The organism is Haliscomenobacter sp., from assembly GCF_033763495.1.
Taxonomy (GTDB): domain Bacteria; phylum Bacteroidota; class Bacteroidia; order Chitinophagales; family Saprospiraceae; genus Haliscomenobacter.
This window is the reverse complement of record NZ_JANRKL010000177.1, coordinates 57,672-115,342: the sequence shown is the minus strand read 5'-3', so window position 1 is coordinate 115,342 and position 57,671 is coordinate 57,672. Positions and strand designations below refer to the sequence as shown.

47 protein-coding genes and 1 tRNA gene (2 of these 48 cut by a window edge) are annotated in these 57,671 nt (G+C 47.3%); 27 read left to right on the top strand and 21 right to left on the bottom strand.

All coding sequences use genetic code 11. The annotated features are described in order from the left end of the window. The coding region annotated (locus tag SFV55_RS19305) for a T9SS type A sorting domain-containing protein (protein WP_320031181.1) crosses the window boundary (this coding region is incomplete at its 5' end): on the top strand, window positions 1-343 show 343 of its 1,059 nt. The annotated region extends 716 nt beyond the left edge of the window. A gap of 103 nt (window positions 344-446) precedes the next feature. On the opposite strand, the gene mscL is transcribed toward SFV55_RS19305, so the two are convergent. Next, a complete protein-coding gene (mscL, locus tag SFV55_RS19300; protein ID WP_320031180.1) occupies window positions 447-845 on the bottom strand; it encodes a large-conductance mechanosensitive channel protein MscL in 399 nt (132 codons plus the stop codon). 242 nt (window positions 846-1,087) lie between these two features. On the opposite strand from mscL, the gene SFV55_RS19295 reads away from it, so the two are divergent. After that, the gene (locus SFV55_RS19295; protein WP_320031179.1) at window positions 1,088-2,386 is read left to right on the top strand and encodes an amidohydrolase family protein; all 1,299 of its coding nucleotides are present in this window, start codon (window positions 1,088-1,090) and stop codon (window positions 2,384-2,386) included. 22 nt (window positions 2,387-2,408) lie between these two features. Here SFV55_RS19295 and SFV55_RS19290 read toward each other — a convergent pair whose 3' ends face one another. Further along, window positions 2,409-2,687: a heavy metal-binding domain-containing protein gene (locus tag SFV55_RS19290; RefSeq protein WP_320031178.1), complete on the bottom strand. Its 279-nt coding sequence runs from the start codon at window positions 2,685-2,687 to the stop codon at window positions 2,409-2,411. Between the two features lie 319 nt (window positions 2,688-3,006). Continuing rightward, window positions 3,007-3,579 carry an ATP-binding protein gene (locus SFV55_RS19285; protein ID WP_320031177.1) on the bottom strand — a complete coding sequence of 191 codons (573 nt, stop codon included), beginning with the start codon at window positions 3,577-3,579 and terminating at the stop codon, window positions 3,007-3,009. A 73-nt stretch (window positions 3,580-3,652) separates the two neighbouring features. Here SFV55_RS19285 and SFV55_RS19280 point away from each other — a divergent pair, with 73 nt between their 5' ends. The 3 genes from SFV55_RS19280 (at window position 3,653) to SFV55_RS19270 (ending at window position 4,846) form a co-directional block, all read left to right on the top strand. Then, window positions 3,653-3,877, top strand: a complete 225-nt coding sequence (locus SFV55_RS19280; protein ID WP_320031176.1) for a hypothetical protein — start codon at window positions 3,653-3,655, stop codon at window positions 3,875-3,877. Between the two features lie 2 nt (window positions 3,878-3,879). Continuing rightward, window positions 3,880-4,167, top strand: a complete 288-nt coding sequence (locus tag SFV55_RS19275) for a type II toxin-antitoxin system RelE/ParE family toxin (RefSeq protein ID WP_320031175.1) — start codon at window positions 3,880-3,882, stop codon at window positions 4,165-4,167. 112 nt (window positions 4,168-4,279) lie between these two features. Next, window positions 4,280-4,846 (top strand): hypothetical protein, encoded by a 567-nt coding sequence (locus tag SFV55_RS19270; RefSeq protein WP_320031174.1) that lies wholly within the window; start codon window positions 4,280-4,282, stop codon window positions 4,844-4,846. Between the two features lie 91 nt (window positions 4,847-4,937). Here the strand turns inward: SFV55_RS19270 and SFV55_RS19265 are convergent, their stop codons facing one another. From SFV55_RS19265 to SFV55_RS19245, 5 genes are all read right to left on the bottom strand, one after another. Continuing rightward, entirely contained in the window at window positions 4,938-5,669 is a 732-nt protein-coding gene (locus tag SFV55_RS19265) for a hypothetical protein (RefSeq protein WP_320031173.1), read from the bottom strand. Window positions 5,670-5,807: 138 nt separating this feature from the next. Next, a tRNA-Gln gene (locus tag SFV55_RS19260) sits at window positions 5,808-5,878 on the bottom strand. Window positions 5,879-5,982: 104 nt separating this feature from the next. Then, complete coding sequence (locus tag SFV55_RS19255; protein ID WP_320031172.1) at window positions 5,983-6,681, bottom strand: YARHG domain-containing protein; 699 nt, start codon at window positions 6,679-6,681, stop codon at window positions 5,983-5,985. 190 nt (window positions 6,682-6,871) lie between these two features. After that, complete coding sequence (locus SFV55_RS19250) at window positions 6,872-7,558, bottom strand: hypothetical protein (protein ID WP_320031171.1); 687 nt, start codon at window positions 7,556-7,558, stop codon at window positions 6,872-6,874. A 24-nt stretch (window positions 7,559-7,582) separates the two neighbouring features. Next, a complete protein-coding gene (locus SFV55_RS19245) occupies window positions 7,583-8,251 on the bottom strand; it encodes a DUF2461 domain-containing protein (RefSeq protein WP_320031170.1) in 669 nt (222 codons plus the stop codon). A 136-nt stretch (window positions 8,252-8,387) separates the two neighbouring features. On the opposite strand from SFV55_RS19245, the gene SFV55_RS19240 reads away from it, so the two are divergent. Both SFV55_RS19240 and SFV55_RS19235 read left to right on the top strand, forming a co-directional pair. Then, window positions 8,388-9,722, top strand: coding sequence for a sialidase family protein (locus SFV55_RS19240; RefSeq protein WP_320031169.1), 1,335 nt, complete (start codon window positions 8,388-8,390; stop codon window positions 9,720-9,722). Window positions 9,723-9,896: 174 nt separating this feature from the next. Beyond that, entirely contained in the window at window positions 9,897-10,478 is a 582-nt protein-coding gene (locus tag SFV55_RS19235; RefSeq protein ID WP_320031168.1) for a YdeI/OmpD-associated family protein, read from the top strand. A 72-nt stretch (window positions 10,479-10,550) separates the two neighbouring features. On the opposite strand, the gene SFV55_RS19230 is transcribed toward SFV55_RS19235, so the two are convergent. Both SFV55_RS19230 and SFV55_RS19225 read right to left on the bottom strand, forming a co-directional pair. Further along, window positions 10,551-11,453, bottom strand: a complete 903-nt coding sequence (locus SFV55_RS19230; protein WP_320031167.1) for a 1-aminocyclopropane-1-carboxylate deaminase/D-cysteine desulfhydrase — start codon at window positions 11,451-11,453, stop codon at window positions 10,551-10,553. A gap of 157 nt (window positions 11,454-11,610) precedes the next feature. Further along, window positions 11,611-14,469, bottom strand: a complete 2,859-nt coding sequence (locus SFV55_RS19225; RefSeq protein WP_320031166.1) for a M16 family metallopeptidase — start codon at window positions 14,467-14,469, stop codon at window positions 11,611-11,613. A 309-nt stretch (window positions 14,470-14,778) separates the two neighbouring features. Between SFV55_RS19225 and SFV55_RS19220 the strand changes: the two genes are divergently transcribed. Then, complete coding sequence (locus tag SFV55_RS19220) at window positions 14,779-17,952, top strand: VPS10 domain-containing protein (protein ID WP_320031165.1); 3,174 nt, start codon at window positions 14,779-14,781, stop codon at window positions 17,950-17,952. 145 nt (window positions 17,953-18,097) lie between these two features. Here the strand turns inward: SFV55_RS19220 and SFV55_RS19215 are convergent, their stop codons facing one another. Next, window positions 18,098-19,132, bottom strand: coding sequence for a WG repeat-containing protein (locus SFV55_RS19215; RefSeq protein ID WP_320031164.1), 1,035 nt, complete (start codon window positions 19,130-19,132; stop codon window positions 18,098-18,100). Between the two features lie 442 nt (window positions 19,133-19,574). Between SFV55_RS19215 and SFV55_RS19210 the strand changes: the two genes are divergently transcribed. Then, window positions 19,575-20,411 carry an alpha/beta fold hydrolase gene (locus tag SFV55_RS19210; RefSeq protein ID WP_320031163.1) on the top strand — a complete coding sequence of 279 codons (837 nt, stop codon included), beginning with the start codon at window positions 19,575-19,577 and terminating at the stop codon, window positions 20,409-20,411. Here the strand turns inward: SFV55_RS19210 and SFV55_RS19205 are convergent. The 4 genes from SFV55_RS19205 to der form a co-directional block, all read right to left on the bottom strand. Further along, window positions 20,373-21,824 carry a hypothetical protein gene (locus SFV55_RS19205; RefSeq protein ID WP_320031162.1) on the bottom strand — a complete coding sequence of 484 codons (1,452 nt, stop codon included), beginning with the start codon at window positions 21,822-21,824 and terminating at the stop codon, window positions 20,373-20,375. The two genes, SFV55_RS19210 and SFV55_RS19205, sit on opposite strands and share 39 nt — an antisense overlap. Next, the gene (locus SFV55_RS19200; RefSeq protein ID WP_320031161.1) at window positions 21,805-22,380 is read right to left on the bottom strand and encodes a sigma-70 family RNA polymerase sigma factor; all 576 of its coding nucleotides are present in this window, start codon (window positions 22,378-22,380) and stop codon (window positions 21,805-21,807) included. Before SFV55_RS19200 ends, SFV55_RS19205 begins: the two co-directional genes overlap by 20 nt. A 154-nt stretch (window positions 22,381-22,534) precedes the next feature. After that, the gene (rfbC, locus tag SFV55_RS19195) at window positions 22,535-23,074 is read right to left on the bottom strand and encodes a dTDP-4-dehydrorhamnose 3,5-epimerase (protein WP_320031160.1); all 540 of its coding nucleotides are present in this window, start codon (window positions 23,072-23,074) and stop codon (window positions 22,535-22,537) included. A 6-nt stretch (window positions 23,075-23,080) separates the two neighbouring features. Beyond that, entirely contained in the window at window positions 23,081-24,388 is a 1,308-nt protein-coding gene (gene der, locus SFV55_RS19190) for a ribosome biogenesis GTPase Der (protein ID WP_320031159.1), read from the bottom strand. 200 nt (window positions 24,389-24,588) lie between these two features. On the opposite strand from der, the gene SFV55_RS19185 reads away from it, so the two are divergent. From SFV55_RS19185 to SFV55_RS19175, 3 genes are all read left to right on the top strand, one after another. Continuing rightward, window positions 24,589-26,583, top strand: coding sequence for a hypothetical protein (locus SFV55_RS19185; RefSeq protein WP_320031158.1), 1,995 nt, complete (start codon window positions 24,589-24,591; stop codon window positions 26,581-26,583). A gap of 97 nt (window positions 26,584-26,680) precedes the next feature. Continuing rightward, window positions 26,681-28,792, top strand: a complete 2,112-nt coding sequence (locus SFV55_RS19180) for a sensor histidine kinase (protein WP_320031157.1) — start codon at window positions 26,681-26,683, stop codon at window positions 28,790-28,792. After that, window positions 28,767-29,498: a LytTR family DNA-binding domain-containing protein gene (locus tag SFV55_RS19175; protein ID WP_320031156.1), complete on the top strand. Its 732-nt coding sequence runs from the start codon at window positions 28,767-28,769 to the stop codon at window positions 29,496-29,498. Before SFV55_RS19180 ends, SFV55_RS19175 begins: the two co-directional genes overlap by 26 nt. 377 nt (window positions 29,499-29,875) lie before the next feature. On the opposite strand, the gene SFV55_RS19170 is transcribed toward SFV55_RS19175, so the two are convergent. Both SFV55_RS19170 and SFV55_RS19165 read right to left on the bottom strand, forming a co-directional pair. Then, window positions 29,876-32,542 (bottom strand): DUF6797 domain-containing protein, encoded by a 2,667-nt coding sequence (locus SFV55_RS19170; RefSeq protein ID WP_320031155.1) that lies wholly within the window; start codon window positions 32,540-32,542, stop codon window positions 29,876-29,878. Between the two features lie 92 nt (window positions 32,543-32,634). Next, on the bottom strand, window positions 32,635-33,207 hold the full coding sequence (locus SFV55_RS19165; protein WP_320031154.1) for a hypothetical protein: 573 nt from the start codon (window positions 33,205-33,207) through the stop codon (window positions 32,635-32,637). Between the two features lie 215 nt (window positions 33,208-33,422). On the opposite strand from SFV55_RS19165, the gene SFV55_RS19160 reads away from it, so the two are divergent. Next, on the top strand, window positions 33,423-34,031 hold the full coding sequence (locus SFV55_RS19160; protein WP_320031153.1) for a riboflavin synthase: 609 nt from the start codon (window positions 33,423-33,425) through the stop codon (window positions 34,029-34,031). 26 nt (window positions 34,032-34,057) lie between these two features. Here SFV55_RS19160 and SFV55_RS19155 read toward each other — a convergent pair whose 3' ends face one another. Beyond that, window positions 34,058-36,838, bottom strand: a complete 2,781-nt coding sequence (locus SFV55_RS19155) for a T9SS type A sorting domain-containing protein (protein ID WP_320031152.1) — start codon at window positions 36,836-36,838, stop codon at window positions 34,058-34,060. Between the two features lie 222 nt (window positions 36,839-37,060). On the opposite strand from SFV55_RS19155, the gene SFV55_RS19150 reads away from it, so the two are divergent. Then, entirely contained in the window at window positions 37,061-37,588 is a 528-nt protein-coding gene (locus SFV55_RS19150) for an FKBP-type peptidyl-prolyl cis-trans isomerase (RefSeq protein WP_320031151.1), read from the top strand. 8 nt (window positions 37,589-37,596) lie between these two features. Then, window positions 37,597-39,162, top strand: coding sequence for an AAA family ATPase (locus tag SFV55_RS19145; RefSeq protein ID WP_320031150.1), 1,566 nt, complete (start codon window positions 37,597-37,599; stop codon window positions 39,160-39,162). Window positions 39,163-39,164: 2 nt separating this feature from the next. On the opposite strand, the gene SFV55_RS19140 is transcribed toward SFV55_RS19145, so the two are convergent. Beyond that, window positions 39,165-39,797: an ankyrin repeat domain-containing protein gene (locus SFV55_RS19140; RefSeq protein ID WP_320031149.1), complete on the bottom strand. Its 633-nt coding sequence runs from the start codon at window positions 39,795-39,797 to the stop codon at window positions 39,165-39,167. Between the two features lie 138 nt (window positions 39,798-39,935). On the opposite strand from SFV55_RS19140, the gene SFV55_RS19135 reads away from it, so the two are divergent. The 7 genes from SFV55_RS19135 to SFV55_RS19105 all read left to right on the top strand — a co-directional run bounded on the left by SFV55_RS19135 (window position 39,936) and on the right by SFV55_RS19105 (window position 47,753). After that, entirely contained in the window at window positions 39,936-41,543 is a 1,608-nt protein-coding gene (locus SFV55_RS19135) for a VWA domain-containing protein (protein ID WP_320031148.1), read from the top strand. A 105-nt stretch (window positions 41,544-41,648) separates the two neighbouring features. Then, on the top strand, window positions 41,649-43,307 hold the full coding sequence (locus SFV55_RS19130; protein WP_320031147.1) for a sensor histidine kinase: 1,659 nt from the start codon (window positions 41,649-41,651) through the stop codon (window positions 43,305-43,307). A 226-nt stretch (window positions 43,308-43,533) separates the two neighbouring features. Next, complete coding sequence (locus SFV55_RS19125; protein WP_320031146.1) at window positions 43,534-44,274, top strand: LytTR family DNA-binding domain-containing protein; 741 nt, start codon at window positions 43,534-43,536, stop codon at window positions 44,272-44,274. Window positions 44,275-44,443: 169 nt separating this feature from the next. Continuing rightward, window positions 44,444-46,411 carry a histidine kinase gene (locus SFV55_RS19120; protein ID WP_320031145.1) on the top strand — a complete coding sequence of 656 codons (1,968 nt, stop codon included), beginning with the start codon at window positions 44,444-44,446 and terminating at the stop codon, window positions 46,409-46,411. A 9-nt stretch (window positions 46,412-46,420) separates the two neighbouring features. Next, a complete protein-coding gene (locus tag SFV55_RS19115; RefSeq protein ID WP_320031144.1) occupies window positions 46,421-47,155 on the top strand; it encodes a LytTR family DNA-binding domain-containing protein in 735 nt (244 codons plus the stop codon). A 45-nt stretch (window positions 47,156-47,200) separates the two neighbouring features. Further along, window positions 47,201-47,464: a DUF4160 domain-containing protein gene (locus SFV55_RS19110; RefSeq protein ID WP_320031143.1), complete on the top strand. Its 264-nt coding sequence runs from the start codon at window positions 47,201-47,203 to the stop codon at window positions 47,462-47,464. Window position 47,465: 1 nt separating this feature from the next. After that, window positions 47,466-47,753 (top strand): DUF2442 domain-containing protein, encoded by a 288-nt coding sequence (locus tag SFV55_RS19105; protein ID WP_320031142.1) that lies wholly within the window; start codon window positions 47,466-47,468, stop codon window positions 47,751-47,753. Here the strand turns inward: SFV55_RS19105 and SFV55_RS19100 are convergent. Together SFV55_RS19100 and SFV55_RS19095 are read right to left on the bottom strand one after the other, a co-directional pair. Next, window positions 47,750-49,264, bottom strand: a complete 1,515-nt coding sequence (locus tag SFV55_RS19100; RefSeq protein ID WP_320031141.1) for a hypothetical protein — start codon at window positions 49,262-49,264, stop codon at window positions 47,750-47,752. The genes SFV55_RS19105 and SFV55_RS19100 overlap by 4 nt on opposite strands. A 543-nt stretch (window positions 49,265-49,807) precedes the next feature. After that, a complete protein-coding gene (locus SFV55_RS19095; RefSeq protein ID WP_320031140.1) occupies window positions 49,808-50,707 on the bottom strand; it encodes a DMT family transporter in 900 nt (299 codons plus the stop codon). A 71-nt stretch (window positions 50,708-50,778) separates the two neighbouring features. Here SFV55_RS19095 and SFV55_RS19090 point away from each other — a divergent pair, with 71 nt between their 5' ends. The 5 genes from SFV55_RS19090 to SFV55_RS19070 all read left to right on the top strand — a co-directional run. After that, window positions 50,779-51,246: a peroxiredoxin gene (locus tag SFV55_RS19090; protein WP_320031139.1), complete on the top strand. Its 468-nt coding sequence runs from the start codon at window positions 50,779-50,781 to the stop codon at window positions 51,244-51,246. 83 nt (window positions 51,247-51,329) lie between these two features. Further along, entirely contained in the window at window positions 51,330-51,632 is a 303-nt protein-coding gene (locus SFV55_RS19085; RefSeq protein WP_320031138.1) for an ATP-dependent Clp protease adaptor ClpS, read from the top strand. Window positions 51,633-51,806: 174 nt separating this feature from the next. Continuing rightward, window positions 51,807-52,589, top strand: a complete 783-nt coding sequence (locus SFV55_RS19080) for an alpha/beta hydrolase (protein WP_320031137.1) — start codon at window positions 51,807-51,809, stop codon at window positions 52,587-52,589. Window positions 52,590-52,758: 169 nt separating this feature from the next. After that, window positions 52,759-55,401: a M1 family metallopeptidase gene (locus tag SFV55_RS19075; protein ID WP_320031136.1), complete on the top strand. Its 2,643-nt coding sequence runs from the start codon at window positions 52,759-52,761 to the stop codon at window positions 55,399-55,401. 133 nt (window positions 55,402-55,534) lie between these two features. Continuing rightward, window positions 55,535-57,671, top strand: partial view of a DUF4175 family protein gene (locus SFV55_RS19070; protein WP_320031135.1) — the 5' portion only. The gene runs 1,211 nt beyond the window's last position; the window shows 2,137 of its 3,348 coding nt (coding positions 1-2,137); the start codon lies at window positions 55,535-55,537; the stop codon falls past the right edge of the window.

Genomic DNA, 57,671 nt, shown 5'->3' with positions numbered 1-57,671 from the left:
AGTGTCTGCTGAAGCTTACAACCAAAACCATGAGCAACTGGGTGTTGCCCTGCAGTTTGGCACAGCCGAAGCCCTGGCCAATGGCTTTGAGTTGAAGCAAAACACGCCTAACCCGTTCAATGGTGAAACGGTGATCAGCTTCAATCTGCCAAAGGCTGCTGCAGCTACCCTGACCATCAGCGACGTAACCGGCCGCGTGCTGAAAAGCATCCGCGCTGATTATGCCAAGGGTGCCAATCAAGTGGTGCTGAAAGCGAGTGACTTCAATGCTACTGGTGTGTTGTACTACACGCTGGAAGCTGAAGAGCACACGGCTACCAAAAAGATGATTATTGTGGAATAACCCATGATTGGGACGATGTAGAGACGCACGGCCGTGCGTCTCTACCCACACAAAACCCTCGATTGCTAAGGTGATCGGGGGTTTTGTTGTTAAGGCCGCTGCCCTACCCCTTCTTCAACAAATCTCGGATTTCAGCCAACAATTCTACATCACTTGGCCCCGCTGGTGGTGCCGGTACTGCCTCCGCTTCTTTGCGCTTCGCCGCGTTCATGGCTTTGATGATCATAAACATCACAAAAGCGACCACCAAAAAATCAATAGATGCCGTAATGAATTCGCCCCAGGCAATGGCCACCTCGGGCCTGCCGCCTTCTTCAGCCGCACGGAGTACCCATTTTTTTTCAGCGAGATTAACTCCACCTAAAATAAGGCCTACTACCGGAGCAAACATTTTTTCTACAAAAGCAGTAACTACCTTGCCGAAGGCCGCGCCCATTACAAAGGCAATAGCCGTGTCGATCAGGTTGCCCTTCAGGGCGAATTCTTTAAACTCCTTGAACATGTGTGTATGGTTTTTGAAGGTTCATTCAATGAAGATAAAAATTTCTGTGCGCAAAAAATAAATTAAGTGTGGTCTCGCTTAAAACCAATAGTTAAGGCGACCAGCCTGCGGGCTGTCAATGACCCACAAAATTTGACCAGTGATGGCTTTTTTCAAGCCCAAGCGAAGCTTTGGGCTAGTAAGTGTTAAAAATGTTTACTACTTTTATAATGCTTTCATTCACAAGCCTCAACTCCATCGCCATGAAATTTTTCTACACCCTCCTTTCGATGTTATTTTTATCCATTCCTCAATTTATGGTGGCACAGGCGCCCAAAGAGGTCTTTATCAAAGCGGGAAAATTATTCGACAGTGCCAAAGGAGTACTGGTTTCCAATCAGGTCATTCAGGTCAAAGGTAATGTCATTGAAAATGTGGGCAGCAACCTCACAATTCCCCAAGGTGCAGAAGTGATTGATTTGTCAGCATACACGGTGCTGCCTGGTTTGATCGATGCCCATGTGCATTTGTTGTACCTGGAATCGCTCAAGAGTGATTTGTCTACCGAAGGCATCAAGGCTGTGGTGATGGAGGGCGACGCGCTCCGGGCCTTGCGCGCTTCGGCACGAGCCAAGACCTTTTTGGAAGCAGGCATTACTACCGTGAAAGATCTGGGGAATTCGGGTCAGTTCTTGGACGTAGCCTTAAAAAGAGCCATCAATGAAGGTGCAGTGGTAGGGCCACGCATGTTCGTTTCCGGCCCGATTTTAAGCTCCGAAGGTGGGCAGTTTCCAGGTGTATTGCACAAACATAAACACCTGGCGAGCGAAGAATACCGGATCATCAAGGGCAAGGAAGATGCCATCAATGCGGTGCGGGAAAACATCACTTACGGGGCCGACATCATCAAAATCTGTTCCAACAACACCCCGAACAATACCTCCCTCACCATCGATGAAATGAAAGCCATCGTCAATATGGCGCATCGCTACGGAAAAAAGGTTACTGCTCACGCCACCGATAACGAGGCCGTATGGGAAGCAGTAATGGCTGGAGTGGATGGCATCGAACACGGCTACGAAGTGGCCGATAGCACCTTAAAACTCATGGCCAGCAAAGGGATTCCTCTAGTGCCCACGGATGCCAGCAAAAAAATCATGGCCAAATATTTGGAAGCCCAGGACTTCCAGGGCAATAAAGAAGAAACAATTAAAGGTATCCTGGCCGATCAACATGATCGTTTGAGTCGGGCCATTCAACACGGGGTGACCATTGTGGCGGGTTCGGATATGTACATCAACATGGAGGAACCCCAGGGCAATGCAGCCAAATCTGTCTTGGTCTCTTACCACGAGGCAGGGATGAAACCCCTCGAAATCCTCAAAGCAGCCACAATCAATTCCGCCAAATTTATGGGGCTTGAAAACAGATTGGGTGTGCTCAAAAAAGGCGCCTGGGCGGATATTATCGCCGTGAAAGGCGATGTGGAAGCGAATTTCCCGGAAACGATTTTTAATGTGGTTTTTGTGATGAAGAATGGGAAGAAGTATGTGGGGGAGTAGAGCTGCCTTGTTTTCATGTTTATCAATGGCTGTGGCCATCTTCGCTATGCTCTGCCTGAGCAACATAATCCATTCCACAAGCAGGGCATTTGCCTGCTTCTTCGCTTCCACTGCCCTCACAATGCATTGGACAAACATAAGCAGAGGTGTACGCTTTGCCTTTTTCCGCTTTCTGTTCGGTTTGAGCCTTATCGTCTTGCTGGTGCTCATGGGCAGCAGAATGGTTTCCACCACAAGACCAGAAAAACAAGGCAAAACATAAATGGAGGATGCCCGAACGCAACAATTTTACAGGTTTCATTTTTTGCTTTTTAATGAAAGATTGTGTAACATAAAAAAAAGGAGGCAATTGTTGTTAAGGATTTGCCTCTTTTTTCAATTCCGAACTTTTCTCCGAACCTTACACCGAACTTTTTTGGAATTCCACCTTAACAGATGTGTTTTTAGCGAAGTTTGAAGCGCTTGATTGACCTTGCGATGAACTTGAAAATTCATCGCTCAATCGCATTTAACATCTTGTAACCCGCCGCTTTATCGGCGGGACTAGGCGCAACCCTCCCCTCACATCTAACATCATTCCAGAGGCTTGCATCATGAAGCAAATATGAGCTTGGGAAAAATCACTTCTCAGTGGTATCCAATACTTCCCAATACCCGCCCTTATCCGCACCAACCCGTTCTATCCGCTGATCTTCTTTTAACTTAGCAATATGCTTCTCTATGTTGCGAGTAGCAATGGCTAAACTTTCTGCAAGCTCCGCAATGGTGATCAGTCTATTGGCCTTCATCAATTCAAGGATTTTCTCCGATCTTTTCTCCGACCTTTTCTCCGATCTTTTCTCCGACTTTTTTTTGAACTCAATCCTGAAACCAGATGGATCATAAGCAAATATAGGTGTTGGTAGCCCGGCGTTTTGGCATTCCCGGAGGATTTTTAGTGTGCCGCGCCCCCAGGCTTCGATTAAACCTGCTCTAAAGAATGCGGTGGCAATGTCGGGATTAAAGGGAATGGAAGGGTGCTCTTTCAATAAGTTGTCAATCGTCCAGGCTTCTGGGAGTTGCCCAGCATTCCAGAAAATGATGCCTTGATCGGACACCTTGATCTGAATGGGGTTGCCGCTGCCATAGTCTTTGTGGGCGATGGCATTCAGTAAGGCTTCGCGGATGGCGGCCTCGAGATACTTGCATATCAAACGATAGCCCGGGCAATTAACTTTAAGTAAGGCAGGGATTGTTATTTTCAGAATAAACTATTATTATTGTGGTATGAGTGTCGAAACCTTAATTCAGGAATATCAACAGCTTTCCGCCATAGAAAAGGCGCGATTTTTTGAACTCATTGAGGCCGATGTCCTCTTGTGGGCTGATGAAGCTACTCGCTCTATCTCTGAAGAAGAGTGGCAAGCTATGGAAGCTGAGCTAGCCGGGGTAAGAGAAGGGACAATTATGGCTATCCCGCTCCAGGATGCCATAGCCAATTTACACAAGTAAACATGGCTGTTCAACGCATTCTGCTCGCACCAAGCGCCCGAGAAGATCTTCAAAATATCTGGGATTATATGACTGAGCAGCGCGACGGCTTGGGCGACGAGTTTATTGATGAGTTTGTCAAGATTACTGATCTACTTCTACAATTTCCTGAACTATATCCGGTGGTAAGAGGAGATATTCGTCGGGGGATTATCCGGCAGTTCCGCCACATTTTTACGTATACTATTCAAGGGGATGCTATTGTGATTGCTAGGATTATGCATAGTCGGCGGAATACTGAGTATTATTAAGATTTTAGGGTCGCATGGAGCGGTTTTGGTTTAAAATCAAGCTCATCGGGAACTTTGAGGGCAGGCAAAATAGTTACCACTAGCACAATCATTCACACGACAAATACAGAATATGGCAATATTAAACCCTACCAACTTTATTCAAACGGTCTTCATTCATGAACTCGAAGACATAGTTAATCGCCATCCTTATCACGCTTTCATGATCATGAGCACGGGCATTGAATTTTTGGGAAAGTGCCTGAAAACAGATCGACCCAATTGGCATAATACGGGCAAATCCAGTGAAACTTTTGAAAAGGCGATCCAAGAAATCCCACCTCTTCAAAAATACGAGGAGCTTTTGGAAGAACTTAACCTGTATGGCGGATTGCGTTGTGGCCTATTGCACAGCGCCCAGCCTGACTCAGGAATCACCTTGTCTTCTAAAAACGAGAGAGCACATCTTGAGAGACATATTATTTTAGGGCGGGATTGTATCAACTTAAGGTGTGAAGATTTTTACGCAGATTTCAAGGAAGCCTGCGAATGGGTAATTGCTTCGATCTCACCAGAAGAGCCGGAGGACAAGATGAATAAGCCATTTTTGTTTGTTCCAGGTGATGGTTCAATTGATCCAACAGGCTTTGCTAACTCAAGTGCATCTGCCTACCTTGGGAATGGAGCTTCTTGGTTATAGGCTTCTTAAAGGTGTCTTATGTGATAATTTATCTTATGGAAATTATTGGCAATTATTTACACACAATAATAGTATTTCTAGAAGATTGAAATTACAAATAAAATGCCATCCTCTCATTAATCACGTTCAATAAAGGTAATTCAAAGTCAATAGTACTTAATTCATTATAATTGTAGTCTTTAAAATGAGTTATTTCCATCATTGAGTCTAAAGGAGGATCAGAGTTTAAACTTAAAATAAAGCCAAAAGGATGAAAATTAAATTCGCTGTATGTAGCAACTTTACCAGGAAAGTTGAAAAGCCCTGTTGCAACACCAAACATCCTGTGTTTATCAGATAGCGTTGCGTACATAAAAACTTTGATCTCTGGAGAGAGTTCCTTTTGATGCCGGTCTAAAATAAAATTGTTTTCCTGTATTATTTCTCGCAGTGCTCCTAAGGCTTGATCAGCACAGAGATGAAAGATCAAAATTTGTTTCAACACATTTAATGGGTGAATATTAAGTGAGAACTGGACAGACTTATCATTTCTGTGCATAATAACCGAAGGAAAAGCCTCATCAACTAATTTTGCATAATCATTTGCATAGTTGCCACCTGTATTACAGGACTCACAAAGCTTGTAACCGCCTAAGCCTTTGGGGCTTTTGCTGAATTTTTCATATAAATAGGAGTTTTCATTTGATAGCAAAAAAAGATGCCGATGGTCTTGTATATTCACTGGGCGATCATTTTTAGCCGCTCTTGGAGGTAGATGCTCAAAAGTTAATTCTTTATTCTCCCCACAAATCGAACAAATGCCAAGTTGTTTGTCTTTTCCCATGTTTTTTCAAGGGGTTATTTTGAACTCAAGGTTTCAGAATCTTAGTTTATGTTATACTATGGTTAGGGCGCCTATCCCCACCCCCAAAACAAAAAAGGCATAAAAACTTGCAGAACAAGTAATTATGCCTTTTCTATGTAGACCCATAAGGATTCGAACCTTAACAAGCTGAACCAAAATCAGATGTGCTACCGTTACACCATGGGTCTGGAACCAGTCTCAGAAAGCGTTTTTTCCAAGAGTGACGCAAAAGTAATACGTCGTGCCATTATACGCAAGTGCTGAGCAATTTTTTTTCAAAATAAAGCAGCTTTTACTTGTTTTCGGCCTGTTGGATCAAGAGTAAGTTGCTGCGTTCCAGTTCGGTCAGGAATTTGTTCACGTCGGCAGATTGGCCCTGGTACCAGTCCTGTTTGCTGAAGTGGGTATGCATGGCGCCGCCTGCTTTGAAGAGGTAGCCATAGCGGGCATAAATTTCGTTGCGCATCAGTTGCAGGTCGGCTTTGGACATTTTGGCCAATTCGGCGCTGCTGAGTTGGCGCAGGGAAGCTTGTGGAAATTGGCCATCCACAAACAGTTCAGCCTTACCCGCCACAAAACCCACTTCGTATTGGCCTTTTTCCGTAACGCCGCTCCAGGGCTGGTACACTTTGAGGCAGCGGGTGGTATCCCCTTTGTCGATGTAGAGCACAAATTCACCATTGGTTTTGCTGGAAAAGAAGCGATTGCCTTCGATGCGTACGTTGCTGAGGGTTTCAAAACGTTTGAGCCATTTGGCACCATCGTTGGTCCATTCGCCCCAGGAGATCTGGGCGTAACATTTGCCTGCATCCACGAGGAGCAGCAGGTTGGACTCGGCTTCGGAATCGCCAAAATGGTAGGCCATTTGGTAGGCTGCTTTGTCTTTGACGAGCCAGGGTTTCAGTTTGCGGCCATCGATGTCGTCGAAACCCATTTTTTGGCCGCTCAGGCCGATGGGGAGAAGGAGGAGGAGCAGGGCAAGTTTGGTCATGCGCTTGATGATTGAATGAAACAAGGTATTAAAACTTCTAAGGTGGTTCCTAAGGTGCCTTCAGTTTCTTAGGTGGTGAAAGAATACCCTGCTCCGCAGGTTTTTAATTTTCACCACCTAAGAAACTGAAGGCACTTAAGAAGCACCTTAGCGATTATGGGTTATGACTGTGAAGACCTGCATTAGAACATCAAGGAATTTTCACTTGCAAAGAAGCCGAATACAACTCCTCGGCCAAATGAATTTGCAGTTTACCTTTCTGTTCATCCCGCACCTGTTTTTTTACCAGATACACTTCGGCATTGCCTTTGGCCGGGTTGCCAAAAGAGACCAATGGGAAGGAATAACTGCCACTGGTGGACGGCCCTTCGATGGTCACCGTAGAAGCCTGTCCGTTGCGGTCGGTCAAAACCATAACCAGGCTTTCCCCTTGTTTCAACACCCCGCCACTGGCGATATTGAGCTCAACCTGGCCTTCGAGGCGATCCGGCATCTTGAGTTCGATTTCGCCCAAAACTTCCAGGCTTAAGGAAATGCGCTGATTGTTGCCTGTTTTGTCTTGAAAGTTGAAAGCCGCCTGTTGGGCAAAGGCGCCTCCAAACTCGGTGGAATAGCGCAGCAGGTTTTCGGACATTTGGATGGCGGTCATTTCTTTGTCCAAAAAACGAATCCCTGCCGGAAAACGCACCGATTTGGCCAGCGGCAGGGAATCACCTTCCAGCAGGATGGCCTCGGCCTTGTATTCTTGTTCGGGTTGCAGGTAGCGCACAAAGAGGTCAACCGTTTGTTTGGGCAAAGCGTCCTTGGTTTCGGAAAGGCGGCAAGCACTCGTGGCGAACAACAAGGTCACAGCAACTGCGTAGTAGAGTTTATGCATAAAAATTAGAGATAAGGCGATATTTTAATCAAGCGACTGGTTCAGGAATTTTACCAAAGGTTGCATGGTTTTGAAGACGTCCAGCGCGAAGTCGTTGAACCCAGGTTCCATCAGTTTTTGCTCCGCAAAATTATGGGATACCGTAAAACTTTTCAGTTTCAACAATTCAATCGCCGGGTTGTCTTCTTTGTACCCTTGAGGTGCCTTTTTGAGTTTGAGGTCGGGATCAAAAGCGCGGGGGAAAAAGTTTTGGAAACTGATCTCAGCCAAAATAGCCTGCAAATCTTTGTAGTTGTAGTGGATTTCCTGGCGGATTTTTTTCAAAGCTTCCGCTTCGGGCATGTACATGCCTCCTGCCAAAAAACAGCCTCCGTCTTCCATGTGCAGGTAATAACCCGCCCGTTGCAATCCCTTGGCGCCGCCACTGAACCAGGCCCCCATATTGGTTTTGTAGGGTGACTTGTCGGCTGAAAAACGGGTATCGCGGTTGATGCGGAAGATGCATTTTTTTGGCTCCAGTTTGGCAAAGGCAATTTCAGCATCAAAACTTTCCAAACCGTTAATGATGGCTTGTACCTGAACGAGGAAGTCCTCCTTGGCGCGCTGGTACACCTTGCGATTGGCTTCAAACCATTCCTTGTTGTTGTTGGCTTTTAGATCCTTGATGAACTGGAAAGTGGATGATTGGAGCATGGTGATGGGTTTTAGCTCAAAATTAAAAACATTTTTTTGAACCCGTGTACAAAGAAAACATAAAATAAATAGAGGCCGGAATAGATTTCAAATCTGATAAAATATCAATAAATTGTCCCAACAAAACTATGCCAAGATGTTTAGAACCTCCGCTTTATTATACATTATTGCAGTGTCCGTCTTATTGGCCTGCCAGCGCCAAACCCCCAGTGCCCCGGTCACCCCTACCGAAATTGTCGCCAATTTTCCCAATATCCGCATTGATAGTTCGGCTGCTGCCTTTGGGGCGGGCCCTTGTGAGCCCAGCATTGCCATTTCGCCCACCGATTCCAATATAGTGGTGGCCGGAGCAATTTTGGATCGGGTGTATTACTCCAGCAATGGGGGAATTACCTGGAAAAAAAAGACCCTGGTTTCCCCTTATGGCGTTTACGGCGACCCGGTTCTGTTGGCCGATACCAAAGGGGATTTTTACTACGCGCACCTCTCCGACCCCAATGGCCGCAGCGGTGGTGACCCCGGCTGGCTGGATCGCATTGTAATCCAAAAATCGACCGATGGGGGTGCCAATTGGTCGCAAGGTACCTACGCTGGCCTACGTCATCCCAAAGACCAGGACAAACACTGGCTGGCGGTTGATCCCCGCGACAACAGCATCGTGATGACCTGGACCGAATTCGACAAATACGACAGCCGCGACCCCAAGGACAAATCCCGTATCCTTTTTGCCCGCTCAGCCGACGGGGGCAAAACCTGGAGCAGCGAGGCCAGCCTTAGCCAATTGGAAGGCGACTGCCTCGACGACGACCAAACCACCGAGGGGGCAGTACCCGCCATCGGTCCCAATGGCGAAATTTACGTGGCCTGGGCTTACAACAATAAAATTTATTTTGATCGTTCGCTGGACGCCGGCAAAACCTGGCTCGCGACAGACAAAGTAGTAGCCGATCAACCAGGAGGATGGACCTTCGACATTCCCGGCATTTACCGCGCCAATGGGCTACCCATCACGGCTACCGATTTGAGCAATGGCCCCAACCGGGGCACCATTTACGTTAACTGGTGCGACCAGAGAAACGGCACCAACGACACGGATGTATTCCTCTCCAAATCGAGCGACGGAGGCAATACCTGGAGCGCCCCGATTCGCGTCAACAATGATGCCGCAGGCAAGCACCAGTTCTTTACCTGGCTGGCCGTCGATCCCGTGACGGGCTACCTTTACGTGTTGTTTTACGACCGCCGCAACCACGAAGGGGACGCTACCGATGTCTACCTGGCTTATTCCAAAGACGGAGGCAAAACCTTTGTCAATGCCAAAATCAGCCAGTCGCCTTTCACGCCCACCAAAGGGATCTTTTTTGGCGACTACAACCACATTAGTGTGTACAATGGTCGGGTGCGCCCGATTTGGACCCGTTTGCAGAATGGGACATTGAGTGTGTGGACGGCACTGGTGCGTTTGAAATAAAGTAATGAGTTGAGAATAGCGTACTTCTTAGGTGATTCCTTAAGTGTCTTTGGTCTCTTAGGTGGTGAAAGAATACTCTGCTTCGCAGGTTTTTAATTTTCACCACCTAAGAAACCTAAGACACTTAAGGAATCACCTAAGCAATCGATGGCTCAAGCTCCTTAAACCTTTTTTATGCCTGAAATCACCGAAGTCTTCTACCCCCACAATCGCCAACAATGGCGGGACTGGTTACAAACCTACCATCAAAGCGGAAAAACGGAGGTTTGGTTGCAGACCTACCGCAAGGCTACCGGCAAACCCTCTCTTCCCTACGATGACATGGTGGAAGAATGCCTGTGTTTTGGCTGGATTGATGGGGTAAACAAAAAATACGACGAAGAAAGTGCGGTGCAACGCATCACCCCCCGTAAGAAAAAAACCTTCTTGTCTGAACTCAACCGGCAGCGAGTCTGGAAATTGCAACAACAGGGACTAATGACTCCAGCGGGGGTAGCCCCCATCGCGGACCAAATCGGGCAGATGGATGATCCGCTGGTAATTCCCGAATGGATCGTGGTACAATTGCAGCAGGATCCAGAGGTTTGGGAGAATTTTTCCAAATTCCCTCACTTTTACAAGCGCCTCAAAATAGGTTGGATCAATGAGATCACGGGCAATAGCCGCGAGGCGGAGAAACAAAAACGCTTGAATTATTTGATCAAAATGAGCAAGCAAGGCAAAATGTATGGGACGCAGCCGCTGAAGGATTTTTAGCTATACGCTGAGCTGAATCTATGCCTTTGAGGATGGCAAAAGCATTTTTCACCCTCATACTATGTGTTTCACTCATCGCCAACCCTGCATTCCACCCGTATGCAATACCCCAATCCGCGAACCTGATGGGAAATAGCCCTGTTTTGCCTTGTCGAGCACTCCCCACATCATTTTACCGGTATAAATTGGTTCCAAAGGCAGGTTATACTTTTTCATTTCTACTAAAAAATCCAGCAACTCAGGAGGCGTTTTGGCGTATCCCCCAAAATGATACTCGGTAGCAACCGCCCAGTTGTTGGGGTTGTTTAAACTCAATAATTGTTGAACTTCTACTTTGTGAAAATCTCCTTTCAAAGCCGAAAAACCCAGTGCAAAGGCTCTGCCCGCCAAACCCTGAATCACTCCAGCCAGGGTCCCACCGGTGCCACAACTCAAACAAAGGTAATCCAGCTGTTCCTGGGCCAGTAGCTCTTCTGCAATTTCTGCACAGCCGCGTAAAGCCAGGGCATTGGTGCCTCCTTCCGGGATAATGTAGGCTTGAGGAAATTGTTCCTGCAATTGAGCCAATACCTGTGGATCATCTTTGCGCCGATAGGCTTCGCGAGACCAAAAGTGCAACTTCATCTCGCAAGATGTAGCGAATTCCAGCGTTGGGTTTAAGGGCTCTACCTTTTCCCCTCTGATGATGCCGATCGTATTGAAACCAAACAATTTTCCAGCGCTGGCGGTAGCGGCAATGTGATTGGAAAACGCACCGCCGAAGGTAAGCAATGTTCCATAACCCTGTTCCCTGGCAGCACTGAGGTTGTATTTTAGCTTGCGCCATTTGTTGCCACAAAACGCCTGATCCCCGGCTTGGGTTTCCAGTTGTAATAAATCGTCACGTTTGATGAAACAAGTGAGGTTTTGAGCTTCCAGGATGGGATGATGGAAGATTTGGATTGGGCTGGGCGGATGGTGGAAAAGAGCCTGCATAATTATGAAGTATAGGAATTGAGGGGTTGAGAAGTTGAGAAGTTGAGGCTACCGCAAGTGACTTAGACGCCATTGGCACACGCACACAGTCACACACTAACACACACCCATTCTTGCTGTAGCCTCAACTTCTCAACCCCTCAACTCCTCAACTTTATTAATACCCAAACACTTCCTCCAAACTCACTTCTCTCAGTGCCCCGAAGTTTTCCAGGTAGTTCAGATCGACCTGAGATTTGCTGCCCATCACTAGGAAGGTATAAGCCCGACCCCGCACGTATTCCTCGTGGAAAGCCACCAAATCGCGGCTGCTGGAGCGTTCGGTATGTTGATAAATTTCCTGACGCATGTCCCCTGTATAGCCCAGCTCCCGATTGGCGCGTGCCGTCCAATACACCCGGGAAGGAATGATGCGCTCACTTTCAATACGTTTCAGAATAGCCTGCCGGGCGTGCTCAATTTGAGAGTCGACCACGGGCATCTCATTCAACAATTGCAGGAAAGTAGGAATGGCATCCGACAATTTATCCGGCTGGGTACCCACGTAGGCTTGCAGGTAGTGCGCCCACTCTCGCTTGCGCGGGGAGCTGTAAAAGGCATAGGTGGAATAAGCCAAGGCTTTGGATTCCCGAATTTCCTGAAAAACGATGGAGGAAAGCCCCAGACCAAAATAGTCATTGAACAAATCGCTGATCAGGTGTTCATCCATGTTGAACTGCGGAGTACCTTTCGATACCAGCATGACATCCGTTTGTACAATGGGAAAATCCAGAAAAACCACCTGGTTCTCTTTGGTGTCCAATTGAGTAAAAGCGCGGGATGGCACTGCCTTTTTAAGCGGCGTAGCAACCTGGTGATGGGTTTCCAGCAAATTGGTTACTTCCGACATGGGCATTTGGCCATAGTAGTAAATCTTGTGCTCGAAGCCATTCAGGTCCTTGATTTTTTGGCAAAGTTCGTCGGCTTCCAGTTGGCGCAATTCTTCTACGGTCAGGCGATAGGTGAATGGGGAATCGGTGCCATAACGCGCGTAATTGCCCAGGGCATTGCGCAAAACCACATTCCGGTCCTTCTTCGCATTGGCCCGGTGGGTCAAGGCATCCGTGACCACATTTTGCAGGATGGCAGCATCTGGTTGAAGATTGCTGATGATGTGCTCCAACAACTCCAGGCCTTTGAGCATGTTGTCTTCCAGGCCGCTCAGGGTCATGTAGGTATAATCGTCGTCGTTACTGACTTCGAAACTCAGCCCCCAACGGTATAGTTCACGTTGCAAATCGGCTGAACTGTAGCGACTGGTACCCAGGTAAGGCAAGTATTGTACGGCAATGGCCAATTTGCGATCGCTGTTTTTTCCCATCGGGAAAATATAGTCCAGGCGAAAAAGCGAATTGTTCGGGTTGCGAACATAATCAAGCTGAATGCCGGATTTGAGCGTGGTGGATTGAATGGCAGTTTCAAAATCGACAAAAACCGGCTCAATCCTTGGGGTACTGATGTCGAGGAAAGCCTGGGCGTATTCAGATACTGAGTCCCGATTGAGTTCCACCGCGGTGATCACGGGTTTTTCCACCTTGATCACATTGGAATCTTCCGCCTGGACCTTATGGACCTCAACGTAATTGTCTTTGAAATGCTTTTGGGCAAATTCGACAATTTGTTCTTTGGTGATTTTGGCAATGTCGCTGATTCGGCGGGTGTAGTGCTCCCAGTCCATCCCGAGGATGAAACTGCTGGTCATGGCATTGACCCGGGCGCTATTGGACTCCGAGGCCATGATTTGGCCCAGTTTGTAGTCGTTGATAACCGCTTCTACCATCCATTCTTCAAATTCACCCCGGCAAATTTTCTGCAGTTCGCCCAGGAGAATTGCTTTGACCTCTTCCAGGGTTTGACCTTCCCGGGGCTTGCCGTACAAACCAAAGACAGAATAATCTTCATAAAACCAGAACCAGGATTCCGATTCCAACACCTTCTGCTGCTGGTTGACATTCAGATCGAGCAAACCCGCCTGATCGTTGTACAAAAGGGTTCGGATCAGCAAAAGGAAAAGGGTATCGGCCGATTTGGCCTGATCAAAACGCCAGGCCAGCATGACCAACGCAGGTTCCTGCCCATAAACCACCTTTAGAACAGGCTCGTTCAAATCGGGTTGTAGGGAAAAAGAGAAGGGCGGCACGGGTTTGGGCTCGTAAACGCCAAAGTATTTTTCTGCCAATTCTACCACCTCGGCAGGGTCAAAATCGCCCGCCATGACCAGAGCCATGTTGTTGGGTACATAGTAGGTTTGGAAATACTTCTGGATGTTTACCTGGGAAGGGGTGCGCAAATGTTCTGCTGATCCAATGGTTGTTTGGGTTCCGTAAGGGTGTGAAGGGAAAAGCACTTCCCGAATTGCAGTATTGACCTTGCGGACATCCTTATCCTGAGAAATATTGAATTCTTCGTAAACGGTCTCCAATTCTGTATGGAACAAACGCAACGCCATCATCCGAAAACGTTCAGATTCCAGTTGCATCCAGCGCTCCAGTTCGTTGGCCGGGATGTCATTGACATAAACGGTTTGCTCAACCCAGGTGTAGGCATTCGTGTCTTTTGCACCGATGTTGCTCACCAATTTATCGTACTCGCTGGGAGCTGTCAATTTGGCTGCTTCAAAAGATACCCGGTCAATTTCGGCATAAATCCGCCGACGTTCCGCTTCGTCCTGAGTAGCACGGTGTGCTTCGTATAAATCAGAAATTTGCTCCAGCAGCACTTTTTCTTTTTCCCAATCCAGCGTACCAATGCGGCTAGTGCCTTTAAACAACATATGTTCCATGTAGTGCGCCAGGCCTGTAGTTTCCGGTGGATCCTGTTTGGACCCCGCCCTAACTACAATATTGGTGTACACTCTTGGCTCATTTTTATTTACACTTAAAAACAATTGTAATCCATTAGAAAGGGTATAGCGTTGGACTTTCAACAAGTCGTCAGGGACGGTTTTGAAAGCGTATTGCATTTTTGCGTCAATCATCTCTTCTCCAGATTTTTTTATAAAACAGCATGTAATATAATGCATTGAAGCGAAGAATAGTTTTTTTTGACTTCAATCCGGCGATTATTCCTCCCACACAAATCGGGCCAAAGCGACTTTGATCTTCGTTTTACTGCCTTATGCCCTTACATTTGGGCCTTTGGGCTTTGTTCATTTTTTTTTCATGCTAGATAAATTATATTCGCCTATTCACCCCACTACCACAACATTCTGGGGGTGTTATTTTCTATCTCAGCCAGCTTATCGTACCTCAACTCGGGATAAGCTTGATTAACCAAATCCAAATTTATGCAACCTAGGCTGTTGTTTACCCTTTGTTGTGCAGTTTTTGCAATGTCTTTGTCTGCGCAAACCCTTGATCTTAAATCATTTAAAAACATCAAACCACGCAACATTGGCCCGTCGGGGATGTCCGGCCGGATCACAGCCATTGACGTTGTACAAAGTGAGCCCGACCACATTTACGTGGGCAGTGCTTCTGGTGGGGTGTGGAAATCCGAAAGTGGTGGCATCACCTGGATGCCCATTTTTGATGATCAAGCCATTCAATCCATTGGTGCCATTGCCATCAACCAATCCAATCCGAGCGACATTTGGGTGGGTACCGGCGAAGGCAATCCACGCAACTCACAAAACTTCGGTTTGGGTATTTTTCGCTCACTGGATGCCGGGAAAACCTGGAAAAACATGGGTTTGAAAGAAACCAAAACCATCCACCGCATCATCATTCATCGCGACAATCCCAATGTGGTTTTTGCGGGAGCACAAGGTTCAGCCTATGGCCCCAATGAGGAACGTGGGGTGTACCGCACGAAGGATGGGGGCAAAACCTGGGAACGAATCCTCTACGTCAACAACCAAACCGGTGTGGCCGACATGGTGGTAGATCCCAGCAACCCCAACAAAATCATTGTAGCCATGTGGGAATACGGCCGCAAACCCTGGACCTTCAATTCGGGTGGAGCTGGCTCGGGCATTTATGTGACCCACGATGGTGGAGACACCTGGGAACGCCGCAGTGATGCCGACGGACTACCCAAGGGCAGCCTGGGCCGGGTTGGTTTGGCGATTTCCCGTTCCAAGCCCAATATCGTTTATGCTTTGGTGGAGGCCAAAGACAATGCTTTGTACAAATCCGTTGATGGTGGCAAAAAATGGAGTGTAGTAGCCACCAAAAACATTGGCGACCGTCCCTTTTATTACGCTGAAATTTATGTTGACCCCAAGAATGAAAACCGCCTCTGGAATATTTTCTCTTTGGTGACCAAAAGTGAAGATGGGGGTAAAACTTTTGAAACCGTACTCCCTTATTCAGGTGTACACCCTGATCACCATGCCTTCTGGATTCATCCCAATGACCCGAATTACATCATCGACGGCAACGACGGTGGTTTGAACATCTCGCACGATGGCGGGAAAAGTTGGCGCTTCATCGAAAACATTCCGGTGGGCCAGTTTTACCACGTCAACTACGACCTATCGATTCCTTATAAAATTGGGGGTGGCATGCAGGACAATGGTTCCTGGGTTGGCCCCAGTGCGGTTTGGCAAGCTGGGGGAATTCGTACCAGCCAGTGGCAGGAAGTGTTCTTCGGCGATGGTTTTGACCTGGGTTTCCGCCCCGACAATTCGCGGTATGTATACGCCATGTCGCAAGGTGGCAATGTTGGCTATGTAGATACCGAAACGGGCAAAACCCAGTTTATTAAACCAACTTCGCCCAATGGAACCGAGTTGCGCTTCAACTGGAACGCTGGTTTTTCCCAAGACCCACACAATGCCTGTGGGGTGTATTTTGGTAGCCAGTTTTTGCACTACAGCAAAGATTGTGGTCAAAGTTGGGAAATCATTTCGCCCGACCTGACCACCAACGATACCTCCAAACAAAAGCCTCACCTGAGTGGTGGTTTGACCCTGGACGCCACCAATGCTGAAAACCATACCACCATTCTTGCGATTGCCCCCAGCCCCAAAGATGCAAAAGTGATTTGGGTGGGCACCGATGATGGCAACCTGCAATTGACCCGCGACGGTGGTAAAACCTGGAGCAATTTGATCAGTAAACTGCCGGGTTACAAGGCGGCAAGCTGGATTCCCTACATCGAGGCTTCGGCACACAATGCCGGGGAAGCCTTTGTGATCGTGAACGATTACCGCCGCAACGACTGGCGGCCAATGGTATACCACACCAGCGATTATGGCCAAACTTTCCGCAAAATTGTGGATGAAAACAAAGTGAGTGGTTTCACTTTGTGCCTGGTGCAAGATCCGATTGAGCCCAAATTGTTGTTCCTGGGCACCGATCAAGGCTTGTACCTCAGCATCGACAAGGGGGCTACCTGGACCAAGTGGACCAATGGCTACCCCAGCGTGCCTACCGCCGACATGAAAATTCACCCCCGTGATCACGACCTGATCATCGCTACTTTTGGCCGGGCTTTCTGGATTTTGGACGACATCCGCCCCTTGCGCGAGATTGCGCGTACGGGGGGGAAGGTGCTGGAGCAGCCCTTCAAAATTTTCCCCGTTCCAGATGCTTATCAGGCGGCTTTCAAATCCTTTGAAGGCATCCGCTTTGCGGCGGACGGGATGTTTGCCGGGGAAAACAAAGCACCTGGTGCTTCAATCTCCTTGTGGGTTCCTTATGTAAAACCTGCGGCTGCACCTGCGAGCACCACTGCAAAACCTGCCGCCACCAAGGAGGAAAAACGCCCCGAGCGGGTGAAAATCATTATCCTCTCGAGCAGCGGAGACACCGTTCGGACCTTTAGCTCCCGGGTAGATACAGGTATGGTGAAGGTGTACTGGCCCTTGAATCGCAATGGGGTACGCCAACCCAGCCGCCAGGAACGCCGCCCGGATGAGGATGCTCCCAGTGGCCCCGCAGTACTGCCAGGTACGTATAAAGTAGTGGCGGTATGGGGTAAACTGAAAGATTCGACCTCGGTAACGGTCAAATCTGACCCACGCCTGGAGGTGAAAATGGATGACCTGAAAGCCAAAGACGCTGCGTACCGCGACTTTGAAAAAGTGATCAAAAAAGCCTCCGAAGGTTTTGATCAACTCAAAGAGGCCCGCAATACCATCCGCCGGGTGGATGCGGCTCTGGCCAATGCGCCCGATAGCACCAAACAACAGCTGTCCAAATTGGGCAAGGCCCTCCAAGACAGCCTGAATGTGCTGGAACGCCTCTACATGGAGCCCGAAGACGTCAAAGGTATCCAACGCGACGACGACAACCTGACTTCAGCGCTTGGTCGCGCCCAGCAATACATCAATGCATCGGAAGGTGCGCCGAACCAGGGTGCCCAACGCTCCCTTGCCCAAGCCCGCAAACAAACTGCGGATGTGTTGAACCGCATCAATAATTTCTTCAGTACGAAGTTTGCGGATTATCGGAAGAAGGTGGAAATGGTGCAGTTTTCGTTGTTTAAGCCGTATACGCCGCTGAAAGTGGAGTAAAGTGCCTATCTTGCTGAGGTGCTTCTTAAGTGTATTAGGTTTCTTGGGTGGTGAAAGAATAAAGAACTTGCGGAGCAGGAAAAATTTTTCACCACCTAAGAAACCTAAGGCACTAAAGGGGCACCTCAGTAACATCTTCGGGTTTTTAATCTGGATCAATCCACACAAACTCCCCTTTCCTATTGATCCAGCCAGTGGTGTCATCTTTTTTTGCACGACACAAATAACCAGAATAACCTTCTCGATCAAGCCGATCAAATCTTTTAGCTGATACGACTTGGTTTTGGCGATTGATGATGATCCATTTATCATCCTTTGGGTCTTGTGCAGTGGCAAGACCTAAAGTAAAGCGAGAAACCTGGCTGTAAATCAATGGAATTACCACATTTCCCTGGGAATCAATATATCCCTCGGAGTCTCCTTTGATTACGAAAGTAATACCATCCTGAAACCAAGGATCGACATAGTCGTACTGACTTACATCCAAGGATTTTTTGCCCAATTCATTGATGAAATATTTTTTATTAGATTGTTCGATCAAGGCTAATCCCTCATTAAACTGATTACCTTCTCCCGGTACACAAAATTTTACCCGCCCCATCGTGTCATAGTAACAAGTCTTTTTAGTATAGATTATACGAGCCAACCTGCTTTTAGTGTCAAAAGAACTAGGTATACCTCCGCTAATGGAAAATACCTTTTCTCCTTTCTTATTCAAATAAAGGAATTTACCTTCGCTCAATACCACTAGAAGCCGATCACAATCATCAAAATTCCCACTAACATGCGAAATTCCCTGCTTAGGAATTGCTAAACGTTTTTGCCCATCTAGATCAAAGAAAAAAACGGTGTCGTTTTCTATCTCGTCAATTTTGATCCATTCCCCATTAGAGTCTAGAGGCATAGTGTTTGGAGGAATTTCTAATAAAACCAAACCTTGATTATCAACCATGCGGTTTCCTGTGGAATCTTCAATTAAAAACACATCTTTTTTTAGGGGATAAACATTCAAATACTTTGGCTCCATTACAATTTGCCCTGAAGTATCGATAAGACCGAATTTGCCATTTACTTTTACAGGGTAATACAAAGAAAGGTAATCCTCACCTTGTTGCGTCTGGTTACAAGCAAAAGTGATACACAGAAAAAAGTAAAAAATAATTTTTTTAAACACCAACATGTACTTATTTTTTGCTGCGCACAGAATAATTATCCACTAGCCCAAATCACTTTTCCCCTAGCCCAAGTCTCGCCAATCAGCTTTAAGGCGCAACGCTGGTTCAACGTCTCCAGACTTGAACCAATATCCCCGCGTCTCCAGACGCAAAATTATGCACGATGTTAAACGACAACGACAAGTCATTTGTTGGAAAAGGCTGGTTATAAAGATTAAAGGACTCATCTTCTTTTGATTATAAACGTCAGAATACGTGCATACAATGGTATAAGTCTGGAGACCTGTACCAGCAGTAGCCTAGCGGTAGCGCGCTCTTTTTGGTTGAGGTTGGAAGACTTGGGCTAGCCAAAGGAATCTAAGAATAAATTGATTACTTTGGCAGTATTAAAAACGATGATTGAATAAACTGTAGAGCCCTTCATTCGCAAAGCAGGCTTAATTTTTTATGCAAAAAAACGAACTACATCTTACCCACGGAACCATCTCCTACCACCAATACGGGAATGGCCCCCAACTCTGGCTTGCCCTCCACGGCTTCGCCCAAGATGGAAGTGTTTTTGCAGCATTAGCTCCTTACCTGCCCAAAGATGCCTGTTTGATTGCCCTGGATTTGCCCTGGCATGGAGCTTCGGATTGGCAGCAGGACAGTTTTTCCATCACCGAGCTTCAGGAAGCCATTGATTTGTTGTTGGCAGAAAAACAGCAAGCAAAGTACAGCCTTATTGGTTTTAGTTTCGGGGCCCGGCTTGCTTTGGCCCTGGCCAGAGAGGAAGCTCAGCATTGGGATCGGCTGGTTTTATTGGCACCCGATGGCTTGCCGCGAAATGGTTGGTATGCCTTTTTTAATCAGCTCCCCTTGGGCATAAAAAAATGGGTAGCTCGATTGTTGGATCAATCCAGGTTGTTGTTGCGATGGGCAAACACATTGTACGATTGGAAACTCCTGGATGGTTTCAGCCTGAGGTTTATGCGCCTGCATTTACAAACGGATGCTTCTCGCAAACGCTTGAAAGGCATTTGGCTTTTCGCGGCGACTTTTCCCAGCATACAATCAAGCTGTTCTTTTTTAGCCAAAACGCCAGCCCAAAATTTGCTGCTCATCACTGGTGAACGCGATGCAGTGATCCCGCCTTCTTCATTTGTTTACCTCACCCAACAAATTACCCAACTGCAATGGACGAGCATTGCCGAAGCCGGGCATGATTTGTTTCATGCCTCTGTTTTGCCCCATTGGGCACCAAATTTATTCAAGAATTCTCACCCGGATACCCATCCAGAGTGACAGCGTATTGATGCGGTCGCGGCTAGGTCCAAATCCATCCGAAAAATGGCCCAGGGAGTGTTGATAGGTGGGTTGCGCGAACAAACTCCAGCGATCGCTCATGAAGTGTTCCACGCCCAAACCCAGGTTCCCCGTAATGTAGCCATTCTCCTTCACCGAACCACCTTCCAGAATTCCTCCCGAGGTGTTGTCAAATGGAGCATCCCGCATTTCCGGTTTTTGTGGGCCCGATGAGGAAGTGGTGATAAAATAGGAAGCCGAAGCAGCCACCTGCAAGGAACCACCAACCACAGCATACAAACGCGAACGTTTGTGCAGGAAGAAATTATAGCGGGCGTGGAAAGGAATGTTGATGATGTCGAGGGCCACCTGATTGAATGAGGCTGCTGTATAGCCTTGATCCAAGCTGCCCTGGTATTTGACGATCTGGCGTGGATTGTAAGGTTTGGCAGCATAAATCAAACCCGTTCCCAATTCCCAACGGCCTCTTTCTGCCGAAAAAAGAATCCCGCCGCCGTAGCCCAGAGCATAACGGCTAAAAGCATCCGTACGGGTTTCTTCATTCGCTGGTGTGATGATTTGGTTGTAGTCAGAACCACCAAACATCGCGGCACTCAGAAGGGTCTTTTTGCGGAAGGGCTTGAGCGCATTGGCTTCAAAAATACTCAGGCGGCGCTCCAGCACAGCGTTGGAACGTTGTTGGGCCAGAGGTGTCAGTTGATTGCCAAACACATAGTAGTTGGACATGGCCTCCGTGTGTTTGGTGTCTTCAACTTGTAAACTTTGGTTGCCCAGTTCGGGCGTTTTTCCAACCAGGGTTGGGTTGGCGGACTCAAGTGTAGAGAGAGCCGTTTGATTGGGATGGGATATAATTTCAACCTCGGGAGCGTCGTAAGAGAATACAGCGTCACTGCCTCGGTTGTCGTAGCGGCTTTTGTTGCCTTGATTGATTTTATGGATGGATGCGGGTATGCCGTCCTGGCCAGCATTTGTGCCTGAGGCTTTTGGATTTATAGGCCCGGCAATGGCTTGCTGCTTGGGACTTGTATGATTTTGCGGGAAAGTGGCTTTGTTTTCTGGATTGGAAAGTGGCAACTGGATGAACAGCAAAAGCGCCAGGGTAAAGACTAAAACTTCGCCAAACTTGGAACCGAGGATGAGCTTGCGCATGTACAATGCTTCTTCCATCCTGCGCCGCAAGATGGCCCAATGTTTGGGGGTAGCACCTACATTGAAATGGCGCATCTGTTGAAGCACCTCCCGGTCGAATGCCGATTCGGCGGCATTGAGGGGCTCCAGTTCTTCATCAGAGTCCATTGCGGCTTGCATCCGTTGCCAATGGTCGGCACGGAACTCCGGATTCAGGTTCTCCAGTTTTTCACGAATGAGTCGGTCAAATTGCGGCTGCTCCATTTTCATCGTAGTTGCGGGACATCAATATCTCTTTCAGTTTGAGGCGCGCCTTCACCAGGTTAGACCGGGAGGTGCTTTCGGTAATGTTCAGAAGGTCACCAATTTCCTTGTGGGAATAACCTTCCAGGATGTACAGGTTGAAAACGGTTCGGTATGCAGGAGTGAGTTGTTGGATCGCTTCCAGGATTTCCTGTTGGCTGCACATGCTCACGGCATCGGCGTCTTCTACACTTAATTGGACGGCCTGATCAATGTCTTCAGTACGGCGGCGGATGCTTTTGCGGTAAAAATCAATGGCGGTGTTGACCATAATGCGCCGCATCCAGGCTGTAATTGAAGTACCTGGCTGAAATTTGTTCACATTTTTAAAAACCTTGATGAAGCCTTCGTGCAAAATATCCAGGGCGTCCTCTTCACCATTTGCATAGCGCAAACAAATGCCCATCATTTTACCGTAGTACTGTTCATACAAAGCTTGTTGTGCCCAACGCTCTCGCCGGATACAGGCTTGAATCAGATCGTCTTCTCCATAGTTGGCAGGCCATGCTATCTCCATAGACCACAAAAATTTATCCAAACTACAAAGATTATTTCAGACTGCCAATAGCCTACTCAAATTGGTCGGTAAATCGACAATTGAGAAACGTATCGAAAGGAAGGAATGCTGCCTAAAAAGTGAAGAAAATGGTAAGTATTTCTGAATAATTTGCTCAACGATGCGCTCCAAAATAGGGTAGGACCTGATCCTTTTCGGATAGAATGGCTTCACTCAGGTCTATTTCCCAGTCGATGTTTAATTGAGGATCATTGTAATGAATGCCTCCTTCATGTGCTTTGGAGTAAAAATTATCACACTTGTAAAAAAACTCGGCGGTAGGACTGAGCACAACGTAGCCATGGGCAAACCCACGTGGAATGAACAATTGCTTTTTGTTTTCGGCGCTGAGCCGGATGCTGTACGATTGGCCGAAAGCAGGAGACTGTGGGCGGATGTCCACCACCACATCCAGAACCTCGCCTTCCAGCACCCGGACCAGTTTGGCCTGGGCAAAGGGTTCCAACTGGTAATGCAGACCTCGGAGAACACCAAAGCTTGATCGCGCCTGATTGTCCTGTACAAAATCGGACTCAATGCCCGCATTTTTAAAGGTTTGCGCATTGAAGGCTTCGAAAAAATAACCACGTTCGTCAGCCCAAATTTGGGGTTCAAATACCAAAAGATCAGGTATCGGTGTAGGAATAAACGGCATAAACGATTATTTCTTGCGGAAGAAAATACTAATGGGTACACCCGCAAAATTATAGTTTTTCCGCAACTGATTTTCCAGAAAAAACTTGTAATTCTCTTTGACGTGGGTCGGGAAATTACAGAAAAATATAAATGCGGGATAAGCCAGTGGCAATTGGGTGATGTATTTGATTTTGATGAACTTGCCGCGGTGTGCAGGTGGAGGCGTTTTTTCAATCACATCCAGAAGCAGTTCGTTCAATTCTGAGGTTTTTACCTTGCGGTTGCGGTTTTCATACACTTCAAGCGCCGCTTCAACCGCCCGAAAAATCCGGGTTTTGTCCAATACAGAAATAAAAATAACGGGTACATCGGTAAATGGAGCAATCCGTTCTTTGATCACCTTTTCATAATCCCGGGCGGTATTGGTTTCTTTTTCAACCAGGTCCCATTTGTTGACCAAAATGACAATCCCTTTGTTGCGGCGTTGTGCCAGGCGGAAAATGGCCTGGTCCTGAGCCTCCAACCCGGTTTGGGCATCGATCATCAGGATACATACGTCACACTCTTCAAGGGCTTTGATGGCCCGCATTACTGAGTAAAACTCCAGGTTTTCGTGCACCTTGGCTTTTTTCCGAATCCCGGCCGTATCTACCAGAATAAATTCCTTGTCAAATTTGGAATATACGGCATTGATGGAATCACGTGTGGTGCCAGCTATATCGGTGACCAGGTTGCGTTCTACCCCGAGGAGAGCATTGGTCAGTGAGGATTTACCTACGTTGGGTTGTCCAACAATGGCAAATCGAGGCAGGCTGTTTTCGTTGGGAAGTTCGTCCGCACTCAGGTGCTCGGCCACGGCGTCCAAAATTTCGCCGCTGCCACTACCCGTGAGCGAACTCAGGAAAAAGGTATTTTCAAAACCGAGGCTCCAAAATTCATTGGCTTCAAATAAACGTTGGCCGTTGTCCACCTTGTTGACCACCAAAAAAACGGGCTTTTTGCTGCGGCGCAAGAGGTCCGCTACCTGGTCGTCCAGATCGGTGATTCCGGTGGTAACATCCACCATAAAAATGATCACCGTGGCTTCTTCAATGGCAATTTTGACCTGTTCGCGGATGGCGGCCTCAAATACATCCTCAGAGTGTTGGACAAAACCACCCGTATCTACTACGGTAAAGTTTTTATTGTTCCAATAACTACTGCCATATTGTCGATCCCGGGTAACGCCGGAAATGTCATCCACAATAGATTGGCGTTCCCCAATCAAGCGGTTAAAAAAAGTAGATTTACCGACGTTGGGACGCCCTACTATCGCGACGATGTTGCTGCTCATAATAACAATGGATTCAGAAAAGGCGGCAAAGATAAGAAAAATACCTCTTTTTTCTGCTTAAATTTTACTCAATTTTAAGGACTTATGTAGATTTTCCAAAAATACAGCTTTCAGGATAGAAATCCCAGTATTTTATCGCCCTGAATGGAATATCCCCAATTTTCAGTATCTTTTGCCGTAATATTCACCCACAGTACCTGATGAAAGCAGCAAAAATAAACCTACAACGCCTGAACACCCTGATGCTGTATTGCTTTTGCTGTGCTACCCTTGCTGCACAAGGCCCGGCCTATTTGGAAGCTTGTGCCATTCGTTCCGATTTTGATTCCTGCCGCCTGGGCCCGGAGTTGCGCATATTGGCTTCCTCCAGCTCCATCCCCTTTCCGCTGGCACAGACCCGACTCCGCGAAGGGCAGGGATTGGCCCTGGAGGGCCCTGGTCATTTTGAGCCTCAGGGCAAATTTCAACGAGGTTTGTATGAATATTGGCTAGCCTTTCGGGTGGAAAACCGCAGTGGGCGCGACTTTGCACTGGGCATTGAACAAGCTTTTATCAAAAATGCCTGGGTTGAGGTGGATCGGCGCACTTATCTTCTGCCCAAACCTCGGGCCCATAAACAACAAAACATCGGCTTTAACCTGGCGGCCAATCAAGTGTACCGCTACACCTTGCCCAAAGGGAAAACGCTTATTTTTTACCTTTTAATCAAAGACAATCGCCTGGGTTTGGACCTTGCACCAACCCTCTGGAATCTGGATGTTTTCAAGGTGGCTCAGGCTACCAAACTGAAAAACCTGGCCTTTGGCCAAACCCTGTTCATCAGTTTGTTTTTTACGCTGGCCATCGTGAGTTCCATTTTTTTCCTCTCTCGCCGACGCGAACTGTTTGGATGGTACATGGCCTTTAAATGGAGCCTCGCGCTTTATTTCTTCCAGGAAATCATCGATCACAATGCACTGGAAAGCGCCCAGGCGCCCTGGGTCGATTGGAATTATACCAAAGCCGGGCTTCTAGTGGCTATCTTTTTTACCTACCTGCAGTTTATTTATTCTTTTGTAAAAAAGCGGGTTGGTGCGGAGTGGTTTGAAAGCATCCAGGAACGGGCCCAACTTTTTTTAGTGGGCTATTTTCTACTTGACCTGCTGCTGCTTTGGTTCAAGCAGCTCTACCTCAGCTGGGTTTTATTTTACCTGTTTCTTTGGTTTGTGGTGTTGTTCAGCATGCGTGCCATCTGGTTTTTGAGCAAGGTCAATTATGCTCCAACCCAATTTATTCTGCGTAGTGCTTTTGCCCTGATTGCAGGTTTTTTTCTTTCCTTGCTGGCTTTTACTTTTTTCGAAAAACTCTTGAGTAGTGTCCAAGGTGTGGAATTGGGCTTTTTGCCCATTGGAATAGGTGGCCTTTTGGAAAGTGTATTCTTTTTGCTGAGTTTGGGTGAACAGGAAAAAAACTGGTTGCAAGAACACCTGGCTTTCCGGGAGCGGGAAACCAAGGCCCTGGAGCGAAGACATATTCACGAGCGCCGCTTGCAGGTAGAGTTGGAACAGGAACTAGCTAAGGTGAAACGTCAACTGGCCATTCAGGAAGAAAAAATTGTCAACAATCAGCAACTGGACTCCAAAAACCAACGCGAATTAGCCTATAAACGCTTACAATTGCGCACGCTCCGCTATGGTTTTTTGGCCAAAACCAGTGATGATATTCTGCTGCAACTCAATCAACACCTGGCCAACGACCAGGTACAAGCTGCCGACGAACAGCTTACCCGCTTTGGTGGCTTCGTGCGTGACTTATTGTTTTTTGCGGCGGAACCCAAAATGGCTATTCAAAGGGAGTTAGAACTTTGCAAACGACTGGTGCAACTCAATGATTTTGCCATCGAATTACCCGAATCAGCGGTGCAACCCCAATGGCATTGCCCTTCTTTGTTGTTTTTATCTTTGTTGTACCACAGCGCCAAATCCTTGCCAGTAGGTAAGCCCTGGCCACGTTTGGTGCAGGAGGAAGCAGATGATTGGGTGAAAGTCAGTTTAGAAAGCAATAACCCAGGTTTTGAACTCTCCAAAGTCCAGCCTGAGATTTGGATGGATGCACAGGAGCAATTAAAAAACTACAACCTGGGTACGGATTTTAGTGGAGTACTGCAGGAAAGCAGTGGAGGCTGGACGGTGACCATCCACAAAAAACAACCGTGAGATGATCGTGGGGATTTATTCAACAAAAGGATGTGTTTGTTAAAAGAACCAAAAACGAACGCTCCAAAATGCGTAGCATAGCTTAAAAATATACACTATGAAAGGCCCTAGTCCATGGCTGCTTTGTTTTTGCCTTTGCGGGTTGGCCCAGTTCTTGTCAGCCCAGCCGCAGGTAAATGTGCGGGCGGTTTTGGAACGGCCCTTGACCAATGAGGCCCTGGGCTATCATTTCCAGCCTCTGGTGCTCAATTACCCTGTTGATCTCAAAGCCAATGCCTCATCTATCCGGGAATGGTACCTGGCCAATGCCCATTTGCCTCAAGCGCAGACCGAACAATTCCCTGCCGACGGCAAAAGTGTGTTGAGCGTTTTTGTGTTGCACAATCCTGGGCAGGATACGGCACGGCTCATTTTTCCCCTTCCTACCCTCAAGACCAAGTTGAAATTTGGAATGATTCGGCGCGAAAATGGCCGATCCACCCATTTTTACAATGAAATCAGCAGTTGGAATCAGCAATCTTATCAGGGACTGGTCTACCGCCCTGAGGAGGGCAAGGTCCTGTTGGTGGTGCCACCTTTACAAAATGACACCGTTTTTGTGGTGTGCAAGGTGGCCAAAAAACACCAATTCCAATTGTACAGTGCTCAAGGTTACCAGGAACTTACCAGCGTACCTGCACTACACTACCTGATGTTTTATGTAGCCCTGTTGAGTTTTTTAAGTTTTTCGATGTTGTTGGGGATTATTCAATACCTGCAACAGCGCGATGTGGCTTTCATTTACTACGTGATTTATTTGAGTTTGATGTGGTTTTTGATTTTTCGCCGACTGGAAAAAATCAACCCCTTTCTCGATCTGGGCTTGTATTTCCCAGCCACTTCCTGGTGGTGGGAACACCTGCGTGCTCCGGCTTATTTGCTTTCTTTTGTGGCTTACCAAATTTTCATTTATTACTTGCTGCGCGACCGGGTACACTTGAGATGGTTGGAAAAATTCATCATTTGGAGCAATGTGATCCTGGTTTGCCTGATCCCGGTGCACTACCTGACCAAGGTGTATTGGGAGCGCCTGGATTTTATGCAGGCTGTTTTGGCCCCTTTGGCCATCTTTTGGATCTGGAATTTTGTCAAGTTGTACCAACGCAAATTGGGGGTAATGGTAGGCTGGGTTTTGTTTGGTTCGTTTTTGGCCGCAGTGGGTACCATTCTGGGCAATTTCATTGGGACCCGCCTGGGGGGAGAAAGCCCATTGACTTTTTTGCACATCGGAGACATGCCGCTGCATCTGGCCATTGTAGTGGATGTACTTTGCCTGGCGGTTGCGCTGAGTTTTCGGCACCATAGCATTTTGCGCGACCGCAACGAAGCACAGAACCTCGCCTTAAAAACGGCCAAAGAAAACGCCAAACACGCCAAGACACTCAGCCTAGCCAAAAAACTGGAACTGGATCAAAGAAAATTGGAGCTACAGAAACAAAGTGAAGGCCTGATTCAACAGCAGCTCAAGGTCATCAATACGCAAAGGCAGCAAGCTCTGGCCGAGACGGAATTGCTGGCCCTACGCGAACAACTCAAACCCCATTTTGTAGCCAATTGTATCAATTCCATTCGCAATCTCATTGCCCGCGACAAGGCTGGGGACGCCAGTTTGTACTTGTCCAAACTAGGCATATTATTGGGGCAGATTTTTGAATTGACCGAAAAATCGACCATTTCTCTGCGGGAAGAGCTGGATTTGCTCAAATTGTACCTCGACCTGGAACAACTGCGTTTTCGGGATCGCTTCAAGGTCGTTTTTGAATTGGACCCCGACATCGACCTCGATGCCATCCAGTTGCCCCCACTTTTGTTGCAACCCTATGCCGAAAATGCCATCAAACATGCGTTTAAGGACAATTCTCCGCATCAAGCCCTGGTGATTGCAGTGACCAAGAATGCTGAATCTACAGTCTTACTCAGCATCGAAGACAATGGGATTGGGCGCGAGGCCAGTGCTGAAAACGGCAGAGAACTTTCTCTGGCCAGTTCAGGCGTTGGCATGGGCTTGTGTGCCGACCGCCTCAAATTGTTCAATGAACGTTTTAATCAGGATGCAAGCATAAACATAGTTGACCTGGCCAAGGGTGGAACGAACACTGGCACCCGCGTTGAAATCCATTTTCCATTCCCAAAAACTGAATACCATGATGATCAAAACCATATTGGTTGATGACGAAAAAGATGCGCTGGAAGTTTTGGAGCGCGACCTGAGCAATTACTGCCCGGATGTGGTAGTCATCAAACAATACCAATCAGCAGTAGAGGCCAAAGCGGGCATTTTGGAACTGCGCCCCGATCTGGTTTTTCTCGACATTGAAATGCCGGAAATCAAAGGGGTGGATTTGGCCAAAAGCCTCAAGGAAGAAGGTTTTGCTCCCGCGATAATTTTTGTCACAGCCTATCCGCAGTTTGGGGCCCAGGCTTTTGAGGTGGATGCGGTGGATTATTTGATCAAACCGGTGGAATCCGATCGTTTGCGGCAGGCTGTGGAGAAATACATGACCCACAACCTAGAAGGGCAGATTGCTGAATTGAACAAAAAAGCGCCCACTTTTATCCGCATATCCAGCCAGTCGGGTTTTGATCTGTTAAAAATCGACGACATCTGCTATTTGAAGGCGGATGGCCCGATTACCCGTTTTTACATGGCCGACAATCAACCCGTGGGTGCGGGTAGAAACCTGGGTATTTTTGAACGCTCTCTGGCCGGGAAAGGCTTTTTCCGGGTCCACAATGGTTATCTGGTCAATTACAAATACATCCGTCAATACGACAATCGGGAGTCCTGTATCGTGTTGAGTACCGGAGCTAAAGTGCCCGTGGCACAGCAGCGGTTGCGCGATTTTTTGATTTGGCTGGATGCCTATACCGCTTAACAAAGTTTTACGTAAATACATTGTGTTTTTAAAAGCACTTCATCTGTTACCTGAACGCTTGCAGTTGTCTTTTTTTGTGGTTTCCTGTTTTGGGATGGAGTAATTTTGAAAAGTCAAAAAAGTTGACAACACCTAAATCTCAAACCCAGTAAAACCTGAGCTCCAGTGCAGGTAACGCTAAATCACCAGTTAATCGAGCTTATTTACATTAAACACCACTGATCCCTACATGTATTCCCATTAACCGTTTGACTGTTTGTAAAACCAAACACCTTTCCCACCTCCCCCTGCGGTGCTACAATAGAACATTTCTGTAGCTTCTCCCTATTCCTCTTCACCGCAGGGGAGTTTTTTTCTCCTTTTATTTTAGTACCATTCTATTTCCCAAGTTGATGAATGGTGCCTTGTATCGAGCCTTTTAATGGTTCTCCTTTGGTGTTTTTGATATTGTAACCGATGGTGATTACGTCCACTTTTTCCAGGTTTTTAATGCTCAATTTCAAAGTGTTGCCCTCGACTTGAGCTTTACTTACTTCCAGCACTTTTTGGTCCAATCGTTCCGAGCCATATTTTTTACTCCTCAACAATTGCCAGGTTTTGACCTCGAAATTTGTCAAATCAGCGGTAGAAGCAGGGTCCAATTGGGTATCAAAGTTCAGCACTATACTCCCTTCCAATACCTGCATTTTAACTGGAATCGGGAGGGTTTTGCCCGTATAGCGCACCCGGTACAAACCGCCGCCGCGCATCATTTGGTTGGTGCCCCAAGCCGACATTCCACAAGCGTACAGGTGGCCATCAACTGGATTAAACCTGCCCCGCATGACGCCCGTGAGGAATTTAATCCCCGGCAAATCTATCACGGCCCCTTGTTCCTGGCCGTTCACCGTTTCTTTTAATACATACTGAATTTTGCCATAGCCGTAAGAAAGGCTCAGCAGGCCACCATTCAAGGCACCCCACTTTTTGCTGTCTACCCACACCATTTCGGAGGGCGAGCGGTCGTAGTTCATATCGACCCACACCAACGGCTGCTCCATGGCTGCCCTGGACGAATCTTTGGGCGGGTTGTAGCCCCACATATTGCCGTAAAATTTCCCTACCCCTTTGACCCAGTTGATGCGGTTCATGGGGTTCCAATAGCCCTGCTGGTCGGTTACGATAAAGCTACCATCGGGATTGATACAAACTCCATTGGCGGCTCTAAAACCCGTGGCGATGATGTCTGTTTTGGAGCCGTCTGCACTCACTTTTAGCAAAGTACCATGTTGTGGGATGAGCGCCTCCCGGGCGTGTCGGCCACTTTTGGCATAATAAAAATTGCCTTCCTGGTCGGTCTGCAGGCCCATCGCAAATTCATGAAAATGATCACTAACCTGGTGATCGTGGTTGAAGCTTTCATAAAAGTCGGTTTCCCTGTCGCCGTTCAAATCCCGCAACAGCACCAGTTGATCCCGGCAAGTGACGTATATTTTTTCAGCCACTATTTTAATGCCCAGAGGTTGAAACAAGCCCGAACCTATGCGTTGCCAGGTCAAAACTCCTTTGGGGTCCAACAGCCCCTTGATCAACCAAACGTCGCCATCGGTAGCGCAGGCAGCGGCGGTATTGGCATCTTTGAAAAAATCAATCCCGCTCAATTTCATGCGACACGCCCAGGGATTGTCGAAAGGCAGGGGCAATTGATCTACGGCAAATGGGCCATCTTCTTTCCCCTTGGTCGCAAAGGTTTTAATGGTTTCAGGATAATGAGCACGGCCTTTTCCCGTGGTGTATTTGCTTAAGGACTCGGGCTCAGCCAGGTTGTGTTTAGAAAAGTCGGTATCCTTATCGCCAATCATCACACAAACTTTTACTGAACTTTTGGCATCGATTTTTACGAAAACCTGCCCGTTTTCTTCCACCAGGGTAGCTCCTTTGCCCGTCACGCTTACTTTGGCGGGTAAATTGGCCACCCGCATTTTTAAAATAGCATTGGAGGGGGAAACATTCAGGGTCCGGGTAAAAATGGCCGGGGTGACAAAGCCGAATTTTTCCAAAATAGCCGATTCACCAACGGTATAGGAAAGGATGATCTGGTCTTCAAAATGATAAAGGCCTTTGTAATTGGCCCAGGATTTAGGCAGTGGCCCAAATTTTCTTCCATCACGGGCCACGAAGCGCGGGTCCTCAAATTGCCCAGTGCTTGGATTTGCCCAACCTGGGGCTACGGGCGTTTCAAAGTGTAGTTTGCCGATGGTTCGAGGATACGTTTCGTGCTTGTCGTTGAGCAAAATGGCGTTCCAATCGATAAAACCCTCACCGGTGTATGCCCCCGCGACTCGCATGAGGTCGTGGTCAAAAACCATCCAGGCTTTGCCTTTGGAAACCCCGCCTGCTCCCTGGTCCAAACGTACGGCAATACCTTTGTACGCAAAATTGTTTTTCGAGTAGTCCTCGTCTTTAAAAGGGGATGGCCCGGGAGAGTGATAGCGGGGAATGCCTGTTTTTTCGTCGGCCAATTCGTAAGTATTGATCAGGAAGTTCCCATAATCCATGTCTGCCCAGGGCTGGTAAGGTTTAAGGGCTGGCCCTCTTGAACTGCCTTTGGGTAGCGCAGCAAGGTATTCGGGGGTTACTGGTGTAAGAGGTGAGGTTTTGTTTTTGGCTACCAATTTGGTTTGGATGTAGTGGATGACGTCATATTTTTCCTGGGGGCTGAGCGTCACTTGTGGGGGCATGGCACCATAGCCTTGCGTGATGGTTCTGTACATGGCATAGGCATCGTTGCCTGCTTTGAATGGCTCGGACCAAAACTTTAAGGACATCGGAATGGAGCCTTCGTTTTCTTCGTCTCCATGACAGTTGATGCAGTTGGCATTGTAAATTCTCTCGCCCCGAGCCAATGCTTTATTGTCAAAATCGCGGATAAAGCCTGCGTGATCCAGGTTTTTTTCAATAGCTGCCAGGCCGTTTGCAGAAAGGCGAGTGGCTTTATTGCCTGTTTTGCAGTTGATGAGCATAGATGCAAGTACACACAAAACATAGAAGTGGATCTTTTTCATCTTAATCCAGGTTTACACAAGCGTCTAAAAGTTTGTTCAAGCATAGCTGAAAGTCCCGTTCCAACAAGTCTTCCTAACAACAAATTTGAAATCTACTTTCCCAGCACAAACGTAGAGCACTGGCCATAACCCTGATCATTCAGTGGAAATAAGATACACACCCCTTTCATGCTGCGATTGTTGAGCATAAAAACAAACAAGTGGATGTCGTACATCGCCTGGTTGTTGAAGTACAATTGGCCTTCTCCTGTAAAGATATTGGATTGACTCAGATTAGCTTCGAGGTGTACCGATCCAACCAATCCGTTTGACCATCCGGCTTTTAGGCAAATGGTGCCATTGTTGTAATCGATATTGCCAAGGGTAAGCCAAGAATCTCCAAATTTATTGGAAGTACGGTTCCAGGTTTTACCGTGGTAAGTACCCTGAAAAGAGGCGTAATTATCGACAGCATAAAAAGGAATGTCGTTAAAGAAGGCATCAGGAACAATTTTCCCAGGGTTGCTGCTCCCGTAAGTTCCATTGGTGGCATTTCGGTACCAATCCACAAAATTCATGATTCTGGCCTGGTCTATCAATGCTGCATCAACGGGGCTCTGGGCGTTGGAGTTGAAAGTACAAAGCAACAGCGTGAAGAGGAGAGTGTACTTGAAAAAGGGCTTCATAAGTGATACCAATTTAAGGTTCAAGGTAGGGTATTTATAAAACGCCGAGTTGTTATACCGAACCAAGGTTTATTTCTTATTACACCAAAAGTAATATCATATTGTTTGGTTTTTCTCACAAACGAACTACCTTTTTTGCGTTGCCCCAATTTTGTTGTCACCCCGCATCTTTTCTCCCTCAAGCTTGTTTATGTTTGCACACAAATTCAATCCGTATGTTCACAGGCATCATCGAATCATTGGGCGAAGTCAAACTAATCCGTCAGGAAGGCAGCAATGTACATTTCAGCATTGCCTCCAGCATTTCTTCCGAGCTCAAAATTGATCAAAGTGTGTCGCACAACGGGGTCTGCCTCACCGTGGTTGCCATCGAAGACCACATCCACACTGTCACGGCCATCGAAGAGACCTTAAAACGCAGCAACCTGGGGCAATGGCAAGTGGGCAGCCTGGTCAATCTGGAACGGGCAATGATGTCCAATGGTCGCCTGGATGGGCACATTGTGCAAGGCCACGTAGATGGCACGGGTATGTGTACCAAAGTGGACGACCGGGATGGGAGTTGGAATTTTCATTTCCGCTATACACCCACTGAAGAGCATTTGCTGGTAGACAAAGGGTCAATCTGCATTAACGGCGTGAGTTTGACGGTAGTGAGCCCGGTGGATGATCTATTTTCGGTATCGATCATTCCTTATACTTATGAGCATACTACCTTTCAGTCGATCAAAGAAGGAGATTTGGTGAATCTGGAATTTGATGTAATTGGGAAGTACATTGCGCGTTATGCACAGTTGTACTTAAAGGCAATGCCAAAAACTTAATCTTAATCCATCATTTTACTCCAAATTTAGCGCTGCAATATCAGCCGCAGGCCTACCGATGATTGCCGATGTTTGAGTCGAATCACGTACATTCCTGCGGGGTAACGCGCCAGATCCAGGCTCCAATCCTGGAATACCTGCCCGGGAACAAATGTTTCCAGGAGCTGGCCACTCATATTGTACAGCTCCATGCTGGCCCCATCGATAGGGGTGGATACATGGATGTTGACTTTGCCCGTGCTGGGTACTGGTTCCAGTCCAACATCCAGGTCGTTGATTTTTTGCAAATTGCTTTGAAAAACGGTGAATGCCCGCACCGGAGAAAAAAGGGTAGCACACAAATTGATCGCTTTCACGCGCCAGAAATAACGACCAGGTGCCAAATCCTGAGCCCGTTGGTATTCCGTTACTTCCAAATTCGCCACCCAAATGGGGAACTTGAAAAGAGAATCAGAAGCTACCTCCAACTCGTACCGCAAATTGGACCCCGTGCTGCTCCAGGACAGACGTGGGCGCTGATCCAGGGTGATTGCCGAAGCCGCAGGCGTGTTGAGAACCGGAATGGAAGGAGCGGCGGAAATTTCAAAATTGACCTTGACACTATCTCGAAGTTTATTCTGGCTGGTGTAAAAAGTGAGCTCATAAGTGCCCGGTAAAAGTTGCCGCAAATTTTTTGCCTTGGCCTGGAAAAAAATGCCTGCATTGATTTTGGCCGGGTCCTCGCTAAAGCTCAATGACAAGGGCAGGCGAGGGGAGAGCCGGTAGCTCAAAACGGCCTGGCCCTGGTACCCATCTGCTGCTTTGAGGGAAAAAACGAGTGAGTCCGCCTGGCATCTGGCCTGGAAGTCGGGCAAAACCGATGCCCGAATGCTGGGGGCGATGGTAAATTCCTGATAGGTATTGGCAAACTGGCTGGTGTCACAAACATTGGTGCCCCAAACCTTCCAATAAAAAGTCCCTTTTAAGTCCAGTCTTTCAATTTGATAAGTGGTATCAAAGGTATTGTAGCGCCCAACGATGTTTTTAAATCCAGCATCAGTGGCCAAAAGCACCGAATACCGTTGTACAAAATTTGCTTTGTGCCAACGCAATTGGATGGGCAAAGGCACCAGATTGTCGCCATTTTGGGGCTCCAGCGCTTTTACCTGACCGGGAGTTTGCACCACTTCCAGCAAAATGAAGCGGGATAAGGTATCTGTACCAATTATAGCCTGTACCTTGATGGTTTGAAAGCCGGAAAGGGTGACGGATTCATTGCTGATTTCCAGGGTGGTTTTGGTGCCCGTAGTTGGATTGCTGCCAAATCGGGCAACCAGGCCTGCCGGCAAATCCACTACCCGAAAACGTACGGAGAGTGTATTTGGGTTGTTCACCTGGAGGTTCCAGGTCGCTTTGCCAATGCCACAAACCCGGCGGATTTCCTGGTCAATGTTGATGTTGTTGCCGCATTGGTATTGCCAGCGGCCGGGCATTTCTTCAAGTGCACTACGATTGGGGTCAAGCCATTCTTTCAGTCGGTTGGTCTGGCTGTTGCCCGCATCCCAGGAAGCATCAAAACTGCCAAAGGAATCGTACCCTGTATTGCCACAAAGGGCGGTTCCACCGTGTAGTTGACCCAATACCTGGCCTTTCAAGTTGAACAAAGGCGCCCCTGAGGAACCATCTTCAGTGCTGCCGATGTCCCACCGAGGAACGATCAAATGGGAACCATTGGCTACCTGGGTAGAAGCCCCCCAGTTGCCCAGATAGGTGCTACGGCCAGAGTAACTGAATCGTTTTTCCTGGCTACCCGCCTGATGGATGATGACCACCCCATCGTTTGGTGTTTGCATGGTTGCATTCCACCCGGCGAAATAAGCATTGGCATCGGGTACGACTGGATCGTCGAGTTCCAAAAGGGTAAAATCGGAGTTGGCGTTGGTAGCCCGTTGAACCATTCCTGAATTAAAAATGGTAAATGCTCCATCACCAGTGGAGCCATTGACAACGCTGCCGGGTTGACGGCAAAAACTATTCTGAAAATTCCAGTACACCACCAAAGAGGGTGCATCGGAGGTGCGGCTTTGACAGTGGCGGGCGGTTACAAAATAAGGTTTGCAGTCCTCCTTGCCGTTGTTGACCAGATATCCAGTACAAATTGAAGTGCCTCTGATGCTCATTAAACCCACAGCCTGGGCTACATTCCGAAAGTTTTCGATTTGAGGATAACCATTGTTTTGCCCGCACAGGATGTCGATATGGCATTCGGAAGCGCGCAGCCCTCTGAGGTTCATAAAATCATGGTTCACGTAACTCAACTGCAATTCAAGATCCGATTTTTGACGGGTAGGTAAAATGACTTCTAAAACAATCTCCTCACTTTCGATGATGGGGCTCCAAAATTCAGCATGGTCTTCATTGTCTGCACTGCGGAAAGGGCCGGTTTTTTCTGCGGTTTTGCCATTTATCAAAAAGAATTCCGCTCCGCCGGGAAGGTAAAAATTGGTGAAGCCCAAATTGAGCGAATAGGCACTTGAGGAACGTATACTCAAGCGCCAGCGACTGGTGCCGGGGCTGGTTTCTACCCAGGCACCACTGTTTTTCGGATTGTAATCCACCTCAATCGCTTTGGCAAATTGAGGGGCTCTTCCCATTTGGCGCAAATTCAACTCCTCCTTCTGCAAAGCAGCGTTGTTCTGAACCGGCATGTTCACTCGGGGAACGCGCCCAAACAATGGGTGTTCCCATTGGTCTTTGGTAGGGAATTGTTGTGCGCAGAGCAAAGTGCTGCAAAACAGTAAAAAAGAGAGGAGTAAAGTATGCTTCATGATGCCTGGATTAATGCAAAGGCTTTAACCTAAAAATAATACTTATTGTGCGCCAATGGTTGCCAGATAAGCTTCAAGTGTAGGTCGCCTGACAAAAGTAAGCGCTGATTCAACTTTTCCTGTATATTTAAGTTTATTCTGGAACTTGAATAAAAGTACAATCTTTTCTTCAAACGCTGGGGGCCGAACTTGGCGCCCCTTGAATTACAAACTTGATTACCCATGATCGTGGAAGACCACAACGTTGTTACCCTTAGTTATGAATTGCGGGAAGGCGGGCCCGAAGGAGAGATTTTGGAGGTGATGAACGTCCATTATCCTTTCAAGTTTTTTTGCGGTGGCGATCAATTGTTGCCCGCATTTGAAGAACAATTGCGGGGATTGAGAGAAGGGGATGCCTTTGAATTCATCCTCCCACCAGATCTCGCTTATGGCGAGCTTGACCTGGAGCAGGTATTGGACATCCCCCGCGGGGTTTTTGAAGAAGAAGACAAAGGTGGCCTGGAAAACCTCCTGATTGAGGGCAATTTTATCCAGTTGACCGACGAAGAAGGGGAACAGTTCAATGGCAGAATTTTGTCCTGGGATGAGGAGCTGGTCAAGGTGGATTTTAACCACGCTATGGCAGGCAAAACCTTACACTTCAAAGGAGTAGTGCTCAATATCCGCAAAGCCAACGTGGATGAACTGATCCGCAAACAGGTGCTGGAAGAGGATGGTGTGCGTGGTTGGGATTGGGGGGTAAACTAAATTTTGGCATGGAACAGGCATTAAGTATTGATACACAATTGCGGCAACGGGTTCAGCAACTTTTGGCTGGCCTTTGCCAGGGTTTGTACGAGCGGGAAGAAGCCATGAAACTGGCCTTGCTCAGCGCTTTGGCGGGTGAAAGTATCTTTTTGCTGGGCCCTCCGGGCGTGGGCAAAAGTTTGATTGCCCGACGGCTCAAACACGCCTTTCGGGACGGCGTTTCCTTTGAATACCTGATGAGCAAATTCAGCACCCCCGACGAAGTGTTTGGCCCGGTTTCCATCAAAAAACTCAAGGAAGAAGACCGCTACGAACGCATTACCGAACGCTACCTGCCCGGGGCCAATGTGGTTTTTTTGGACGAAATCTGGAAAGCTGGCCCGGCCATTCAAAATGCCCTACTCACCATCCTCAACGAAAAAATTTACCGCAATGGCGACCAGGATCTGCGGGTGAACATCCGGGGTATCATCACCGCTTCGAATGAGTTGCCTCCGCGCAACGCCAGTTTGGACCCCATCTGGGACCGCTTTTTGTTGCGCCTGGAACTGGACAACATCCGCAAGTTTCAGAACTTCGTGAACATGATTGTGGATACCGAGGATGTGTATCAGGTGGATTTGCCCGCCGAGCTGCAATTCAGCGAAGAGGAACTCCAACAATTCGACACAGCCATCAACGCCATCGAAGTGCCCGCCGAAGTCCTCAACAGCATCCAGGTACTCAAACTGCGCATCGACGAACACAATACCCGTACCAACAACCTGGACAACCCTATCCCGATCCACGATCGGCGCTGGAAAAAAATCGTACGCCTGCTGCGCACTTCCGCTTTTTTGAATGGCCGCAACCGCGTTGATTTGATGGATTGTTTCCTGATGATCCACTGCCTGTGGAGTCGGCCCGATCAAAAAGAGCTGATCGAGGAAATGGTCACCGACGCCATTCGCCGCCACGGCTACAGCATGGCCGTCAACCTGAACCTGCTCAAACGGGAAGTGGAGGACTTTGAAAAAGACGTGAACGAAGAAATCCGCGTCAAACACACGGTAGCGGAAGAGCAATTGCTGGTGGTGCAGGAGGATTTTTACGAATTGATCAAGGAAGACCAGCAGTTTGAAGGTTTTCTGGTGCAAGTCAAGCAGTTCCGCCAACTCAACCTCGAAGATTCTCAAGTGATCAACCTCTACGATGGCAACCGCAACCTCGTAAATCGGCTGCGCGCCAAACAAGGCCTCGGCGAATTTACCATTGAAGTGATCCACAACGACCGGACCTATACCTACGCCCTGCGTACCAAAAAAGGCGAACGCCAGGAAGTCATTTTCAAAAAACCGCACCCCATTGTGCAAAAATACTGGGAAGAGCGCTTCGAACAAATCCGCAGCTACTTGCGTAAACAGGAGGAAAACCTGCGCAACAACCTGCCTGCGGAGCTGGAATTCCTGGAGCAAAATTTATTCGTGGAGGCTCGGTACGCTGAAGTGGTGAAGAGCAATTTGCGGGAAGTGCAGGAGGCACTGCAGAAGGTGGGCTTGCAGTTGGAGAAGGTGCAGTTTAGTTATGGGGGGTAGGGTTAAACTTCCAACCACCCCTTCAACTCCTCATCCCCATCCCACACCTGCTTCGGCAAATACCCCTCAAAATTCGGTACCGATTGATCCGCTCCAGCCTCCAGCAGCATTTTGACAATGGCCTTGTATTGCTCCAGGTTTTTGCCTTCGGCACTGCGCAAACCGTGTACCGCCCAAAACAAGGGCGTCGATTTAAACTGATGGCAAAGTAAATTGATTTCAGCACCCGCTTCAATCAATTTTTTGACCAGTTCAGGCCGCCCGCACCAGGCCGCCCAATGCAAAGCCGTGCCACCATGACAGCCCTTATGCCCAATATTGGCCCCCGCTTCGATGTACAACAAGGCAACTTGATCCGCGTGTAAGCTGGCTGCTGCCACCAGGGGCGTATCCTTCAACAATTGAGGATCATTGCCATCGACTTTGGCCCCATGTGCCAAAAAGAGCTCTGCCATTTGCCGCCCTTGAGCATCGGAATACACCTTGTGAAAAACGCCATCACAAATTCGGTGTAGAGGGTGCGCCGGTGAGCCTCCTATGTGCTCAATGGAGATTTCGGTATTGGCCAGTGCCGGATTTTGGGTCAGGGCAGATTGAATACCAGCCAGGTCGACATTTTTTAGCAACTCGATCATGCGGTTTGTTTAATTTTTCCTCAAATAAACAAAAAATATCAGAAAGAATCAATTGCTTGTATTTTTTGTTTGATTTTCTTGATCGAAATCAATTTATCCTGGGCTCAACACTTTTTACCGATATTCGTTTATGCAAATATGAATCAGACCCAACTGGAGCAAGAATACGAACGGTTTATCGAATTTGGCAGCATCCTCGACCGCAAGATGCGGCGCTACCTTGTGCAGTACCTGCAAAACAAACTCAGTCCAGGCTCCTACAACATCCCCGAACTGAAGGACGAGTATTTTCGCTACTTCCAGTCTGCGCTCGATCAACTGTTTGCCTTGCGCGACCTCCTGCCCATTTGCCAGCGCAATCAGCGCATTTCCCAGCAGGTGGTACTGGATACCCTGTATTGGCTGCGCAAGAGCTATGATAAAATGCGGCACAAAAACCCTTACCAGGAAGACCTCAACCGCATCGACAATTGGGCAATTACTCCCCTGCACCTCTTCGTCAAACGTTGGCCCATACTGATTACCTACCTGGAAAACCACTACCGCCGTGAGGATTTGGATGCCCTGTTTTACAAACAACGCTTTCAAACCCTCATTGGGGAAAAAGCCCTGGAGGACATTCCCGCCGATGAACGCCAACGGGTGGAAATGCTGCTGACCGACCTGCTCGCGCAATGGGACGCTTTGGTGCAAGCCCGGATCCTCGAATACCAAATCTCCAAACTGGGCGAAGAACTGGACAATTACCTCAACCTGCTCGATGCCAAGGTGCAGGAATACCAAAAACTCCTGCAATTGATCAGCCCTTTCTCCGATTACCTGGGCTGGGACATGTCGCGCTCACTCTGGGAAGACAGCTCTTTCGACGTCATCCAACAATACCAGGAATTGCTGGAAGATGAAAAATCCATCCAGGAATTGGCCGATTTGTTGGGCAACCTGCGAGAGGCCGAAATTGAAATGGAGGAAGAAACGTTTGAAAAAACCATCATCCGCCAGGAATGGATCACCGACGAACTGACCCCAGCGGAGATAACGGGCATCAAAGAAAGTGGCGATTTGAATCACCTGTTGAGTTCGGAAGCTGCATTGCTGGGTGATGCCAGCACTGAAGACCTCTTTATGCACAAATGGCTAGGCAAAAACCTGCTTACCCTCCAGTTCGAAGACCGCCGCCTGCAACCCAGCAACGAAAACTATACCGAAGTCCATCAACGCATCAAGCAACGCGAAAAAGGCCCTTTCATCGTGTGTGTGGATACCAGCGAGTCGATGATGGGACGCCCCGAACAAATCGCCAAGGTGCTTTGCCTGGGCATCCTGAAAATGGCCACCCGGGAAAACCGCCGGGCTTACCTGATCAATTTTTCGATTGGCATCAAAACCCTGGATTTGTACGACATTGCCAATTCCATTGACGCGCTGGCCAAGTTCCTGCGCATGTCTTTCCACGGGGGTACCGACATTTCACTGCCCCTTTACGAGGCCATCCGCCAACTCAAAACCGAGAACTACCGCGATGCCGATGTGCTGGTCATCTCCGATTTTATCATGTACCGGGTGGATCAAAAAGTGCTGGAAGAGGTGCGTTATTTTCAGCAAAACAACGCCACCCAATTTCACAGCCTTACCTTGTCTAATGATCCTAACACGGAGCTGTTGAGTTATTTTGATACCAATTGGGTGTATGACCCGGCAAAAAAGGGGGTGGTGAAAGAGTTGACTAAAGTTCTACATGGTACCTAAAATAGGATTTACCGACGAATTCTGTTTCATCCCCTGCGAATTCTAATCAGGAATAGTTTAATTTTAGTGCCAGTGTACTTTTGTAGGGTACTCAAAAATACTGGCATGAAAAACGGTAAAAAAATACTGAAAATTGAATTCCTGGTTTGTATTCATTTATTGATTCTATCATCAAGCGCGTTATTCGGCCAAAAGAATCCAAACATTGAAAGAGATACCTTTAAACACCACTTTATTCAACAGGTAAAACCATACCTGAATGGGGTTAGTTGGGTGAAGGATTTGGTGAGAGTCGATACTGCTCGGTCTTTTCGCAATTTATCGCTTGCTCCGCTTACACAAATTGATGAAAATTGGATGCAGTCAGCCAACTGTGACAAGAAGGTACCCAAAGAGTGGATTCAATATTGGAGTGCCTTCGGTACCGAGCCAACTTATGATATCCTGCCCTATTACTTCTTCCACAAAATGAGAATTTGCCACATCTTTGGATTTATGTCAAAAGATTCAATTGGTATTATTTGGGGGATGGTGAATTTTGATACGACAGTGATTGTCTTGAATAAAAGGGAATTTGGGCCAGGAACAGGAGATGATATGTTGAATGTTTATCCTTTGGTAAAACAATACCATTTTGAGCCACAGGTAGAAAATATGTACGAACGTTCGGGAACAGAAGAACAAGAGCTTCCCAAATATTTGCAAGGAAAATATTACACACACTCTTTATCGTCCAGCCGTAAAGAAAAATTGATGGCGACGATCAATGACAGTATGGTCCATGCAGCGAATCGATGGTGGAAAATTCAATACAAAAGCGAAATTGATGTCAAACGTAGAAGAGGATACCGCATTTTTGCTACTGACATAAACACCCAAAGGCCCGGTTATTTCGTGTTGCGGGAAAAAGGGCCTGGTGGTAGAAAATGGAGTTTGAGTTTAACCATTGAAAGCTCCCCAAATGCTGCTTGGCAAGACTATTTTGAATTGGGCGAAAAGGAATTAAAAGACCCGATGCAACACTTTCGACAATTTATCAGGATGTTGAAACTAGGGTTCTTTTTTATTCTGTTGACAGTTGCGCTTATCATCTATTTTTTATTCACTAATAGAAAAAAGCGCCGCCAACAGCAACAGACCCAATTGAGCCTAGCTGGCCTGCGCGCTCAACTTAATCCTCATTTTTTGTTCAATACCCTGACCTCCATTCAGGACCTGATGAATCAGGACAACAAAGTTGCCGCCAATCGCTACTTCAACGAAATGGCTCAACTCCTGCGTTATGTGGTGGATAGCTCGGTGGAGGAAACGACCAATGTAGCCTCCGAAGTAGCTGCACTCGAAAAATACTGTTCCCTGGAAGCCTTGCGCACACCCTTCGACTACCGCTTTGACATTCGCCCCGAACTTGACCTGCAAAACATCGAAATCCCCACCATGCTCTTGCAACCCTTTGTAGAAAATGCCATATTACATGGCTTGCGTCCCAGTTCCTTCCCCAAAGAACTCTGCATCAACATGTGGCCGGAAGGAGAGGATCGCATTGGAATTTCTATTGTTGACAACGGCATTGGAATTGAAGAGAGTAGGGACCGCCAGCCCGCCAGCTACAAACGCAGCCACCAAGGCATCAGCACCACCCAAAAACGCATCGAATTACTTAACATCGGTAAAAAACAGAAAATTGTTCTCGAAATTACCGACCGCAGCCACTTGAAACCCAATCAAACCGGAACCCTGGTACAACTGTCAATCCCCATATAGATAAGAATGAGTGTGAGTATGTGATTGCCTTCCACCGTTCAAGAACCTAGCCAACCCACGGATTTATCCGTGGGAGGCAACCAAGAATGGGTGTGAGTGTGATAGTGTGAAAGTGTGAGTGTGTGGTCTTCCACCATCCTGAAACTTACGCCAACCCACGGATTTATCCGTGGGAGGCAACCATAAAACCCAACCCATGACTTTAGTCGTGGGACAAGCAAAGCCTATGATCCGAACCCTCCTCATCGACGACGAAGCCCACAACCACCGCGAACTCTCCCGAGTCCTCGCTGAAACCTGCCCTCAAGTCCACATCCTCGGCCAGGCCTACAGCGCCACCGAGGCCAAAACCCTGTACCAAACCCACACCCCAGACCTCCTATTCCTCGACATCGAAATGCCCGGCGGCAACGGCTTCCAATTCCTCGAATCCATCCAACCCGTGCGCGCCGAGGTCATTTTTGTCACCGCTTACGACAAATACGCCATCCAGGCCATCAAGTTTGCTGCGCTGGATTACCTACTCAAACCCGTCAACCCTACGGAGTTAAAAGTAGCAGTAGAACGCGCCCAACAAAAAATCCAGGCACGCTGGGGCAACCAACAACTGCAAGCCCTGCTCGACAACCTCCGCAACCCCCAACAACAGCCCAAAATCGCCCTGCCATCCATTGATCGGGTCGACTTTGTGGAGCCCGACCAAATCATTCGGTGTCAGTCCGACAACACCTATACCCACGTGTTTTTGGAAGATGGCAGCAAGTTGTTGATCTCCAAAACCCTGCGCGAGTTTACCACCCTGCTGACAGAATACGGCTTTCTGCGCACCCATCAGTCGCATCTGGTCAACCGCAAGTACATCCGCTCACTGCTCAAACGCGATGGAGATGTGCTGTTGCTGACTGATGGTACGGAGGTGCCAGTATCTTTGCGGCAAAAAGGGGAGGTGCTGGCGGGTTTGAAATGAAAAAGGTAAGAACACACGACTCTCATTTTTCTGGCATCTCCACCTTGGGGATGTCTTTTGTATTTTAGGGGCTCAGTGAAATGGGTGGAATACTCAGTGGATGAGGGGAAGGTATCAAATGCTAAAATGCCTTTGAGCAGGCAGATGATATTTGTAGAAAATAAAAATTATGAAAAGGAATCGGATCAGTTTATTGTTCATCTTCTTAGTCTGCCCATTTTTTCTGCTTGCTCAGTTAAGGGAAGAGAACCCCTTTTGGCCTACTGTAAATATTGCTACGGAAATCGAAGGGGGCTGGGATTATGAAGGGACTTCTTATAGCTTACGCTTCTATCGGCACTGTTTGTTGCGGGATAATCAAATGTGGCCCTACATTGAGGGTACTACCAGAAGAGGAGATACCATTCTAATTTCCATTAATTTTAGAGGAGTGCTTTGTTCGCTTGAATTAATTCCCCAAGGGTATGATTTTCTCAAAATCCGCTGCCAGACGGGTTTTTATTTTCTACCACCAGGAGTGTTAGAAAAAGAATTCATTACCCTAAAAAGATTAAATCCAGGGCCAATGACTCCTCGGGAGTTTAGAGAAAGGGCGATCAATTATAGTCGCACTACCAGCTCGCGGCCTCCTTTGGGGCATCATGAAAACATCAACATTCCAAAACGAATACTTTCCGAAGACTGGGTCAAAAATGCAGAGCAGTTGGAGGCAATCCCAGCAGCACTGTTGGGGTATTGGCAAGAAATAAAAAAAGGTAAAGGGGGGCAGAAGGGAATAGTAGCTTTTTTCCCTCGCGGGATTTTGACCAGCCAATCGGAAAAAAGTATGTATCCAATTCACTACTCGGAATTTTCCAGAATATACCAGTTCCAAAACATTTATGCGCTGAGCACAAGAATGGAAGACTTTTATTCAGTAGGAGAGATGTGGCTGAAATATCAAAACGATACGCTTACCGTTCATAACATCGGTTGGGGGGGAGATTTTGGCAATGCCCCCAGGATTTTTATTCGAAAAAATCGCTTAGAATCAACTACCTTGCCTACATCACTACAAAAGAAATACTCCGAATTTAGAGAAGGTTTTATTCCTGAGCTTTCAACTATTGATCCCCCAGAAAACGTCCAGATCGTAGGCGATCAGTTGATTTATAGTGGGCATCGTTTAAACATCGCCAAGGTGTACAAGAATGAGAATCGTTATGCTTTGAATGGAGCAAATAAAGTTAACTACGATGTTTTTGCAGTAGACCCGAAGACCCAAAAAGAATACTTTTTTGCCCTGCTTTTCAGTCAAAAAAAAGCTGTTTATTTTTTGTACGCATTCGGCATCCATATGCAAGGCAGCGATGGTACGATCCAAATATTCCCCTGGCATTTTTATCTGCCCAAATCAGGTGCATTTACCGCCGAAGAAATCTTTTATTTTGCCATCGCTTTTGGAGCTACTCTTTCCCTGTTGATTATTTTTCTCTTTCTCCGCAACCGCCGCATCCGACGCCAACGCCAACAAGCCCAACTCGCCCTGCGCGGCATCCGGGCCCAACTCAATCCTCATTTTCTTTTCAACGCCTTGGCCTCCATCCAATCCCTGGTCAATCGAAACGACCAGGAGGGGGCCAATCGTTACCTCAGTGGGTTTTCCAAACTCTTGCGGCATACCCTGTACCATTCGGAGCAGGATTACATCAGTTTGGAAGAGGAATTGGCGCACCTGCGGCAATATTGTGAATTGGAAGCCTTGCGCAGCCCTTTTGAATACACCATCAAAGTGGCTGAAAACCTGGATGTATTCAACACTGAAGTTCCGAGCATGCTGCTACAACCCTACGTGGAAAATGCTATTTTGCACGGCTTGCGGGAGCATCCCGGGCAGCCAAAGCTGGAAGTTTGGATTCACCAAGAGGGCAAAAACCTGCGTTGTGAAATCACCGATAATGGCCAGGGCATCAAGGCAAGTCAGGAGCACAAAAGTCCAAGCGATTTTGCACCCAAATTGCACGGCATGAGCCTGAGTGCGGAACGAATTCGTTTGTTGAATTTGCGCTTGCGCAAAAAAATCACCCTGGAGGTGGTCAATCGCCGACAAAACGAAAAACAGCCAGGCACCCGCATTATCATCAACATCCCCCAATAACCCAATACGATGAAAGCCATTCTAGTCGATGATGAGCACAACAACCTGGAAAATCTACGCTTGCTGCTGGCCAAATACTGCCCCGAAGTACAGGTGTTGGCAACAGCAACGACCAACAGCCATGCCCTGGAACATTTTCGGGCGCAGCAACCCGAGCTGATTTTCCTCGATATTGAAATGCCCGGCGGCAATGGCTTTGAATTGCTGGATGCTTTGAAGGGCTACAATTTTGAAGTCATTTTTGTCACTGCTTTCGACCATTATTCCCTGCGGGCCATCAAATACTCGGCGCTGGACTACCTGCTCAAGCCCTTGGACATTGCCGATTTACAAGCCGCAGTACACAAAGCTCGGGAGCGACTGCAAACGCGCAGTTTTCAGCAGCAAATAGATGTGCTAATGAGCCATCTGGGGCAAAATCCCCGGGCGGCCCGGATTGCCCTTCCTTCTTCAGAACGGATAGATTTTGTAGAAATCGCCCAAATCGCCTATTGCCAGGGCGACAGCAATTATACCCACGTTAAGGTTGGTGACCAGGCTCCTGTCCTGGTCGCCAAAACCTTAAAGGAGTTTGAAGAATTGCTCAGTCCGCATGGCTTTTTTCGCACCCACCAGTCCTGGTTGGTCAACCTGGATTTTGTGGTATCCTTTGTCCGCAAGGACGGAGGTTATGCCCTGATGCGGGATGGGGCACAAGTGCCGGTGGCGCAGCAGAAGCGGAAGAGTTTTTTGGAAAAGATTTGAAAAATATTTTATTAAAACAATTATTGTTGTATTTTTAAAGAAAAAATGCCAGAACTAAGTCGATTCTACGGAATTATCATCTACATGTATGCGAAAGACCATTTCCCACCGCATTTCCATGCAAAGTATGGGGACTATACAGCTACCTTTTACATCAATAATTGTGAGCTACAAGAAGGAAATCTTCCAAAAAGGGCTTTACAATTAGTGAAAGAATGGGCATCTTTGCACAAAGAAGAATTAAGTGCAAATTGGGAAACAGCACAGTCTGATAATCCCAAGTTTTTCAAAATAAACCCATTAGATTGACATGATCCACCTTATTAAATCAATCCTTCATGTAGAACCCTACACCATCACCGTCCGCTACAACACGGGCGAAATCCTCGCCATTCCCTTTAAAGAGCGTCTCCAAACCTGGGCGACTTCTCCCGATAGTCCTTTTAGCCAGTTGCTACAGGAAGATTATTTCACCCAGGTTCAACTTGACCCCGAGGCAGAAACCTTGGTTTGGCCCAATGGCTTAGATTTTTGTCCAGACACCCTCCATGATTGGGCTCTCGAAGCCGCCACCCCAGTTTCTGCCACACCCCACTAAGCCCGTCTCTTCCCCAAACTTCCCCATACCATCGCCCACAACTCTTCAAACGGAATCACTTCCAACTCATATCCCTGCGGGCTCATCTGCAAGGGATATTGCTCCAACAATTTCAAATAGCGCTCCGACCGTGATAGTACAGTTTGAGGATGAAAATGCGCCTTCGGAATTTGCAACAACAACCGAATGAAGACATTGCAACGATAATTTTCATCCTGTTTCAAATAACGACTGCAATACCGCTCGATTGCTTCGATGCGGCTGAGCACCACATCGTGGCGTTTTTGGGCAATGAGGAACAAAATTTGGATGACTAGAATGGGGACGTTCATGCCCCGTTTGTCTTTGGAAAAAATAGGAACTTCGTTGAGAAACTTGTTGAGGCGAAATTTGCCACTTGCTTCCACCGAGCTGGATTTGAGTTTGCCAATAAAAAGCAAGTACTCCAGCCAGGCTTCATAAATTTTCCATTTTTCCAGGGCGCGTTTGCCCAAGGTATGGAACGATGGGTGACTGCTTGCACTTTGCCAAACCTGATGTGCTTCCGGGTAGTTGTGGGTGTGTAGAGCCAAGATCAGGCACAATTCCCGATTTTTGAACCAATTGAAGGAACCTTCCTTTTCCAGTTCCAGCGCTTTTTCCACTACCATTCGCCCTTCGGAGTAATTTTTGAGCTGAATGTGGCAAACCAGCTTTTGGTACAAAAAAGTCAAAAACGCCACTTTGGGAACAAATTCAATACTACTCAATTCAGCTAATGCTTCATCACAAGCCAGAACTGCTTCGGTGTAATTGACTTCAGCCATCAAGGCAGCTACTTTGAGCAAATACACATGGCGCAAAAAATGATAAGAGCGGTGTTGTTCCTGTAGTGGAGCCAATTGCTCGTAGTAAGCTCTGGCAGGGGAGGGTTCAGTCGAAGCATTTTGATCGAACAAATGACTGTACACCAAGCGGATGTACAAGTCTTCGGCCAGATTTTCACTTTGCCAAAGTTGGACGTATTGGGTATGCAGTTCATCGTAATACTTGAGTTTGCGGGCATCCGGCTGGCGAGTGGAATAATAGAGGCGTAGGATTTTGCTGATGTTTACCAGCAATTCCGAAAACTGGTAGTACTCCGCTCTTTTAAATATTTTGAGTGCCAGGTCCACCGCTATTTTGCTGGCACCCCGATTGAGTAGAATTTTTACTGCTGCCCATTCTTTGCAACAGCTGATGTAAGCACGGTCCCAATCAGAGTAACCAGCTTGTTTGACATCAATGAAAAACAGCGCATTAACCAGGCGATTCTTGAGCTGGTTTTTGAGCTTGCGGTAGGCGTGATCGGTAGGAGCAGCACTAAAGTAATATTGGGCAGCCTCTTCATCTGTGCAAAACTCCCGCGAAGCAATTTTTACATAAAGGCTATTGACCATTGAAATCCTGCCCTGCTCGGCTTGCCCAAGTAATTCAATGGATTTGAGTTTGTTGCGGCTGACCAGATCAACCAAATCCTGGATAACTTCCATAATACCCTCAGTGTTGAACGAACGAAAAAATGCCTGTTTGCAAACAGGTTGAGTGCAAATGGAAATTGTTTAAAAGGTTGCGGTTGGAAATGGTAATAAAGGCAAGCAATGGATAAATACTTGGTTCAAATATGCTGCCCTTTTTTGAAAAAAACAAGAGGTGGCAAAAAAAGAGCCCATCAAAGAAGCTGTTTGGAGCTCGCGATATAAACTCAAACAGCTTCAAGGATGAGCCTAAACTTGCCTTACATAGAAACTATAATTTACACAACCTTTCCTGGTAGCTGGATTTTCAATAAACAATGATCCTTGGCTAAAGCAGGGGAGAGGGTTTGATTGCCCTCCCCCGGTCTTGCTAATCACCCTTTGTTAACAATGATCCTCTTTTATTAAAAATCATGGGTCAAAGGTAGCGGGACCCGGAGTAGTAGACAGTACCAGAAAGAGGCTGCAAGTTCCAACGCAGAATTGCGGGGAAACCCAATTGGAAAGCAGGTAAAATTTTGATAAACAATATTTAACGAAAAGCTTCAGGCAAAAAAATCAAGTGGTAGTGCTTCTTCTTTCCAGTTTGTTTAAAAACGGATAGGAGAAAACCACCGCCATAATCACTGCCGCACCCCAATAAAAAGTAGTGCTGACTTCTTTGTCTTCATTCAGCAAAAGCCAGGCGAGCACGATGGCGTAAACCGGTTCCAGGTTCATGGTTAAGTTGGCGGTGAAAGCGGAGAGGTGTTTCAATGCGTTCAAAGACAGAACGTAAGCAAAAGTAGTACACAACAAGGCCAATACCAACAAATAAACCCAATCACTCCAGTGCGGAGGCACCATGACCGGAAATCCCGTGCTACTCAAACCCGAACCCACAATCACCAATCCCAAAAACAAACAGGCACTGCTCAATTCCACAAAAGTGATGCTCATGGCATCGAGGTTGGCCACCTGGGGCTTGTTCAAAATGGCAAATAGCGCCGCCAACAATGCCGCGATGACGCCCACCACGAGGCCATCTACCATCGAAAAATCGATACCATTGACCACCAGAGCCATCCCGGGAATGATCAATAAACCCAGGCCTAATTCAAGCGGATTGAACTTTTTCTTCAAAATCAAGGGCTCCAGAATGGCTGAAAAGAGGGAAGTGGACCCCATGGCCAATACCCCAACCGAGGAATTGGACAATTTGATTGCACCATAAAAAGCCAACCAGTGCAAACCCACAATAGTCCCGATGCCCACCAAAACCAGCAATTGCCGGCGAGGCAATGTCTTCAACAGTTTGAATACATTGATCAATAACATCAAACTCAGGGATGTAATCAACACCCGCCACCACACCAGCACCAGGGCACTCAATTGAATCATTTTTCCCAAAATGGCGGTAAGACCAAATAGCAAAACTGCCAAATGCAGTTGGAGGTACGCTTTTTGTGCTGTTGTCATTGAACTATTCCCTTACTTGGTGCATTTAGGTAGGCAAGATAAAATCATTTTTACCATTAATTCAGATAATCATGCTACAAGTTGGTGATCAGGCTCCAGCCTTTACGCTGTTTTCCAGCGACAAAAAAGAAGTGAAGTTGGAAGACTTTCAAGGACAAAACGTTGTTTTGTTGTTCTTTCCAATGGCATTCACCAGTGTATGTACTGCCGAATTGTGCAACATGCGCGATGACATTGCCTTTTATCAGGGTTTGAATGCTCAGATTTTAGGAGTATCTGTGGATTCCCCCTTCACTTTAGCTAAATTTAAAGAGGACCAAAACCTGAATTTTCCTTTGTTGTCTGATTTCAACAAGGGGGTTTCAACTGCATATGGCGCGTTGTATCAGGATTTCGTTTTTGGCATGAAAGGGGTTTCCAAACGTGCGGCCTTCGTAATCGACGGTAATGGAACAATCCAATACGCCGAAGTGTTGGAAAATGCGGGAGAAATGCCGAATTTTGCCAATGTAAAAGCAGCCCTGCCTGCACTTCAATAATTACTAGTGACAACTGACTGTTTTGACCAGCTCAAAAACTGGTCAAAACAGCACACATTAAACTAGTATTCATTCAAAAAACAATGATCACCGCGTACAATCCTGAGGTAGAAGAATTAGAAGAAGTATTGGTAGAAGATGAGATTGATGAGCTCTTGGGCCATCATTCCCGCCTGATTGTGTACAACGATGACCACAACACTTTTGAATGGGTCATCCAGTGTTTTGTAGAAGTATTGGAACATGCCCAGGATCAGGCCGAGCAATTGGCCTTAATCATCCATTTTAAAGGAAAAGCAACCGTCAAAACTGCGCCAAAAAAAGAATTGAAGCCCAAAAAAGACGCTTTGATTGACCGAGGGCTTTCTGCGGTCATTGAAGATTAAAATTTGGAATCTATTTTGAACAAACCATTCAAATCTTGAGGCAAGCGCGCTCCATCGTTTTGCCAAACAAATTTAAAAGCCTATTTTTGCGTTTAAGCAAAAAAAGCTTAGTTTAAACCCCTGGAATTGATGGTTTGCAGAAATTTTATTTTGTCACCTAGCGCATAAGTATAAATGGAATACCCTACCATTAAGGACGGTAAATACACATATATTGAAACCCAAGGCGGAGAAGAGACCCTCATTCTGCTGCATGGCCTATTTGGCGCTTTGAGCAATTTTGAAGGGATCATTGCCGCTTTCGGCCAGTCTTACAATGTGGTGATCCCCATTCTGCCAATGTTTGAATTACCCATCCGGGAAGTATCCGTGATGGGGTTGGTAGATCACCTTTCCGATTTTATCAAAGACAAAGGTTACCACAAAGTACATCTGTTGGGCAACTCTTTGGGTGGGCACATTGCGCTGTTGTACACCCTGGGGCATCAGGAAAAAATTGCTTCCTTGATTTTGACGGGTAGTTCGGGTTTGTTTGAAAGCGCTATGGGCAACAGCTTCCCCAAACGTGGTGACTACGAATACATCAAGAAAAAAACCCAGGATACCTTTTACGATCCCTCCATCGCTTCAGAGGAATTGATCAACGAAGTATACAGCATCGTCAACGACCGCAACCGGGCCATTCGTGTGATTGCCACCTCCAAATCGGCAGTGCGACACAATCTCGGTGATAAGCTACACAACATCAAAGTACCGACTCTACTCATCTGGGGCCGCCAGGATCAGGTCACTCCAGCCTTTGTAGGTGAAAAGTTTCACGAAATGATTCCCCATTCACGGCTGCACCTGATCGAATTTTGTGGTCACGCACCCATGATGGAGAAAAAAGAAGAATTCAACCTTCATCTTTCCGCTTTCCTCCAGGAGGTGTCCGGATTGGTGCCGGCAAGCAAATAGAGAAAAGTTGAGGAGTTGAGGAGTTGAGAAGTTTAGGCTACCGCAGCGACTTAGACGCTACGTTCTAAACTCCTCAACTTTTAAACTCCTCAACTCTTTTATCCCCCACAGCGGGTGATTTTGATACAAACTATCATTCTTATTTTTCGCGGAAAAAATTGACAATAGCATGAAAAAAATCTTGTGGTTGTTGTGCATCACCTTGATTGTAGGCGCGTGCTCAACCCAAAAACCTGTCACGACTAAAACCGAACCTGCCCAGGAATTGATTGCCGAAGTGGACCTGGATACCCTGGACATTGAATCCATGGCAGATGAAGGAGAAGGAGAAGAAGAAGACTATGAAGTAGAAACTACTTTATCCCCCTATAGCCCTACGGCCAAGCGGGTGAATGACCTGCTGCACACCAAAATAGATGTGCGTTTTGATTGGGCCAAAGAAGAAGTATACGGAAAGGTAACCTTGCGCCTCAAACCCTTCTTCAATCCTACCTCAACCCTGACCCTGGACGCCAAGGGCATGGAGTTTAAAAAAGTGCAATTTGCTGGTAAGGATCAACAACTGCAGTACAAATATGAGGACAACCAGCGGATTGTGATTCAATTGGGACGCTCCTTCAATCGGGGTGAAGAATACAGCATCTACATCGAATACACCGCTCGCCCCAAAGCCGATGGTGGCAGTGATGCCATCACTTCGAATCAGGGGCTGTTTTTCATCAACCCACGTAATGAAGAACAGGGCAAACCCCAACAAATCTGGACCCAAGGTGAAACCGAATGGAACTCCCGCTGGTTTCCTACCATCGACCGCCCCAACGAGCGTTGTACCCAGGAGCTTTACGTTACCGTAGAGCAAAAGTTTAAGACCCTTTCCAATGGCCTTTTGCTTTCCTCTACCAATAACCCCGACGGCACCCGCACCGATTACTGGAAAATGGACTTGCCCCACGCTCCTTACCTGTTTATGCTGGCGGTAGGTGATTTTGCAGTGGTTAAAGACAAGTGGCGCAACATCGAAGTGGCCTACTACGTGGAGCCTGAATTCGAAGCCGACGCCCGCGATATTTTTGCTCACACCCCGGAGATGTTGGAGTTCTTCTCGAACAAACTGGGGGTGAACTACCCCTGGCCTAAATATTCCCAAATCATTGTACGCGATTACGTATCGGGCGCGATGGAGAACACCACGGCGGTTATTTTTGGCGACTTCATCCAAAAACACAAATGGGAGCTCATCGACGACTCCAATGATAAAATCGTCGCTCACGAAATGTTCCACCATTGGTTTGGCGACTATGTGACGACCGAAAGCTGGCCCAACCTGACCATGAATGAAGGTTTTGCCAATTACTCTGAATACCTCTGGTTCGAACACAAATATGGGTCCGATTTCGCCGATCATCATTTGCTGGAAGAACAAGGCGGTTACTTGGGTTCCGCAGCGGGTGGCGTACACCCCTTGATTCATTTTGGAGTCCGGGACAAAGACGATATGTTCGATGCACACAGCTACAACAAAGGTGGTGCGACCTTGCACATGTTGCGGAGTTACCTGGGAGATGAGGTGTTTTTTACTGCCCTGAAAAACTACCTGACCCAAAATGCCTTCAAATCGGTTGAAGCACACAACCTGCGCCTCGCCATGGAAGAAGTGAGTGGCGAAGACCTCAACTGGTTTTTCAACCAATGGTATTTCGCCGCAGGCCACCCCAAATTGAACATCGAATACAGCTACGATGAGGCCGCCAAGGAAGCAGTGGTAACAGTGAGCCAAACCCAGAGTGAAAAAGGTGTTCCTGGTATATTTGTTCTCCCGGTTGGTGTTGATGTATACGCCAATGGCCGCAGCACCCGCCACGATATTCGGGTTGACCAGCGCGAGCAGACTTTCCGTTTCCCTTCCAGCCGCAAACCTGATCTCATCAATTTTGATGCAGACCGGGCACTTCTGGCAGAAATTGAAGACAATAAAACCGAGGAAGAACTGGTCTTCCAATTTAAAAACGCGCCCAAATTCATGGATCGCAACGAGGCCATCGAACGTTTGATTGGCCTGGAAAGTGACCAGGTGGCTGGCCTTTTGAACACAGCTTTGAACGATCGTTTTTACTACATTCGCTCTGTTGCTCTGGACAATTTGCCCCAGGAGCTCAGCCCGGAACTGATGACCAAGCTGCGCGACTTGGCTCAGAATGACAAACACTCCGAGGTCCGTTCCAAGGCCTTGTCTGCATTGGCTGATACTGGCGATCCCCAAACCTTGGCAGTAGCCAAAGCCGCCTTTGAAAAAGAACAGGCTCCAAGTGTACGCGCAAGTGCGTTGGGGATTATTTATGAGGAAAACGAAGAAGAAGGTTTGGCTTTGGCCGAAAAACTGGGCGAAACGGCTAAAGGTCCACTCCTCGAAGCGATTGCGGGCATTTACACCGACAAAGGTGACGCCAAATACCTGCCATTTTTTGAAAAACGATTGAAGGACGTGGATGGATTTACGGCTATTTCTTTCTTCGAAAGTTACCAGATTTTGGCTTCTGGTGGAGACCAGGCAACCATTGACAAAACCATCGAAACCCTGAAAAACTTTGGCACAAGCAGCGACCCATCGCTGTGGCGCAAGTTTGGGGCGGTAAAAGCACTGAATGACCTGCGCAACGATTTTCGCGTGAAAGCGCGGAGCGCCTCGGGTACGGAGAAAACCACTTTGTCCGGCACAGCAGATCGCATTGCCAAAATTATTGATGACATCAAAAACAAAGAAACCAACGCTGAATTGAAATCAGTTTATGACCAATTGCCTGTGATAAAATAATTTTCAACCAGCTTTAGGATTTTTTTGTTGTCTATTAGGTAAGTTAGCCGTCAGGAACGTGTGGAAATTTGGTTTTCACACGTTTCTTTCGTTATATTGTAGCTTTATTTAGTTGACTTTAAGTGAGGGATTTATGGCAATGCAAGACAATTACCGACTGTTGATTGAAAAGCTTGACGCTTTCATTCGCAAATACTATGTCAACAAGCTGATTCGCGGCGCTTTGTACAGCGTGGGCACGATCTTGGGCTTATTCCTGATCGCCGCAGTATTGGAGTACTTTTACTACTTCGATACCACCGGGCGAAAAATCCTGTTTTATTCCTTTTTAGGCATCAGCGGCCTTGCCCTTGGCAATTGGGTCATCGATCCTCTGTTGCGCTATTTTCACTTGGGACGGGTCATTAGCCATGAGAAAGCAGCTTCCATCATTGGGGAACACTTCACCAATGTCAAGGACAAATTGCTCAACATCCTCCAACTCAATCAGCAAGCTAGCCAGGCTGATCAAAAAGAATTGATCCTGGCGAGTATCAATCAAAAGTCGGAGGAAATCAAGCCTGTTCCTTTCCAGGCTGCCATCAACCTGGCTCAAAACCGCAAGTACCTGCGTTATGCATTGCCCCCCCTCCTGGTGCTCCTGGTTTTGTTGTTTGCCGCTCCTTCTGTTATTCGCGATAGTACCCAACGTTTGATTCAAAATGGCAAAGAGTTTTTGCGCCCTGCTCCTTTTGCATTCAAGTTGGATGAAAAAAAACTAACCGTAGTCCAATACGAAGATTACGATCTGGAAATCAAGGTAGATGGTGCGATTTTGCCCAATGACGTGTTTATCGTTGTTGACGACTACGAATACCGCATGAGCAAAATCAGCCCCAATGAGTTCAGCTACCGCTTCAATAAAGTGGAAAAAGACGTACGTTTTACCTTGCGGGGTGGCGGCGTCGATTCCCGGAATTATTTGCTGGAGGTGATCAAAAAGCCGAATATCCGCGATTTTCAGGTCAAACTCAATTACCCGGATTACATCGGTCGTACGGATGAGGTGTTGCAAAGCATCGGCGATCTGGTATTGCCAGTTGGTACACAAGTGCAGTGGATTTTCAACACCGAATCAACTGAGGCCATCAAAATGCGTTTTTCGCGCAGCAACAAGTCACAATTGGCCACCCGCCAGGGCAACGACCTGTTTTTGTTTGGCAAAAAAGCGATGCTGGATGAGACTTACAAACTGATTGTTTCCAATGCGGCCCTGCCCAAAGGAGACTCGGTGACCTATTCCATGACCATCATCCCCGATCAATACCCCGAAATCCGCGCCCAAGCTTTTGATGACAGCACCAATACCAACGCCAAATATTTCGCGGGTGAAGCCAGTGACGATTACGGTTTGCGCGTGCTCACTTTCAACTACCGCATCCGCAAAGCCAAAAGTGATCCAGGCCAGTTGCAGTCCATCACCATCCAACGCCCCGAAGGCAAGAGTACCACTTTTGACTATTCCTTCGACGCCATGGAACTGGGTCTAAAACCCGGAGATGAACTCAGCTATTACTTTGAAATCAAAGACAACGATGCGGTCAATGGCAGCAAAGCCGCACGCACTGGGGTAATGGTCTTCTCCATGCCTACCCTGGAGGAAATGGAAAAACGTGCCGAGCAAAACGACGATAAAATTAAGGACAACCTGAAAGACGCTTTGGCTGAAGCCAAAAAATTGCAGGAAGAAATCCGTCGTTTGCAGGAAAAACTTTTGCAGGAAAAAGACATCAATTGGCAGACCCGCAAGCAATTGGAAAAACTGCTGGAGCGCCAAAAAGAACTGGAAAAACAAATCAAGGAAGCCCAAAAAGCTTTTGAGGAAAACAAGAAAAACCAGGAACAGTTAGGCGAAACGCCCGAAGAGACCAAGGAAAAGCAGGAAATGCTGGAACAACTCATGGAATCGCTGGAAGACCCAGAGATGAAAGAGCTCATGGAAAAAATCGAAAAACTCATGCAGGAAATGGAGAAAGACCAGGCCCTGGAAATGATGGAGGAGATGAAAGACCGCAATGAGCAGCGCGAGAATGAGTTGGAACGGATGGAAGAGCTGTTCAAACAACTGGAACTGGAACAGGAAATCAATAAGGCCGCCGACAAGCTGGACGAAATGGCCGAAAAACAGGAAAAACTGAGTGAAAAAACCGAAGAGAAAAAAGAGTCCAACGAACAACTCGAAAAGCAGCAGGAAGAGTTGACCAAAGAATTGGAGGACCTGGAGAAAAAAA

Bases quoted from the DNA above. Each gene is read 5' to 3' on its own strand.
- SFV55_RS19250 (WP_320031171.1), bottom strand. From the start codon at position 7,558: ATGCATAAACTCTACTACGCAGTTGCTGTGACCTTGTTGTTCGCCACG.
- SFV55_RS19100 (WP_320031141.1), bottom strand. From the start codon at position 49,264: ATGGAAGTTATCCAGGATTTGGTTGATCTGGTCAGCCGCAACAAACTC.
- SFV55_RS19160 (WP_320031153.1), top strand. From the start codon at position 33,423: ATGTTCACAGGCATCATCGAATCATTGGGCGAAGTCAAACTAATCCGT.
- SFV55_RS19170 (WP_320031155.1), bottom strand. From the start codon at position 32,542: ATGAAAAAGATCCACTTCTATGTTTTGTGTGTACTTGCATCTATGCTC.
- SFV55_RS19145 (WP_320031150.1), top strand. From the start codon at position 37,597: ATGGAACAGGCATTAAGTATTGATACACAATTGCGGCAACGGGTTCAG.
- SFV55_RS19080 (WP_320031137.1), top strand. From the start codon at position 51,807: ATGGAATACCCTACCATTAAGGACGGTAAATACACATATATTGAAACC.
- SFV55_RS19275 (WP_320031175.1), top strand. From the start codon at position 3,880: ATGGCTGTTCAACGCATTCTGCTCGCACCAAGCGCCCGAGAAGATCTT.
- SFV55_RS19095 (WP_320031140.1), bottom strand. From the start codon at position 50,707: ATGACAACAGCACAAAAAGCGTACCTCCAACTGCATTTGGCAGTTTTG.
- SFV55_RS19175 (WP_320031156.1), top strand. From the start codon at position 28,767: ATGATGATCAAAACCATATTGGTTGATGACGAAAAAGATGCGCTGGAA.
- SFV55_RS19295 (WP_320031179.1), top strand. From the start codon at position 1,088: ATGAAATTTTTCTACACCCTCCTTTCGATGTTATTTTTATCCATTCCT.
- SFV55_RS19280 (WP_320031176.1), top strand. From the start codon at position 3,653: ATGAGTGTCGAAACCTTAATTCAGGAATATCAACAGCTTTCCGCCATA.
- SFV55_RS19180 (WP_320031157.1), top strand. From the start codon at position 26,681: ATGAAAGGCCCTAGTCCATGGCTGCTTTGTTTTTGCCTTTGCGGGTTG.
- SFV55_RS19210 (WP_320031163.1), top strand. From the start codon at position 19,575: ATGCAAAAAAACGAACTACATCTTACCCACGGAACCATCTCCTACCAC.
- SFV55_RS19125 (WP_320031146.1), top strand. From the start codon at position 43,534: ATGATCCGAACCCTCCTCATCGACGACGAAGCCCACAACCACCGCGAA.
- SFV55_RS19235 (WP_320031168.1), top strand. From the start codon at position 9,897: ATGCCTGAAATCACCGAAGTCTTCTACCCCCACAATCGCCAACAATGG.
- SFV55_RS19230 (WP_320031167.1), bottom strand. From the start codon at position 11,453: ATGCAGGCTCTTTTCCACCATCCGCCCAGCCCAATCCAAATCTTCCAT.
- SFV55_RS19215 (WP_320031164.1), bottom strand. From the start codon at position 19,132: ATGTTGGTGTTTAAAAAAATTATTTTTTACTTTTTTCTGTGTATCACT.
- SFV55_RS19165 (WP_320031154.1), bottom strand. From the start codon at position 33,207: ATGAAGCCCTTTTTCAAGTACACTCTCCTCTTCACGCTGTTGCTTTGT.
- SFV55_RS19265 (WP_320031173.1), bottom strand. From the start codon at position 5,669: ATGGGAAAAGACAAACAACTTGGCATTTGTTCGATTTGTGGGGAGAAT.
- SFV55_RS19225 (WP_320031166.1), bottom strand. From the start codon at position 14,469: ATGATTGACGCAAAAATGCAATACGCTTTCAAAACCGTCCCTGACGAC.
- SFV55_RS19115 (WP_320031144.1), top strand. From the start codon at position 46,421: ATGAAAGCCATTCTAGTCGATGATGAGCACAACAACCTGGAAAATCTA.
- SFV55_RS19140 (WP_320031149.1), bottom strand. From the start codon at position 39,797: ATGATCGAGTTGCTAAAAAATGTCGACCTGGCTGGTATTCAATCTGCC.
- mscL (WP_320031180.1), bottom strand. From the start codon at position 845: ATGTTCAAGGAGTTTAAAGAATTCGCCCTGAAGGGCAACCTGATCGAC.
- SFV55_RS19255 (WP_320031172.1), bottom strand. From the start codon at position 6,681: ATGACCAAACTTGCCCTGCTCCTCCTCCTTCTCCCCATCGGCCTGAGC.
- SFV55_RS19270 (WP_320031174.1), top strand. From the start codon at position 4,280: ATGGCAATATTAAACCCTACCAACTTTATTCAAACGGTCTTCATTCAT.
- SFV55_RS19110 (WP_320031143.1), top strand. From the start codon at position 47,201: ATGCCAGAACTAAGTCGATTCTACGGAATTATCATCTACATGTATGCG.
- SFV55_RS19185 (WP_320031158.1), top strand. From the start codon at position 24,589: ATGAAAGCAGCAAAAATAAACCTACAACGCCTGAACACCCTGATGCTG.
- SFV55_RS19290 (WP_320031178.1), bottom strand. From the start codon at position 2,687: ATGAAACCTGTAAAATTGTTGCGTTCGGGCATCCTCCATTTATGTTTT.
- rfbC (WP_320031160.1), bottom strand. From the start codon at position 23,074: ATGCCGTTTATTCCTACACCGATACCTGATCTTTTGGTATTTGAACCC.
- SFV55_RS19150 (WP_320031151.1), top strand. From the start codon at position 37,061: ATGATCGTGGAAGACCACAACGTTGTTACCCTTAGTTATGAATTGCGG.
- SFV55_RS19090 (WP_320031139.1), top strand. From the start codon at position 50,779: ATGCTACAAGTTGGTGATCAGGCTCCAGCCTTTACGCTGTTTTCCAGC.
- SFV55_RS19205 (WP_320031162.1), bottom strand. From the start codon at position 21,824: ATGGAGCAGCCGCAATTTGACCGACTCATTCGTGAAAAACTGGAGAAC.
- SFV55_RS19240 (WP_320031169.1), top strand. From the start codon at position 8,388: ATGTTTAGAACCTCCGCTTTATTATACATTATTGCAGTGTCCGTCTTA.
- SFV55_RS19220 (WP_320031165.1), top strand. From the start codon at position 14,779: ATGCAACCTAGGCTGTTGTTTACCCTTTGTTGTGCAGTTTTTGCAATG.
- SFV55_RS19200 (WP_320031161.1), bottom strand. From the start codon at position 22,380: ATGGAGATAGCATGGCCTGCCAACTATGGAGAAGACGATCTGATTCAA.
- SFV55_RS19155 (WP_320031152.1), bottom strand. From the start codon at position 36,838: ATGAAGCATACTTTACTCCTCTCTTTTTTACTGTTTTGCAGCACTTTG.
- SFV55_RS19105 (WP_320031142.1), top strand. From the start codon at position 47,466: ATGATCCACCTTATTAAATCAATCCTTCATGTAGAACCCTACACCATC.
- der (WP_320031159.1), bottom strand. From the start codon at position 24,388: ATGAGCAGCAACATCGTCGCGATAGTAGGGCGTCCCAACGTCGGTAAA.
- SFV55_RS19085 (WP_320031138.1), top strand. From the start codon at position 51,330: ATGATCACCGCGTACAATCCTGAGGTAGAAGAATTAGAAGAAGTATTG.
- SFV55_RS19135 (WP_320031148.1), top strand. From the start codon at position 39,936: ATGAATCAGACCCAACTGGAGCAAGAATACGAACGGTTTATCGAATTT.
- SFV55_RS19245 (WP_320031170.1), bottom strand. From the start codon at position 8,251: ATGCTCCAATCATCCACTTTCCAGTTCATCAAGGATCTAAAAGCCAAC.
- SFV55_RS19130 (WP_320031147.1), top strand. From the start codon at position 41,649: ATGAAAAACGGTAAAAAAATACTGAAAATTGAATTCCTGGTTTGTATT.
- SFV55_RS19075 (WP_320031136.1), top strand. From the start codon at position 52,759: ATGAAAAAAATCTTGTGGTTGTTGTGCATCACCTTGATTGTAGGCGCG.
- SFV55_RS19120 (WP_320031145.1), top strand. From the start codon at position 44,444: ATGAAAAGGAATCGGATCAGTTTATTGTTCATCTTCTTAGTCTGCCCA.